A 57671-nucleotide genomic window follows, 5' to 3' on the forward strand; every position below is an offset into this window, starting at 1 on the left:
GGAATATTATCGATTTTATCAATATATACTCCCGGTATAGAAATCGTTCCCGATTTTCCACAACATTGAATAGCTTCTCTGATTACATGAGCTCTATCAGTTTGCAAATAAGCGATTTGTTTGACTCTATCTACAATAGAATCCCATTTAGGACCCGTATGTGCTTCACACCCTACGGCATCAATACACCGTTCTGGACCTAAGCCTCGAGTCATAACCATCAATGCATCATAGACATCCTCATCCTGAAAATTAATGGTTTCTGCATGCCCCAATTGTTCAGCAAGCTCCAGACGCTCGGGGACACAATCAACTGCAATGACCCGTGCCGCTCCCAGCATCCAAGCACTTTGAATGGCAAATTGTCCCACAGGCCCACATCCCCATACCGCTACAGTATCCCCCGGTTGAATGCCACAATTCTCAGCGGCCATATATCCTGTAGGAAAAATATCCGACAAGAAAAGGACCTTTTCATCCGGAATGGAAGCAGGTACTTCAATGGGCCCAATGTTAGAAAAAGGAACACGGACATATTCAGCCTGTCCCCCGGCAAACCCTCCCAAGAGATGAGAGTAGCCAAACATCCCAGCTGGTGTTTGCCCTAATTGCTGGCGTGCCAATTCACCATTAGGATTAGACAGCTCGCAACATGCATACAATTTTTTCTTACAGAAATGGCATTTTCCACAGGAAATCGTAAAGGGAACCACGACTTTACTACCTACTTTAAGTTTATTTTTTCCAGAACCAAGCTCTACTACTTCGCCCATAAATTCATGACCTAAAATATCTCCTTTTTGCATGGTAGGCATCAGGCCATCAAGTAAATGTAAATCCGAACCACAAATTGCAGTAGCTGTTACTTTAATTATGGCATCGTATTCGTTAATGATTTGGGGATCTGGCACATTATCTACATGAATAGACTTTACCCCATGCCAACAGAGTGCTTTCATAGGATTTCCTTATCATTGGACTTGAGTTAACAAACATCAAATAATTGCTTGTTCCTCTATAAGCTTAGATGCAAATGAATGAAGTCTATAATTTTTTACTTCTTTTTAACAACAAGCCTTTCCCTTGGCTTAAATAAAACGTTTAGAAATAACTTTTTTCTAAGTTCATAATCCGATAATAACCGCTTAAAAAGTTCAAACTAAAAACCAAAGGAGGTGATTTATTAAGAGTTGCTGCACGTTTCATGGGTTTGCTGATATGCAAGTTAATTTTTAATTTATTAATGGGGAAGCTCATGGGTGCATTCCGCCGCCTTTCCATACTTAGTTGATCATAGCGAACAATAAAGAAGAGTAAAACTCGAAAGGACACATTATTTTGTAAGAAACTTCTTATGCTCTGTGACAAAAAAAGAACGATAATTTGACAGATATGCCTTATATACTATACTTCAAATGTAGACACAAATTGGCCTTGCGCCAAAATGAGTCTGCTCGGAGCCACCTTAGGGTGGTTTCGTCATTTATACGCTGCGAAAAATCAAAAAAGTGCTGCCCACCAGTTCGAGAAAGGGGTTCAGACGTTACCCCTATTTAAAGGCAAAAGAGTTGATACAGAAAAATATGCTCTGCTAAATGATCAAAAACTTGTTACATCACCCATTGCCGGTGCCTTTGGCCCATATAATTTCCTAAAGAAAATCACGATTCAGGATTGACCTCAGACTCACTCATTTGTTTTTTAAAGGTCTGGAAGGCGGTAGTTAAATCCCTAGCATCTTTGGTTTTAAGACACAGGAAATAAAATATATTTGCTCCTTCTATGAGAATATTTGTACCATTTCCAGCGGGAGATGAAATGTAATAATCCGGTTGTTTTCCATCGACCATAAGACTATTTTTCATCGCTTGAATTCGCATGTCCGGATTTATTTGGTATCTAAAATAAGCAAGAGCATCCATATAGGTGAGAATTTGGATCCGTTCAATATCCTTAAAAGATAAGAACGCCGTATATTGTTTATTTGAATTGGATAAATCAATTGTATTGAAGTTAATTTCAATTCCCTCATTCAAGAGCCTATAAGTAGGTAATTTTAAAACCTTATTAAGAGGTGATGAAATGAAATTAAAAAAATATTTTAGAGGAAATCGGGCCATTATATAGAATAAATAGCCTCCAATTAATCCTAAGAATTGTAAGGAAAAAACTAAATCATGATTAGGCGGGAATAAGGTTTTATACCAGAAGTGGAGAAACTTTCCGGAAAAATAGATAACCGCCGTTAATAAAATAATACTAAATATAACGTGTAAAATAGCATAGGAGGCGGTTGATTTATTATTCTCCTCCCTAGTTGAGAGATTTTTATTTATTTGTAAACCCAGAGAAAGCATAATTAAAATACGGTCCATCATAAAAGCAAGGAAGACCGCAATTGCAGCCCATAAAAAGGGCGATGTATCAGGATTTAAGCCTTTTTTATCAAGCGTACACATTATTAATACACCATTAGCGGTTATTAATAAGATAAGAAATATAATGTAAGATATATTTAGGGAGATCTTTCCGTAATTCATCATTCCACCTATTGATTCTCAAGATTGAGGACCCGTACTTAAAAGGTTCTCAAATAATCTTATAAAATAATGTAATTGTACCCCATGAATCAACAGGAAACCGCCGGCCCTAATCTCAAGACGCATTAGGACCAGATTGATTATCGTACAGTGCCCAGTATAGATATGCCCTTTTTAAAAAGCTTCCAGCCGAAGGTCAATTATCTATTCCATGTATTATAATGCTTATAATCCCAACACTTACCATTCTTACAGTGTTTGTGTACTACAACATGTTTGCAATGCCCGCCGTAACATTTGGTAACATTCCTATTCCAATTCCAGGCTGCATAACTGTTAGCCATAAATCCTGTAGCCATTAAAACGATTATAACTTTCCCCAAAATAGATCGCATAATGAATCCCCTTTCATAAGTTAAGCCTATTTAGTATAGGACACAATCTATATGACTATATAATGCACACTTAAATATATGCATCAACACTAACTTATCAAAGAAAAAATGCTCATTATTGGGAAAAAGGTTTATTAATAAGCAGGAGAGTAAAAGAAGCCATTTAGTCGTTAGACAGGAGCAAGGAAACGGTCTAAATGAAAGAACCTGAAGAGCCCTATCCGGCTCATAATGAGCCATGAGAAATAATAAATGAACGCCAAACAAGTTTGGCGCTGGCTGCTACATTCCTCTTATGCATTAAAGTTATTTTTTAGCGGAAGAGAATCATTAATTTCGAGAGATGTTTGACTTTGCGATGAAGGAGGCATAAATCGGTGCCGTGCTGCAAAAACACTTTCTCCTGTTGTTTTTTTTGCTTCGGACACCAGCGCTTTCTCCTTAGTAACAGTTCGTTCCTCGGGTTTTGTAGAGGAATGATGTATTGTATCGGAAGTGGGTTTGGTAGAAGCTTGCGCCTTGGTTGATTGCATATAATTTATAAACATTTGTTTATAGGAGGTATAAATCGCGGGGGTAACACCTATATCAAAGTCTATAGAAAAAAGTAGACATAATTCTAAATTTCTTAGCTCTGCGCTACTTACCCCTCCTATTTGGGCATAGGTTGATAAAGAGTAGCAATCATCATTTAGAGTCTTATGACTTACGTAAATACAGCTAGTAATAAGACGATGAACATTTGTTAAGGTTAGTTTAGTAGTGGTTGTTTTAAGGTAACGCTCTAAAAGGACGAACATCCCGATTATATCTACTTCCTTCAAGGGAAGGTGTTCTATATGCCGTCTTAAATAATCAGGCACTGAAATAGAAGGAATCTTATTCCCATTAAATGCGGAGCCAGGATTGATTATTTTTTGCTCGGTACTATTTTGAATTTTGGTATTGATAAAAAAAATAACTACATTAGTTAGTTCTTCGAGCTTAGCACCTGTTTTTGGTTTAGGATTTGTATTTCCTGTTTTCATTATCGTTTAATGCGTAAATATAAAGAGCGTATACTCTCATAAATACCTCTCATTAAAAAGAGCGCAGCGAGCGGTAAAGAAATATTTTGAAGGCAAGCTATGGGCTCGGGAGCTCAATGAAGTGAAGCAATATAAATGAACTAGCCAGCTAAACGAACACATCGGATGACAATATTCATGCGCAATTCGACTCAATTAGTTTTTAGGTTAGCAAAAGTTAAATTGACGGTCCTTTTTTACCTCTTTATATTAAAATGAGTCAAAATACCGGGTATTAATTACCTTCTTCTTTTTTTGGATTAATCCATATCCTTAACAGAACGAGTATAATGAAATGTTATTTCGCACTCAACTTTAGCCGAAAGATCTCCCCATTCACTTCAATCGTATCTCCTGAAATCATCTTTTTTCTTTTCTGTTTTTCTATTATGCCGTTTACCAATACAGTACCAGCAGCTATCATATCCTTAGCTTCGGCTCCACTCGAGGCGAGACCTTCAAATTTAAGAATTTTAAAGAGTTCCACATGTTCTTTATTAATAAAAACATCCTTCATATTATTTATTGCTCCATTATGAATTGTCGTAATCTTTATTTTTTAATAAATCACGATAAAGGGTTTCAATTTTAGTTCTTGCCCACGGTGTTTTGCGCAGGAATTTAAGACTGGAATTAATGCTGGGGTTCGAAGAAAAACAGTTAATCTTGACTCTCTCTGCCAAGCCTTCCCAGCCATAATAACTCACCAAAGTGTTTAAAATAGCCTCTAGGGTAATGCCGTGTAATGGATCATTAGAAGTTCTGTTCATCAACTATACCTTTTTTATCGTAGCGTGGGGTTTTAGCCTAGCCCCGAATTAAACTTTTACCCAAATCACTCATGCTCATCCTCCCATAAATCCTAACAATAGATTGCTATCAGCTGCCAACAATCTCCGCCAGTTCCAGGAATCAGGCTCCTTCTATTGAGTTTTTAGCAAAATGACTATCATTTTTGCTTTTCCATGTATGATTCAACCTGTTTAATATATTCTGTTGGCTACAACTTGGGCTTTTTTATTAGTGCAGAGTATGACCCAACAGGGTTTGATGTCAACCCATGAGGGGTGATTTAAAGTTACCTCCTCTTCATTATTAATCACCAAAATCTGTCCTGTTACGTCTATTCTATTAAATAGCAAATAAAGCAGCTAAATCTTAATAGGTAACTCTTCTTCGCATCAAAGCTTCTTGCACTTAGAGATAATGGAATTTATTCAAATATGCTTCACGATAAATCACGGGGCATAGCTTAAATCCAGAACAGAGACATTTTCAATTTCGGATGTTCTCTAAGAGGATATATACCTGACGATACCGATGTTATTGATTACTTTGAGAAATCTTTGTACACTTAGTTCTTACATCCTCATTTAAGTTGTCTAACGTTCCATGAATCGTTCAAGCATCACCCTGTTTAAAAAAATTTTTTACGCAGTAGAGACTTTTCAAACAAAAGAGTTTCGCGATTTCTTCGTAGATAACTTAATGGATCAATTTAACGTGAACTTAAATACTGATTGGATTCAGTGGCTAATTGATACCAATAATTATCTCTCTAGGCATTACACCGACGGGCTCCCTGATATCGAGGGGGTCCGCTCATTTCATGAGGTTTTGGCTGAATTACTAGCAGGGTATGATGAAGAAGTTAATCCAGATTCAGACCAGGAACTCTATAAGTCCAGCCTATACAGACGAGATATCCTTCTTTTAAGACAATATAATTTCCAATCTTTTCCGTTGATTAAGAAACAGATTAATCCTGAAGAAAATCTTCCTATGTGTAAAAATTCATATTACAGGTGTGACTTTTTATTCGAACAGATTTTCTCTCCTCGGGAAGTCCTTACCCCCGTTGATAATATAGACTCTCCCTGCATGAGCAATCATTTAAAATATCTAGAGGATCCACATTTTATAGAGATAATTAACTATTTTAAAACTCATCCAGGCAATAAGGTTAAATTTGCAGGTATTAGCGCTACCAAGGGTGGTATTTTCAATGTTTTACACATAATTTTGGATCAAAAAGCCCAAATTCGATTCTTAGGTGGAATTACTCCCTCCCTACAGGATACCTCCGCATATAAACATGGCCCTATTTTTATGACCACGTCAAATTGGGACAAGCTTACCCCTACGCATGTTTACGATATCAATATTTCCAATTTGCAATTTATTATTCCTAATTTACAAGTAAAAGAAGAGTTACACCAATTATTAATTAATGCAGAAGCAAAAGGTTTAATATCAAAAGAAGAAGTTCATCGCTTGCTGGACAATCAAATTGTAACCTACCAAGAATACCAGGATCATATTTATGGTATAGATAATCCCCCACCAACGAGTGGGACTTCTGATTCGGCTTCTAATACCATGAGTGAGCTTATCAGCTCTTGGCCCCTTACTCCCCACTCACCCTTAGTAAAACATAGTCTTTTTCCACCTATATCGAGCAATCCTCTCGGAATTGAGCGTGCTCTCGATAGAATATTTAATTAAGAGTTAATTCGAGTTGTTGCCTCATTAAAGACTTAAGGAAACTCTACTATTGACGCTTGTCACACAACACCGAGGCTAAGAAATCAGCGTGCGAGTTACACAGCTCCCTCTTACGGAATGAATTTTTCCAAGCATTGAATCATCCTGGGGACTGAACCATCGCAGAATTTACAAGAAAGCGGCCTGCTGGGAGCACTCCACGCTCAAGCCCCATTCCACTATTAGTTCCTCTACATCCCGTAATTCAGTACCCTCTCACGCCCCAGTAAAATTAGGAAAATCATTTTGATACGATAGTCCCCTTTATTCAGGATTCTAAAGAAACTTGGAGGTACATTTTATAGGGACTTTCTAAATTTAATAATCTATAAATGATTTTTAACAGCGCAATTGTATTGGTATAATCCATCCTCTTTTGTATAATAAACAGCCATGTTTTATAGAGAGACTGTTATGGGTATTTTAATTGATGCGGTGCTTAGCGGAGATATGGAGCGAGTACGAATTTGTATTGAAGAGAATTACAACATTAATGAGATAGACGAATTAGGCAATAACGCATTAATCCTATCCATAGAGAATGGATTAATTGACGCTGTTCCAATATTGATTAAGGGCGGCATAGATGTAAATCATGCGAATCACGATAAAGAAACCGCATTAGCATCGGCTGCGCAGGCTGGTTTTGTAGACGTATTGAGGATGCTTCTTGATGCAGGTGCAGATGTAGACCACTCGCTTAAGGGTGGCGAAACGGCTTTAACAAGAGCAATTTACTGCCTATTTGGCCATTATGCTGCTGCAAAAGAATTGCTGCGTGAAGGAGCTAATGTCAATATTGCCAATGAAGACGCTAGTACAGTCCTAATTGAAACAGCAAAACTCGGGTTTACAGAGACATTGGAAATGTTGATTAAGCACCATGCGGACGTAAACAAAGTTGACTGTAAAGGAAATAATGCGCTTATTGAAGCTGCAAGGAAAAATCACAGAGAATGTGTGCAGATATTGCTTAAGCATAGAGCTAAGCTAAATCATGTAAATAATCATGGTAATAACGCATTAATGGAAACTCTAAGCTACTGTCACAATGAAATTGTGACCGAATTGATTACTGAAGGGATTGATGTAACACAAATTAACAAGATAAAAGACAGCGCCTTAACATTGGCTGCTAAAGCGCTCGAAAGTGATTTATTAAATCCCGAATCCGTAGAAGAAATAATGCAGGCATTGGTTAATGCCGGCTCAGATCCAGAACAATTTATCCCTAGGTTTATTGAAAGTCGAAGTACTCCTTCCCAAAAGTGGTTGAGATTTTTTAGACCAGAAGTAAGTTCTGTTAATGATGTTATAGAGTCATCTTTTCCAGCGCAACTGGTCTGATAAGCTCTCTAGTTGCGTGTGCTCATATTCCAGCAGGGGCTTAGAGATCACAGCGCCTACAGGAGCAATTAAGAGGATGGATATTATCCACTGATTTGAAGAGATTACCACGACAAACTTAAAGGAATATAGTTTTTTGAGTTCCGACTCCCGCTATTCTAGGTACTGGTAAAATAAGTCAGATTGACACCACTGCATCTACTTACTTTTCCAGACAACTTTTTGCGACAAAACCAGTTCTTAAATCAGGTTAATAATAGTTCTTTAGGTTTTGCGCTAAGCAACTCCAAAATAAGTTCAATATAAGAATGATTTGGATGCTTATTTTTTAATAAACTTAAGTGTCGCTCCACCGTGCGACGAGAAATATTTAAATGATCGGCAATCTCTTGGGCAGAATGTCCCTGAGAAAGCCCATATAAAACTTGCTTTTGTCGGCGACTTAACGTCTTAAAAAGAGGCGAATCAATATGCGCATCGAGAAGATATTCTTGCGTTATAAAGTTACATTTATTTTTCAGAATCTGTTGTTGGTTTTGTAATAAACTCACCGCTTGTTCACCCCAAGGCGAATCGCTGCCTTTTTTATACCGTAGTAAGCTGACTGCCGATGCATCTTGAATCAACTCCTGTTTAGTAGAGGTAAACTCACTAATGAAGCGATCCAAAAAAGAAAAATTATTAATAAAAAATTGCGGTAGATGCGGATTTTTTTGAGAGCCGGAAAAAAAATAAAAGGCGGTGGATTCTTCCCGTCGACGGCTTATGGTTAGGCCATAATGATTCTCATAGAAACTCAGGCCAAATTGCATAATCGGCTGTTCAGAGTGCTCTTCCCATAGCGAATATTCATCATGAAGAAATAACGAGGGCTTGTTATCATAGAAGCTGCTTTGATAAAGCTCGTATTGATAATAATCTCGTACCCATAATGGATTATTACATAAATACACTTGCCTATTATCATCGTAGTTAATCATGACATTAAACAAATGAATACCCAATTGTTGTAGTGGTTTGCAATAATCATTCAATCCTTCAGATAAAATAATCATTTGCTGTATTTCATCAGTCTGTTTCATTGGTGTAGGTAGAAAGTTTTATTGCCACTGTATCGCAATTTACCACTAGTTTAAATACGTAAAAACACGCAATAAACGGGAATCCGTAGGCTCATTTTTCACAAATTGAGTATTTTTACGAAATTATTTTTCCCTATTGCCACGGTACACTAGGAGTTGCTCTTTGTTTATCAAACAGACACGAGCATTCACTTTTACAAGGAGTTTTTATGAAAAGAGTTATTTGTTTAATATCAGGGGTTATTGCCTCTTACGGTCTGCATGCTGCAGAATGGGAAGTTCTCAACTCAATTAATTTCAATGCATATACGCATCAAACTCAGAATGGATTTATTGTTGAAAAAGACAGTATCTTCAAGCTAGACAAGAAAATTGACCTCTCTAACGGTGTAATAAAAAATAAATTCACTCAATACTATAAGGGAGTTCCTGTTTTTGCGTCCCAACTAAGTAGTACTGGTGATAATAATGACGATTGGTCGGGGCGCTTTTTAGCGAATATAGAAAAGGATCTGCCTGATACTCAACCAACAATTACTGCGCGAGAAGCAATTAGCTTAGCAAGAAAAGCGCATGCAAGTCACAATCCAACTGATTCAGAACAAGCAGACTTATTTGTAATGTTGGATAAGCAAACCAACAAAGCTAAATTAGTTTATCGTGTTTCCTTTATGATTCGAGATGAACATCCACAACGCCCTCATTTTATTATTAATGCGAAGACCCCACAAATAATCGAGCAATGGGACGGATTAACCACTCGAGATGCTCAAGGTCCTGGTGGGAATGAAAAGACAGGCTCTTACTATTATGGACGTGATTTTAGCCCTCTGTCAGTAAGCGATGCTTGTGAAATGAAAACCGATAAAGTGGAAACTTATAATTTAAATGGCCAGACCAGTGGAGAGGTGCTCTTTAAATTTGCTTGTCCAGAAAATACTTATAAATCCGTTAATGGTGCTTATTCCCCCCTTAACGATGCTCATTATTTTGGCAATATTGTGTTTGATATGTATAAAACCTGGTTTAATATTAGCCCATTAAAAACCAAGTTAAAATTAAGAGTTCATTACGGGCAAAGTTACGAAAATGCATTTTGGGATGGCCAGCAGATGACTTTCGGTGATGGTGGAAGATCACTCTATCCTCTCACGAGCTTAGATGTTGTTGCTCATGAAGTAAGCCATGGAGTGACTGAACAAAACTCTAATTTAAATTATCAATACCAATCAGGTGCTATTAATGAGGCTTTTTCAGACATGGCTGGTGAAGTTGCTGAATATTATATGCAACACCAACAAGGCAAAGAAAATGACTGGATGGTTGGTGCGTCCATTATGAAAGGCGGGGCAACTACAGCCATGCGTTATTTTGACCGCCCAAGTAAAGATGGAATGTCTATTGAGCATGCTAGAGATTATAATAACTCCTTAAATGTACATTATACTTCCGGGGTTTATAATAAGGCATTTTATACCCTGGCAACCAAAGATAATTGGGGTATAAAAAAGGCATTTGAAGTGTTTTTAGTTGCTAATCAAGTGTATTGGACTCCTGATGCCACTTACGATTCTGCTGCATGTGGTGTAGTCAAAGCCGCACACGACTTAAATTATGAGACAACTGATGTCGTCTCCAGCTTCAATGTCGTTGGTGTGAATGGGAACTGTATCCCGACACCTAACCCAGACCCTAATCCGCAGCCCGCTCCCACAGAGATTGAGCTCAAAAATGGTCAAATTGTGGATGGACTAACAATGGCACCAAATCTAGAGAAACGCTTTAAGATCAAAGTACCCGTATTAAGAACCTATCCATATACTTATAAGTATTTTATAGTCCGTCTGTTTAATGATGCTGGAGACACTAAGCGCCTAGGAGAGTTATTTGTTCGTTACGATTTTGAAGGCGTAGTTAAAGAAACCGCTTTAAAGAAAGTAGCCAATAATGATGAACTATTTTATATAGTATTACCTTCTGCCGGTTATTATCATATATTAGTCAAGGGTAAACAAACTGGGGTATTATCCTTACAAGCTTATTATGGTAATTGATGACTTAATGCAGGTAGTTCTTTTGGGCTAATAGATGTAGATTTATAATTTGAACTGTAGCTATGTTTTTGCAGCATGCACGTTGCAAATAGCCTACAGATTCTTTTACCTAAAATAAATAGTGGTTCGCAATGGGAAAAGAGAAAACCGAGCTAAGCTCCTTTTTAATTGATATCAAACCTCAGACAACTATCGTTTGTGAAGAGATTATTGAGCGCCTTAATCAGAGGCTAAAAGAACATCTGTTCACTACAGCGTACAACAACATTGGCATGTTTTTTCAACAACGACAGTCAGCGCCCAACTTTCAGTTAGATTCTTTCGCGCATTATGAGCAATTTTCCTCAGGAAATTGCATTGGTCTTACTTTGGGCCTAATTCAACATATTCTAAATTACTGCCGTAACTGGGAAGCCATCATGAGACTGCCTCCGATGTATGTTATTCCAGCCACATTACCTTCCCACTATGAGCGTACTGAGGAATTCGGTCACGTTGCCTTATTGGTAGCGTGCTCTGATGGTCTAATATTACTCGACTCTGGTTTTCATCTTCATCAAGGGATAGTCTTAAAAAACGATGAAGAGGTTTCATTATCCGTTGGAGATAAAACCTGGCGCTTTCGTTTAGAACAACAAATTCATCCAGTTGATAAAAAAATACTACGAGGAACAATTCAAGCCTCCGTCGAAACCTCTCGTTTTGGACGCGAGCAATTTCAGTATACTTTACGTCATATATCAAATCCTGATGGCATCATTTTAAAAAGGAATATGGTCGATGCACGTAGAGTTTCTTATGTACGAAGAGATTGGGATGGCTTACAAACAAACCATGTCACTGTTTGTTTACGGGAGCAATCTATTAAAATGGCCTTTCTTAAAAAGGACCGTATTTCTTACCAAAAAATAGAACTTAGCTTTACCGAGTGTCACCATGCTGGTCTAGATTTTTATTTACAACTTTATGGCTGCCCTCCCTCCTTAGTAAGGCAAATCAGCTCACTTATACAGCCTTATATTCAAAGCCCAACAGCAGAGCTTGCTGAGAAGAACCCCATTATTATTAGAGCTCTGGGTTAAATTACACGTTGGAAGTAATGCGAATTAGCCCTTTCAAATGGATTTGATCGCACCCTAATAAATCCTTAAGTAAAAAGTTATACACTAGTACTAATAATATAGGGAATTAAAATTTAAACGATCCCAGAAAAACAAAATCAATGAAATGAGTAGGTGCTGGACGCGACAACATACTTCGCATTGATGATGGAATTCTGGATACTCGGATCTCTAAAATTTATAATGAGCTTGCATTTGTGGGTTTCTAATTTGATAGGTTGTTTAAAATGCAAAAAAAAATAATGAGCGAGGCCAGTATAGAGAAAAAAGGCAGATTTCAGGAGGATGCTAAACGGCTCGTTTTTTTTAACCAAACTTTAGCTACCATAACTTCTACCATCAATAGAGGGGTTTTATTCGCCCAGGTAGTGGAAGTCCTTGAAGTGCCTTTTGAAAAACCATTTTCTGGTCCAATAAATACCTTTAATAATGGCGCTTATAGTCTTTATAGCTTAGCGGTTACATTACCTGGAAAGGCTTTTACCCTAATTCCTGCAAAGGCAGTTAAGCAAGTTCCAGGAATCCAATATCTTGAATCGGCAATCGGCCATGCACAACCTGCTCACAAATTCACTAGAGACGTTATAGAAGTAGCAGGTCCATTACTTGCAAAATCAGTTTTTTATACTTTAGATAAATTAACAAAAGGAGCAACGGACTTATCTGGCTTACAAAGTATAGTAAGACAAAGAAAATCCAGTTCAAGTTTCACTAAGCTGCATCATAATATTCGTAGCTCTTTAGATAGGGACGCAAAAATCAGGGGTCTTGATGGTAATATTGAAGAAGTAAAATCTCGCACTTATGCTCTTGCGACACGAATCACTGAACCAGTGAGACTGCTTCAAGGGGCAGCTTATACAATCATAGATGGGGCTCAAGGATATGCTTCCTGGAAGCAAGTATCTATAGAACGAGCAGCAAATATTGCAGAAATTTCTGGCTATCCGCTAATCTCCATGGGTTTAAATGGCGCACAAATGGCTGTTAATTTGAACACTATGCTGCAAATGAGTAGCAGCATCTTAAATTTCTATGACGTAGTGAAAGCTACGAATCGAGTACATCAAGTGGGTTTGGGTTCCTATAGTCTAGAAGAAATTAAGACTATAGTACTCGCTAACACCCCAGAATTTCCTACCCCTGCAGATTGGGAGATAGATTCATTTGACTCCAGAGCACAGGTTTATGGTGCAGCTCTTGAAGCCATTGATTTACCAGCACAAGCCGCAGAATTAACGGAAAAAGTCATTTCAAACCTATGCAATGCAAGTGCAAAGTCAGCTAAATTGATTATTGAGTCAGTTGGCCCCACAGTGTCAGGATTAGTAATTGGGGCCAAGTATTATGAGGGATTACCCAATATCCTCCCCAATTACCCCGCACCAGATCCATTATTTCCTTTAGCTCCCAGCACAAGTAAGCCTATAGTTCATGAGCATTTTGATGCAGTGGGAATGGCTGTAACAGCAATCTGCTCTGATATTTGTTTGCACCTAGGCTTACATCTAGCATCTAAAATAACTGCCCCTTTTTTTTCCGGGGTCGCCAAGCAAGCTATCCGGTCGCAATTGTCACCCTACGAAGCTCAAATCAGAACATTAATAGAACAGCAAATAAAAGAAAAGCTAAAAGGTTATCTATTCAATGTAGATGAAATTGCTAAATTAGACACGGAACAAGCTAAAACACAGATTCAGATAGGTGCGGAGGGTGTTGAACTCTTTTTGTTCGCAGGAAAAACCACGAAAGATTTGGGGAAAAATTTGTATAATTTATTCTATCCAAAGGCATCTGAAGCAGAGCCAAAGAACACTATCTCTGAGTGCAAAAAAGGGAATATAGTAGAATTTACCTTTGATTCTGCAAGCAAAGCTCTTGAATCCGCAGGTGAGGCAACCATGAGCTTTCTAGAAGATCCAATCAAAGCTTCTTACAATTTTACATTATTTGCGGCAAAGGGAGCAAATTCCATTTTGTCTAATCATTTTGCATCAGGGAAGAAAAGGGATACGCGTTTAATGAATGCAGCTAAATTAAGCTGATCGGCATTTTCAAGTGATTTATTCCGGTTATATTGAAACCATTGTTACGGACACGGGTAGCAATAGTTTATCACATACTCCTTATATACTATGGCGCAAAGTACTGCACCTTGTGGGGTGAGTTTTAGTGGCATCAACCTTTCTTCTGACGCAGCCTCACTCGCACGTAGTCTTGATGCAGCTGTTACCTGGAATTATCTAGAATCCATTATTTAACAGTTGGCTAATTATGGAGTATTGGGCCCCAATACAGTTAATCCAACGGGTAATAAAACACATTCGGGACAACACCTCCTTCTCTATTCTCATTGGCAGATAAAATAGTTACAAAAATTATCATTATTCAATTCAAGTGCTATACTTACTTCTAACCAGCAGTACAAAATGTTTGAGCCGATAAGCTTTTTATGGAGAGCGTTCTGTTGTCAGCGTTGTGCTATATCACGTTAATCGTGGGAAGCCTGAACTGACACGTTTGCACCCCACCTAAACCCTAGGGTTCAAAGTTTTGTTCTGCTGGATTCTTTTATACCTTTCTATTACTTCTTTATCTAATAAGTTCGCTTTTAATAATCCGAACTGTTCTGGTTATTTATATCAAATACATCAAAATAAATGTTTATCACTGCACTTTTTTTAGAAGATTCAAAGGAATTAGCATCCATACGCGGAGGCGCTCTACCCGTGATAAACAATCCCAAGGACGAAGGCCACCTAAGTAGCCTTACAGCAGCCTACATAAAAGTATATGAAATATTAATAAGCAATTTCTCGCACACACGCTACAGCATAAGCATTAACTTTATTGCCAAGTACTTGGCTATGATTATTAAATATCCAAAAATAAGCGCCTGGGCCTGGACCGCCTCCGGTTTGCTGTGTGGAGCTCCAATAAGTAGAAAAGCCTATAGCATCATTTCCAAATCCTAATTGTACTAAGTTAGTATCAATATTATCTACAGCAGGCGACCCTCCCAGTTGCTGAATTGCAGGTAAATACCATGTACCCACTGGCGCTCCTCCACTTGTATTATTATAACAATTCAAAGCGGCATTCGCACCGATTCCTGGTGTGTTGATAATAAGGTTAGTATTACTTGCACCATTAGTTAAACTTATTGCAGAAGTTATACCCGGAGCGCCCCATCTTTCATCTGGAAGATCAGATGAATCTCTTACCGTGGCAGTTCCTAAAGTGGTATTAATCGAAAACACATAATAACCTGAAATAGTAAATGCTATAGCAATCGAGGGAGGAGAAGAGATATTGTTTCCTGTTACAGCGATATTGCCTTGGGCTATATAAGGGAGGGGACTTGAAAAATGTAATTGGCAAGAATTTCCAGGAGTTATGTTCAGACACTCACTAGAATCTTGAATTACATTATTCCAGGTTGGAGGAAGTACTGCTGATACATTTTGGGCATCAAGCGTCCCAGTATTAGTTACCGTCAGCGTACTAGACCCTGTATTTGCTTGAATCGTGACTGTTGGTGAGCTTACAGATAACGTCGTAGTATCTATACAGTTTACCTCTACATTTACTATATCAGCATTACCTATTATTCCTGAACTATTGATGATCGTACAAAGCTGATTTACGGGTTGAGTGAGTACACTCACGTTATAGGGACTGCCTTCCGCTATAACAGTGGGAAAAGTAAAGTTACCACTCGTGTCTAAGTTAAGATTATCGGCACCGTTATTTTGTAAAACAAGTGTACCTGTAAGCCCCGTTACCAAGCCACCAACACTATGTGTATTAGTTCCACAGCTTACTACAACATTAGTTACGTTGTTACCTCCCATCACTCCGATACCATTAGCTACGGTACACGTTTGATTTACTGGGTGAGTTTGTATCGTCACGTTGTAAGAACTGCCTTCCGCTATGGGTGTCGGAAAAGTAAAGCTTCCATTAGCATTTTGAATGAGCTGATCGACACCATTGTTTTGTAGTCCTACCGCGCCTAGCAAACCGGTTATAGTGCCACCTACGGTATGAGTAAAAGTGCAACTTATTGCCTCCATATTAAAATAGGATGAATTGGTATTACTTCCCTTTACTACGATATTAAATAATGAAAAAGCCACCGGAGCATTGGTGTAAAAAACAATAGTGCAACTTTGATAGGGTGGCAGCGAAGCGGGACATTGATTATGTTGAATAACATAATTGGTGAAATTTGGATCTATAGAAAAAGCGCTGATATTCTTTGCATTTAATTTTGAGTTGTTTTTAATAGTAATTTTACCTGGAGTAGGTAGACATTGAGCTAAATTTTGGCTGACCGTAATTGAGCAATTTTGCAGAAAGCTAGAGCAGCTTCCAAATTCATCGTTTTTAATAATTTCTAAATTTATTAAATCATATGAAGTCGCCCATAAAAATGTTGGAGCCAGTAGGATAGCAAAGATTAAGAAAAGTTTTTTCATTATCATCCGTAATATAACAAGAGTTTTGAGAGGTCTTAAATTTTACCCTGTTACGGTGAATAAAAAAATCCACCACTAAGCTTTTAATATATCGACGGTTTTACCCAAGACAGAAGAAGCGCTTTTTAGCTTAGATTCATTAAAATTCTTTAATTAAATATTGCCTTTTTTTGTTGGTAAGCCGACATGATAAAGTGTCTTAAAATATCTGATTTATTATTTTTCTCCTTATCTGTATCGATACCAATTCCTCTGTATCGATGACAGATTTAAATTTGAAAATTCAGATGATATTTTTATTGCTGACTATAATGGCATGTTTTATGTTTCTCCTTTACATCCGGAATTAGTAGGAAAAAACCAATTAAATTATAGAGACCCGACAGGAGCGCTTGTTGTTCAAGAAGAGATTCAAAAAGCCAAGTCAGGTGGTGCTTGGCTTAAAGGTCGCTGGAGGAAAAACCCTACAACAGGACAATATCAATGTAGAAAAATCTATATTCGTCCTACCACGAACAATTACTTTATCGGGTTCTTGGTCTCACTATCCTTCCCCTAAACCAAACGTTTGCCTAAGTTAAAGATGCTAAAAAGACATGAGCTCTAGGAACATATCATTAACACTCCCCATTACAAGTCCTGTAGAAGCCCCAAAAATGCTCAACCCAAGAATAGAGCAAAGTTTTTAATTAAGCTATAATAAAGGCATATTGAATAGAAAATGACACCAGACGATGCGAATCCCCTTGAATGAATTTATTAATTTTCGTTACATTCACATTAATCCGGCAACCAATCATGTCCATCTTCTGGTTCCTTTTATAGCCGGTCTTGAGGTGAGTACCGATAATACGTGTAAATCAGATCTTGAATTAAAAGCATTTTTTGAAGGTGGAGCCATCAAGGAATTAGAGTCTTATAAAAGCACACTTGAATTTCATCTATCCTTATTAGAAGCAGGTGATGCCCTGTACAAAACTAAAAGAGAACGCTTGACTCAAATCAACACCTACCTTGAAGCAGTTGGGGGGATGAGATCAAGTTATCAAGAAAGTGTGAATACCTTTTTGAGTAAGCCTTCTAATTTATACAGTATTCAATTAAGACCCCGAGTTCAAGATCCGGTATCTTCGGTGGTGAATCCAGTCTTTACAATCAATCGAGGCAATGACAGTCAAGGTACGCCTTTATCTCCTTTGTATAATAAAATGCACGAGGTCTTTCCTGGACTTGCATTAGGAAAACCAGATCCTCGGACAGAACTTATTCAGAACGTATTGGATGTTTTACCCTCAAATGCTTCTTTTGAAAACATTCAAGACGTATTGGCTACTCAATATGGCGTACCTCATGATTTTTTTAAAAAAAGAACGGATGCGCATCGTCAAGAGCAAGCAGTTGATAAAGCATATGTGGATGGACTCATGGGGTTTGATGAACACGCAACGGCTCGTGAGTACATCGAGACATTATTGGGGATTTGCGCCCCGAACTTACAGAGTACGCTACAGGGCTCCCCTTTCTATTTTGAACTGTCATCCGTTCCGTCTGAAAAGGCAGAGCGATTATCGATTTTAACGCAGTTTTACTTAAGTTATCTAAACGTTTATTGTCGTACCAAACGAATTAGCGATAAAAATTTTGGTGTGATTTTGGATACATCCCCTAATTTAAGTAATGCACTAGTAGAGCTTGTGGCGCAAACGCTTAATCGTGGTGGTGATGTGGAACATGCTGTTATTGATTTTTTTAATGTCCATCAAGGCAAAGATGAATTTGATTTATCACGTAGTTTAAGCGCTGTTGGACCTGAAAACGATAAAGATGCAATTGTTCAAAAATTTGAAACTACCTACCGCACAGTGACAGCCACTAAAGAAAATCCATACATGGATGATTTCATGTTTCTGGATTCGGCAGCCCGCGGTGAACATGATATTTTTATCACCAACAAAGGATTGATTTGCACTGATTTTGCGAATGTTGCTCCCGCAGCCACTCTCTATCAAAAATATTTTGCAACGACGCGCCAAGCGGCGCGCACGCATCGCAATCTGCTCGCACCTCAAGATGAACCCGTTATCACGATTGATATTGCTCCTGAAGTACTTATAGATAAGCTAAATGATGAACAATGGGCAAGGCTGCCCAAAGAAGTGGTTGCAGCCTGCCATGCGTTACCTGCGTTTAAAATCCGTGAGCTTTGGTATGATGTAGCGAGAGGCAAACAAGAGGAAGCCCATACTATTTTAGAATCATCACAAGACAAACAAACGTTGCTAAGAACAGCACATACATTTAACGATTACTCAGGACGGGCCTTTCATTGTACCCCCTATGAATATGCTTATTGGGCTAAAGATACCCACATGCAACGGATGTTAGAACGACATATGGATGAGCAAACGAAAGCATTTGTGCTAGAAAAAATTGATACAATAGAACGCTTAGGCCTTATTTATCAGCAACACGGTGTCTCTTATCAAAACGCACACTATGACATGAGTTTTATTTTGAAAAATTTAACGATTGGTGAATTTCGTCAATTACAAACGATGGTAGGTCAAAACAACTCCAAAATACAACAAGCTACTGTCGATAATTATAAAAATACCTCGTTTACAGCAACAGAATATGAATCACTTAAAAAAAGTTTAGAACAACACCAGTCAAAGAATCCCTTCTCTTTCTTTTATTCCTTTCTAACCACGCCACTGAGTGAAAAACTACGGTTTGATTTCCATTCATGGATTACAGAATTGGATAATTATGTGAATGATTTTAGTAAATTGAACTATCATCAACGACAAGAGGCCTGGATGAAAGTTGGCATGGCGCAGCGAGACGTACCGGCGCATGTCGCGCACGAGTATTGTGGCAAGACCCGGTTCCCCTCATTGGACGGAGAAAATCTGCCTAGAGCTCTTACTTTTGATAATGTCATGGGTACGGCTGATAAATCTTGGTTTCCTCTTTCTTCCTCTTCTGGTCTCGGTTTCGATTTTGCATTAATGCGAATGTTACCGGGGAAGGGGGGCTGCCATGCGGTTCAGGCTCACCTGGGCGAAGGTGCACTGGCGCGAGCGATTTGCTACGGTGATTGGGGACGACTCTGCGAGCTTGATGAACTGCGGATCACCGATCTTACGCAGTCGCGTGAGAATCTAAGCCGGACTGCAAATCAATTAGGATGGGTACATTAGATTATTGAAAAGTGCGATTGCAATGTGTACCCACGATTCAAGTAACTCACAACCCCTCAGTAACCATTGGTTTAACTTATTCGCCTCAACTGATAATGCGTAAACGCTATTCATGTAAAATATCCATTACCGCATTCTAATTCATCTGCTAACTGAAGACTGTTTACATTGGACAATGCCGATCTCTCATCGATACATCTTACTTGAGTAATGTATAGACACATGGTATATCTCTTAGCAATGGAGGATTAATCTAACGCATAGCATAACCAATTCACGCACAAAAGGGTTATTGATTGAAACAATAAACATTATTGTTCAATGACATAAAGATTTATCGTGTGTGTAAGGAGTACGCCATGCTTACAATTTATCATATTAGGCTACTTATTGATGAATGTCGGGAGTTAAGTCGTCTTGGAGTTTTGAACGACAACTGTGTGGTTATTCCTCATTTAGAAATTGATCTGGTCTTATCAGGAGAGTTTATTGGTGCTCAGGATAATCCGGCCATTTTTGTAAACTCAATGACATTTAGGCGACTAAGCAAGTTTCATTCTAACTGGATTGAAAATGGGACTTTGGTATTTCAAAAATCGTTTTTACAGAAAGACCCTATTGATATTATCGGGGCAGTAGTTCATGAAACAGGACATGCCTTTAATGTCGCTGCCGATATTCCTAATACCGAATCGAATGCTTATATTTACGAAATAGAAGTATTACGTAAGCTATTCAAAAGCAAAAGCCCGTTGCTTTTTGATTGTTCCTTAGCGGATGTTAAATCTTACTTCCAACGCCGCTTAATTTATTACGCCAAAGATAGTAGCAATAGCTCTGAGCTTCGTACATTGATTGGAGAAATTACTACAGAATTTGAGTTGCAGGGGGAGAAGACCCCCAAATCGCCGTCATTGATAACCAATCAAAGCTCATTTTTTTTCCAGGATGAAGGACAAAATAATCCACTTGAAGAGATTCAGGATGACAATATTGAGGAAACTATTTCTGAAGACAATTATCCCAGCCTCAAAGCATGAAGCTAAGAGTTGTATTTATTAGTTGTAAGTTGGGCCTTGGCCCAACTCCACAGGTCCATGTCTTTGAAGCAGACTACATCCTCAGCACCTTGCGACCATAACAAAACAATTGGTCCAGATGGTTCGCCTCACTTGTTCACTAAATGCGCATTTAGAACAGCGCAAGAATCGATTGCTTTAAGCTGCTCAAATCCTTCTCGTGTGGGAGCGCATTTATAAATGCCCTTCGGCACAGCGCGGGTGCTATTGAGAGCTATTTAGTTGAGCGTCAACTCCCCAGTAGGCTCATCCTCTTGATGAACTTCAGCGGAAGGCTGTGTGAATATAGATAAATCTGCCAACAAAGAAGCAGCTTCATTAAAATTACTGTAATACGTTCTTTTAGCAGGGAATAAATCTGCTTTACTTTGGTTTGGACCAAAATACTGGTGAAAATCATCGACAGATAACCTATCCAAAATATCGATAATGTGCTGAAAAACCTGCTCGACGGTTGAGTTATTATCAATATCATGAATAGTCATGCCATACTCCCCTGTATCCATCATTTTTAAATAAAGGGTACTTAAATGGGCTATGAATTCACATAGAGAGAGTTTTTCAGCTAAATTAGCACTAATCAATCCTTTGTATGTCCACGCGCCACCATTCTCAACACCATGGGTTGAACCAAATTTAAACCCGCTATCCATTAAACCATACAAAAATTGACAGATGCTTTTTAATGAGGCATCTCCAGCATGGATGTAAAATGTTTTAATCGTATTGCGATTGACCCGCAACATATTAAAATTAGAATACACACAGATAAACAAATATACAAATGGTTGTATATTGAGCACCTCTAGCCGGTGGCTGGGATCCCGATTTACGCTTCGCTAATACGGGCTACGATTAGCTAAGATCCGGCATTGGACTACACTATTTTAACGAATGTTCGAAGTGGGCTCTTCAGCGAGTTTTTGCATAATCTCTTCAATAGGCAACCCCATCACGTTGTAATAGGATCCCTGGATTTCTTTAACAAACGTATCTCGCACATTTTGGATGCCATAGCCCCCTGCTTTATCAAATGGATCTCCCGAATCGATGTAACTTTTTATTTGTTGGTCCGTGAGATGATGAAAACTAATTTGCGTTGCCGCACAGTCAATCCACCAGCGGTGTTCGGGTAAAAAAACAAGAGCATATCCCGTATAAACCGTATGTGATTTTCCACTGAGCATGCTTAACATTCTATATGCGTCTTTAGCATCCTGGGGTTTTTCTAAAATATGATTCTCATAAGCTACAGTGGTGTCTGCTGCAAGAATTACGTCAGCTGCACTAGCATCAACCCACGGTAAAATAGCTTGCGCTTTTTCCTTGGCGAGTCGGGTTACATACGCTTTAGCTTCTTCATCCTTTTGCTGAACCTCATCAATATTAGCTGGCATAACAACAGCAGCTAATCCATGCGCTTGGATTATTTGCAAACGTCGAGGAGAAGTGCTGGCGAGAATTACGTTTAACAAATGAATGGGTTTCATAAAATGCTCATGAAGATAAACAATTAAAAAGAGCCTCATTTTATCTGCCCCTACGTAGAGAAAAAAGATGAGAACCAAAAAATTATTTTTTAGACAGCATCCATAACAAATCGCTGCAAAATGATCTTGCAATTACTAACCTTAAATAGCTATTCTGAAAACGCGCTGATTAGCGCAATTTTATTTTTTGGGAGAACAAGGATGAAATGTTTTGGTTTAGCAACAAAGTCTGGAAACACCCCATTTTCCTGGCATATTCCAGGTAATAGTTTATTCGGTTTATTTAGTAAAGTGTTATCCGATACTACTAAAAAAGAAATCACCGATTTTTGTGACGCACAGGTTCAAACAGCACAAATCCACTATTTCAATAAAGACAACTATTGGTTTTCAGTGTATAAAGTTAAAGACAACTGTTGCATCGTTGCTGCAGATTGCAAACTGAATGCCTCTCAAATGTCTTACCTTTATTTATATCTTTTCGATGAAAAAATCACCATGGTTACTGCGGCAAGCGATTTAGAAAAATATACTCAAAATGAAAAAATAAGCGAAATCAACGAAACATTAGAAGAAACCAAACAATTAATGAAAAACAATATTGACCTGATGTTACAACGTCAAGAAAAAATAGAGGACTTGACAAAAAGAAGTGAAGTGCTGGCTCAAGAAGCTCAATCTTTCAAACATAAAGCCCAAGAGTTAAATAGTTGCTGCATCATCCTGTAGACGAATTACCCTGGCGCGGCCTGCCCCGCGCTCTGGTATTATTTTAGGAATTAAACACCCGACTTCATCGAGAGCAACACGAACATGCTTTTGCTTAACATTTAATATTTTAAATCTTGAAACTAAAAGGCAGCAAATGGGTTGATTCGCTAAGGCTCGCAATGACGTTAGCACACCTAATTTTTAGTGAATAGTCCAAGTCACAACAGCACCTGAATAATAGGAAATTTTACTTTGATTCCCATACCAACGTTGTGTAATCGGTAAAGCAATGCCTACTTGGAACGTCATTTTAGAAGTAGACAGCCAAAGCGATGGCGTTGCATAAATAATGTTGCCTCCCGTGTTTGGCACCACATCAGAACCTAATTTAGTTCGCTCGCTATATTGCCCGTTCAATTCGACCAAGCCTAAGAATATATATTTTTTTTCCACCGAGTTAATAGTACGCCCTACCCCTAAATTGTAATAATATTGCATTCCTTGCTGAATGGAATCCTGTTTGTCGATGAATAAAATTCCTGGAGCAACAAAGCCATACCAATCCACCAGGGTACGCGCATAAGTTGAACCAATAAAATAACTCATTGCATTGAAAGTAGAGGGCGCGTTTTCTCTGGAAAATCCGGATGTACGGCTGGTTGGGTCAAGTTTCTTAGAAATTTCAACTAAATTACTGGTAGGGAATGTGGGGGAAAAAATAATCGTCGCCTGATCCGAATAGTGAGCGTTTTCCTTAGTGTAGAAGGCGTATTCTAAATCAAGAACCATATCGCCCATCCCCGAAAAAGTTTTCGTGCCAGTTACATATTTTAACGCAATAGGAAGGGTCAACAATATAGAAGCGGAGTCAGTGAGTCCATAGAGAAGAGAAGGCGTACCTTCAATAATACTCTGCGTTTTACTGTACACATAATCAGGCGTGTAAGAAACAACCAATTGATTTTTATCAATAATATTTTGTCCAAATGAAAAAAAGGGGCCGGGTTGCTGAGAAGAAGGTAAAGAAAAATTTCCAAGGGATGGCGTTTGAATCGCGATTGCCCTATTCACCCAAAATAGGAACAATACCAATAGCCATCCTCGCATGGAACTTAAAAGATTGATGTTTAGCATCCCGCGCGCTCAACCCTAGTGTTAAAACTTTAAGTCCATATTAATTAATAAAACTTAATTGATGCAAGTATTAGGGACGAATCAAACCACTCTCTACGCTATCCCAGGAGAAAAAGAGTGGTCCCTATTCTCTTCAGCTCAATGTTGTTGTTTTATTTGCGCATATTTTCCTTTGAAGGATCATCGGTAAGGGAGGTCGTTTTTAAGTCAATGCATCTGCTTGGTAGGGACTTGAGAATAGAAAAGATCCTCTATTCACTGATCTTGGCAAAGCCTGGTATCTATTTGTTAACCAAATGCTGCCGCGTCAGACCGCGGCATGTCAAGATTTTTGATTAATTACAATCAGAAGCAATGATCTCACAATCGGGGTCTTTACATTGACTTAAGGCCACATCTTCTGCAATTTCCTTGCTAGGTCCTGTTCCTGCTCCGTCCCGATCTTTAGAAAGAGCAAAGGCGCCACATTGTTGATATGCCACCACCACCCCACATTGCTGGCCGCCCGCTTCATTACAGAAATTTTGAGCATTTGTTTCTGCTTCCACACGAGAAGAACCACCACCGATACCAAAAGCACAGTCTGTATCACGGCTTGCAGAGTCAACAGCGATAACACCCCAAGCCTTGGCTGATTTATTATGTTCGGTGCTCGCAGGGGTAGCCTGTGCAACATTAAATTTTATGGATTTAACTAAATTATCATCAACATAAATATCCATCCGATATTTACCTGCTGGCCAACCCTTGTTGGGTTTAGTAATTTTAAATTTACCACTCCATTGGTTACCCGGTAATAACGCAATTAAATTAGTTGCTGTCCCAGGCTGAAGCGTTAATTCAACCTCATCAATTTTATAATTAGATGGGGCCGCCTGATTAGTATTTTCTGCCATCCAAACTGATTTTATTTTTTGCCCCTCTTTCAGCTGTGTTGATTTCCAAAAAACATAAAGAACTTGAGTATCCTTCGTAAAGACTTCCTTGGGCATTGGATGATCACCGGAAGCGTGATCAGTGAGGATAGTATCTATTTGGAGGGAGGTGTCTGCACAAAGTACCCTACTAAAACTCAATAAACATAAAACAAATAAAGATAAAAAATTATTTCTTACTGAATAAACCATAACCAATCCTTTGCAATTAAAAACAATTTAGATAAAAAACGAGCTTAGAAATAAAGTCTAGCAATAAAATGCCACTTATCAAGAATGCTCAGCTATAGAAGAATGGTTCAATGTCAAAGATCGACATGAAATTTAATGTCCTATGGGCAAAAGAAGCAGTGCTTAACGACAAACCCTATGCACGTTTTCCTTAAAGTCAGCAACATTCCTCCAGGCAATAAATTCCTTTGGTGATAGCTTTTAATTTAATAATTTTTTATGAAATCAATACACTGTATGGTTGTTTTACTTTAATATTGTGCTCCAGTCTAAAGGATTAAACAGGTCGAAAACATTAGCGACTCATACCCGGAGGTATTCATGCAGCATTTTTTCTTTGCTTTAAGCCGACTCAAATTAATGATGAGGAAATATTTAACCTCAGCCATCAAAACCATTTTAAAAATAAGCCCTTTATTTGTTTTTTTTATCTCAAGTCTTTTACTCTCTGCAGCACATGCCGCCACACCATTATGGACCATTGAGCCAAGCGCTGGAAGCAATCCCACCCAGACCGTTGCTGAAAATGGAACCGTGAGTGTCCAGTATCAGGTACAAAACCAATCACCCAAATCAAAACGACTCGTCATGCGCGACATGCCAGGAATCAGCAAAACCACTCCGTGTGTATTAGCCCCTCGAGGCCAAGCGGGGAGCAGTTGTACTCTTAATGTAACTATTACCGGCAGCGCCTTACCTCAAGAGGGAATTCATCATGGTCCCGTTTTATGCCAGGCAAACACTGACGATAGTCCCAATCCGAATCAATGCTACCAACCAAGTGCAGCCAATAGTTTAAATATTACGCGCAGCGTCGCTACTGGCGCAGTAATTAGTGTGAGCCCTGCCAGTCTAAGTTTTGTCGCCGGAGCCAATGGCTTTTTTACCATAACCAACAGCAGTAGCTCTTCCGAACCTGCAAACAATGTAGTTGCTGCCATTCCTGGCAGTAGCGGTATTGTGCTACAAAGTAGTACGTGTGGCGCAAGTCTTGCTGTTGGTGCGAGTTGTACCATCACCTTGACTGCATCGGCAGTTGAAGGACCTACAATTGTAGGAGTCCGTGGCAGCAATACCAACAGCAGCCAAGTAACTGTTTCTGTTACACCGGTGCCTGTATCAAACATTAGTGTCAGCCCAACAGTGCTGGTATTTACTCAAGGCATGAATGGAACCTTAACCGTTTTTAATGATTCCACATCGACTGTTCCTGCAACGAATGTGGATGCAGTTATTCCTGCGGGCAGCGCCATTACGGTTCTCAGTAATCATTGTAATAGCAGTCTCGCTGTAGGTACTAGTTGTACGATTATATTAACCAGTGCGATGGCAGAAGGCCCAACCTCGGTGGAGGTGAGTGGCAGCAATACCAATCCCGTACCCGTTGCAGTCACAGTAACCGCCACCCCAACCGCTCTACTGACCGTTAGCCCCAGCTCTTTGATGTTTACTGCCGGTGGAACAGGGAGCGTGAATGTGACAAACAGCTCGGGCTCCACAGTAACTGCAATTAACGTCGGTTCAGTAATCCCTTTAGGCAGTAACCTCTTCCAGCAAAGCAATACCTGTTTACCAAATCTGGGCATAGGTGAAACTTGTAGCCTTACTTTTACCAGCAACACTCCTGAAGGACCAACCGATATTGAAGTGAAGGGAGACAATACCACTATAGAGAATGTCGCCGTCACGGTAACCAATGCACCAACTGCAACCATTAGTGTAAATCCCAGTACCTTAGCCTTTGATGCAGGAAGTAGTGGCGCGGTTACCGTGTCCAATACGTCTTTAGTTAATGCTGCGGGTATTACCGCAAGTATTCCGACGGGAAGCAATATTACGGTGTTAAACAATAGCTGTACGGGTACTCTGGCTCCAGGAGATAATTGTGTAATAACATTTACCAGCTCCGTAAGTACACCCGCCACAAGCGTTACCATTAATGGCAGTAACACCGACACTCAGATGACCACCATTACGGTGAGTCCTACCTGCGTGCCCATAACCCTCACATCAACACCTGGAATCACAGTAATCGGCTCAGGCCAAATAGGTAATCTAGGGTTTTTAACGGATACTGACCTGACGAACTTCGTAACAATGGGTTATCTCATCCTAGGAGCCAGCCCTTCGATAACCATGAGCCTGCCAAGCAGCACCTCTTATACAAAAATTGGGTTTAAAATGGCTAGTGATTTGCTGACTATATTAAGGCCTTTTACCTTTACAGCATATCAAGGGAACCTGGTCGTGTTTACAGCGACCATAACACCCAGCTCAATACCCACCGAGTATACTTATTTTATAAATGACTCTATTACCCGTATCACTCTATCAGGGGGTGGTGGTGTGGGTATTGCTAGTAGTTATCATGCCTACTATTTTTGTGCAGGACAATAAGCAACTTATTTCATAAACTACATACTGGAGCCAGGTCTTTATGCTAAGACCTAGCTCCAAATACAGTGCAATCACCTCTTCCCTCAAAAATCTGCCTACCTATTAAGTTTTTAATTGATTCAAAAATCAGTAGAAAGTGGAAATTTTAACAAACAGATAATACACTAAATACATTTAATGAAACATTATTAACCATAATGGTTGATATTTCCCAACTTATAAAAGAACAATTATTTAAGTGATGAGCGTCATAGAATGAATGGTTCATGGAGGACATAAATGAAAATCTGGCGATCAGTTGTTGTTAGTGTTTTATTAGTACTTTCCTTAAATCAAACGAATGCAGCCGGTACAAATATCATTAATTTTTCTCAATTAGTGCAAGCGGTTGAGAATGGCAATGAAGTCAGAGCAATCATTCATTTTGATAACTGTCTTGTAACGGAACCCACCATTCGCACTCAGGTAATGAGGCGATTAGATGGCGCCACCACCCGATTTGATTTTACCCACTACTTCCATGCTCAAGAAACAATTAATGAACGATTAATCGATACCGTCACCACATCGATGAAAATTTTTATAGAACGCCCTTCTGGAGAATCTTTAATTCTGTCGGGTCGTTTAAGTGTTTTTGAAGATAATACAGCGACACTACATATGAATTTCTTCGATCCGGTTTTACAAAAGCAACAATTGGTTGTCGATTGGACTTGTAACATTAGTAATGGTCAAGATGAGAATGGTTTGGTGTTATTTGATGTTTTTTAATGGCTTTAGAATTGCAAGATCTGAGAAGTTAACATATCGACCTACACTAATTAGCCTAATCGCATTTCATTCCATGCAATTGCCGCCCACCCATGGAGCATTTATAGGAAATGCATCCGGCTTTATGGGAGAAGCGTTCTTTTAAATATTGGATGTTAAACCTGTTGCTCATTATTGAGATCCTGCCCTTTTGCTAAAAGAGGATATGGATTCGATACCTCTTTAAATACACTAGTGAATAGTGCATTATTAAGACATACTTTTAGAAAACTATTTATAACTGAAAAGAATACCTCATAAAAAACAATGCGGACTGGAGATTTTTATGGATTTAAAACTCAATGATAAAACTGCCCTGGTTACTGGCTCAACGGCGGGTATTGGCTTAGAGATTGCCCGTACTTTAGCTATCGAAGGCGCAAAAGTAGTTATTACTGGTCGTAACCAGTCAAAGCTGGATGAGGCCGTGGCGAGTATAAAAGCCTCTGGCGGTCAAAAAGTAGATGGCATTTTGGCTGATGCCATTAGTGCCGAAGGTGTGGCCAAGCTGGTGAAGCAATTACCACAAGTCGATATTCTAATCAATAATCTCGGAATCTACGAAAGCAAAAAGTTCACCGAGATTACCGATGAAGACTGGCTAAAGTTTTTCGAAATCAATGTACTGGGAGGCATTCGACTCGCACGGGCTTATTTCGAAGGGATGTTGGCACGCAATTGGGGACGCATCATTTTCGTTTCCAGCGAATCGGGACTAATGATCCCATCAGACATGATTCATTACGCCACTACCAAAACCGCCCAGCTTTCTGTTTCTCGTGGACTAGCCAACCTTACCAAAGGCACGGGTGTGACCGTCAATTCAGTGATGCCAGGACCTACCCGCTCGGAAGGAATAGTTGATTTTCTGCGAAGTGTCACGAGCAATCCCGCAGCATCCGAAAACGAAATGGAGGCAGAGTTTTTTAGCAAGCATCGCAGCTCCTCCCTCCTACAACGCATGATCGAACCACAGGAAATCGCAAGCACTGTAGCCTATCTTGCAAGTCCGCTCTCCGCGGCAACCAATGGCTCAGCAATCCATGTTGAGGGTGGACTTATCACGTCGATTAATTAACTGATACCCGTTATTGGCAACATCATCAAGGTATGCTCTTTTTTTGAGTGATTCGTCACTTGATATTTAATGATTTTCACCCTGTTAGCCGGAACAGAAGTGGAAGTCTAGTGAGATCAGAGGAGTTCCCGCATGGGCTATAGTCAGCACCAGAAAAGAAAGTATGGCTGCTGGAGTTATTTTTACCAAAAATAATTCATAATATTTCATATGGTTATGATGACACTAACCCAAAATATCATGTGTATCGAAGCGCAGCAGGATGGGTTGGTCACCAACCTTACTGCATATAATTTTTTCTAACTTAGAAATACAGCCCACTCAATGTGGTATGGACGGAGTTTTTTTCAAATTCATCCTGTTGAATAGACCCAGGCACCACATCCTCTTTTTTAATTGGAGCGAGCTCATCCTCAGAATGCTCATAACCGTCAGAATTAACTAAAGGCTCGTGAGCAGAATTATTTTCAACTTGTGCCCCTAACAAGCACATAGTGGGATTAATGGCTGGGATTGCCTCATCCTTAGTATTTAAAATACACTCTGCTTGTAAGTCTAAATGCTTATGGTTGGTTATGGAGAGAACGACTTCTTCCGTTGTTACTTCGCTAGTGTGCATTAAATCAATTATATTTAAAATCGCGCCCGAAGAATGAAAACCGCAACTTACACCATCAAAAAATGGTTGGGTACCAAGTCTATACAAGGTCACGTCCTTATCAAGAAAAGAACAGTGTATTTCTTTTCCAATTGCAAAAGCCCACAAGCCAAAAGCGTTAAAAGGTGCCTTAACTAGTCCCCAAACTTTTTCAAAAAAACCAGGAGCTTCTGGTGACTTAAAAAATTGATGTGGAGAACTTATTTTGGAATCAAATATCGCTATTTTCCCTTCCTCTCCCGCTTCTTTGAAAAGAGCGATGTAATGATTTTTTCCTAACAAGGAGCAACCAATACCAAAGTTTTCCTTACCCAGTTGATTTTTTATTGCTTCAATGGTGGCTTGGTATGAAGGTTCCTCGGCATCCCCTCTTCCTGGCTTTACAGCGAGCGGACTCGAAATAATGATAAAATTTTTATTTTTATTGTAGAAATATGTTACCTTCAGTTCAAGAAAAGAAACAGGCACCAAGACTTCATTTTTTTCCCATTCGCTATTTCCGGAAAGATGTCTGTTAATGATTAAATCCATTTCATTTGAATAAAGCATTTTTCTTGGCATCGTTTATAAAACCTTAGCTGTCTACTATTTGTAAATTATATATAATTTTTATTATGGTTTTCTTAAGAGATGTGGGTAATTCTTTAAAAATCGCCACAATTAGAGAGAAAATAGAAAGAATATCCTAAACTACCTTAATAGTAATCGATAATTAAAGTTAAGCGTATTCTAACCTTATAGATAATATAACCTCATGATTATTTTAATTATTTATGGACTAATAATAGGAATTCTGGTCTCCGCCCCTATGGGCCCTATTGCGGCCTTATGCATTCAGCGCTCTCTAAACCTCGGATTTAAAGCAGGTTTTGTTACCGGAATAGGCTCCGCCTTGGCTGACGGAGTTTTCGGTTTAATTACTGCTTGTGGGCTCACCTTTATCTCCGAGCAATTAACGAAATATCAGACACAGTTACAGTGTCTGGGTGGTTTTATCTTATTGTACCTGGGAATCAAACACTATTTAAAAAATCCTAAAACACCGCACATCAAAGAGCGCCAACACTCATCCTGGCATTTTTTAATTGAAGCGTTTCTGTTGTCTCTTTCTAATTCAGCCGCCCTTCTTTTATTTTTTGCCGTATTAGCCGCTCTAGGATTAGAGCATCTGAACCTGAATTTACTTGATGGAAGTATCTTAATCGTGAGTATTATATTCGGTTCAATGTTGGTTTGGTTCATGCTCAGCGCAGCCATCGCCTTTATTTTAAAAAAACATTTTACTTCTGATACGCTGCGCGTTATCAACTATGTTTTTGGTACTATTTTTTTGATTCTAGGCACCGTCATTTTAGTGAGAGTTTTTGCATTTTAGCAATTTCAAGAATTATTAAGTATCTATTTAAGAACAACTTTTTTAAAATAATGGTCAAAAAATGGATGTGTGTTAGTTTAATTTCTATACTGAATATTAAGTCTAATGTATAGGGAATAAATAATGGCTAAAGCAGATATTTTTGATAAATGTTATAGCGAAAATGGAAATTTTGCAGCCCAAAGCAAGGATGATGACAACTACTTAATTAGCCCTATCTTGCAAGGCCCATCTGGTCCACACATGCAGTTTCAAAACAAACCTATGATAGTCTGGACCATCAATGATTATTTAGGTCTTGCCCAGAACCCAGAAATTCAAGAAGCCGGATTGAAAGCAGTACAAAATTGGAGCACCACAACCCCCATGGGTGCACGGCTGATGTCTGGTAATACCATGGATCATATAAATTTAGAAAAAAAACTCGCCAACCTTACTCAAAAAGAAGACGCTGCCTTATTTATTGCAGGTTACCTGGGAGTACTGGGAACCATCACTGGCTTGGCAGGAAAAGGTGACACAATCATTATTGACCAATATTCCCATGCCTGCATGATTGATGCCGCTTTTCTGGCGCAAGCGCGCACCGGGGTGCGTATTAAACCATTTAAACATAATGATATGGCCGATTTAGAGCGACAATTAAAGTTAGCCTCAGAAGAAAATCAAGGTGGAATTTTAATTGTTACTGAGGGTATTTTCGGGATGCGCGGCGATCTGGCGAATTTGCCAGAAATATGTGCGTTGAAGGAAAAATACCAGGCTCGGCTCTTTCTAGATGATGCACATGCTTTAGGAGTACTTGGCAATGAGGGCCGCGGAAGTGGAGAGTACTTTGATCTCCAGGATCAAATCGATATTTATTTCGGTACCTTTGCTAAGGCCTTTGTTTCCATCGGTGGTTTTGCTAGTGGTCCTCGAGAGGTAATTTCCTATCTACGCCTTAACTCAAGACCCGCTATTTTCTCTAAAGCACACCCATTAGTTCTTATTCATACCATTGATAAAGCCACTGATCTGATCATTGCTGGTCAAGAAAAACGCTTAAAATTATGGGAAATAGCTACCGCATTACAAACCGGTTTGAAAAAACTGGGCTTTGATCTAGGTCAAACGCAAACTCAGATTACTCCAATTTATATTCGTGGAGGGGATATGAAACTGGCAATTGAAATGCTGCATATTTTACGGGATGAATACGGTATTTTTGTAACCGCAGTAACCTCCCCAGTTGTTCCTCTAGGAACCATTCTATTCCGTCTTGTTCCTACTGCCGCCCATAGTCTGGAAGATGTGGAAATTACCCTGGCTGCATTTCAAGGCGTACGTGATCGCTTAGCGCTCAATTAATCAGGAGTACATTATGGTTCTGCATCACCCTAAACCTGAAAATATGGTTGAATTACTTAATTTACAAGCTCAAACAATAGCCCAAGATCGATTATTTTTTTTAAACTCTTCAATAGGAATTGAAGAGCAGTTGAATTACCCCTCCCTGCTTATTAAAGCTCAGTCGATTGCTGCAAGAATTCAACAACATACACAAGCCGGAGACCGGGTTTTATTAATTTATCAACCTGGATTAGATTTTATTTGCGCGTTTTATGCTTGTCTTTATGCTGGGGTCATTGCAGTTCCCGTTTATCCCCCTGCAGAAAAAAAACTCATAGAAAAACTACAAGCTGTCATACAAAATGCTGAACCTAAAATTATTTTATCGACCGAAAGTATTATTAAACAAATCACTAAATTGAAATATGTTAAAGCATTACAAAACCTACCTTTTGTTACCTATTTAATGGAGCGTTTTCAAGAAAATGCCTATGAATTAACCCAATGGGATTTTGATAAATTCACCTGGATTAATACTGACACGATTGCCGCAAATGAAGCTATTGATTATAAAGAATCTTTGATAAAACCAGAGAACATTGCCTTTTTACAATATACTTCCGGCTCTACTGGCCAACCCAAGGGAGTGATGGTTAGTCATAGTAACCTTCTGAATAATCTGCAATTTATTAATGAATACTACAGCGCGAAACAGGATTCAGTATGTGTTATTTGGCTTCCTCCCTACCATGATATGGGCTTAATTGGTGGAATACTCTATCCAGTTTTTACAGGAATACCTGTTTATCTCATGTCACCTCTGACCTTTTTGCGTAATCCGGCAACCTGGTTACAAGCCATTACCACCTTTAAGGGTACGGTGACCTCAGCACCTAACTTTGCCTATGCCTTATGTAATAAAAAGATTTCCGAAGACATTAAAGCCCAACTTGACTTAAGCAGCATGCATGCTTTTCTCAATGGAGCCGAACCGATTAATGCACATGTTATGGATGAGTTTACTCGCCAATTTATGAGTTGTGGTTTCAAAAAGGAAATGTTCATGCCCTGTTATGGCCTGGCAGAAAATACCTTAATGGTTACAGGAGAACAAGGTGGCTTAACTCATTATTTCAATAAAGAAGAACTACGCAATCATAAACTGCAGGAAGTCTCTGCCACCGATCCAACAGCGCAAGCGGTTGTATGTTGTGGTACCCTTTCTGAAGGCACTGTCCTTGTTGATCCACAAACCCTAATCCCATGTTCTGATCAGCAAATAGGAGAGGTTTGGCTTTCTAGCCCCAGTGTAGCTCATGGATACTGGAATCAAGAACAAGAGACCAACACTTATTTTAAAGCCACCCTGCCACACACAAACGAAAAAAATTATTTACGCACGGGCGATTTAGGTTTTACCATGAACAATCGCTTATTCATCATGGGAAGATTAAAAGATTTAATCATCATCAATGGCACCAATCACTACCCGCATGACATTGAACGCTCCGTAGAAACTTGTCATCCGGCCATACGCCAAGGTTCTTGTGCCGCAGTCAGTGTTACCGGAACTTATCAAGAAGAACTGGCTGTAGTCGTTGAAATTAATAAGAACTGCCCTGAATCTGAGCTACAACCGATTATTAGTGCCGTGAAGGAGATTATTCTGCAAGATCACTCATTATCTGTGCATCAAATCGCGCTTATCAATGAACGCAGTCTTCCTAAAACAACAAGCGGAAAAATAAGACGTCGACTCATCCAATCTCAACTAATGGATAGGCAACTCGAAACCAAATTACTCTGGGTAATCGAGCCCCTGCCATCTGAAAAAATCCTGTCAAGCTCACATGCAGGAATGTCTGACACCCAACAAGATGAACCTCCTAGCCCTTCAGAGTTCATGCAAAATCTTCGCCATACCATTCATGTAGAATTAAGTGATATGTTAGATATTGATAGTGCGATTATTGATGATAATAAAAATTTCGCCGAATTTGGGCTTGACTCCCTGATGGCAGTCGAATTAGAAGCGCGACTGCAGAATCATTTAAAAAGCCGTTGCCATTTGTCTGAAGCAACTGTAGTAAATTACCCCACGATTAATTTATTAATAGAGCATATTCAAACCCTACTGGATAAATCGGCTTCTATAGAAACATCATCCTCAACTCCATTTGCTTTTATCAAGATTCCACAGCATTCATTAAAACCAAGAACAGAAGGATTAACTTCACTATTAGATACTGGAATGCATTTAATGGATACGGAACACCTTCTTTTAATGGCAGCAGACTATATTGATGTCGTTAAATTAGGTTTTGGAACCTCCAAACTCTATCCAGAACCACTGTTACGGCAAAAAATCGATTTATTAAAATCAGCCAACATTCATGTCTGTGCCGGAGGAACATTTTTTGAGGTAGCGCGCAGGCAAAATAAAATAGAAGAATATTTTAACGAATGTGTGCGCTTGGGTTTTAATTGCCTGGAATTATCTGATGGCCTAGCGGGCATACCCTTAGAAGAAAAAATTAACTTAATCTCCCAAGCAAAAAATTATGGCTTTGTTGTGCTCTCCGAAGTCGGCAGAAAGGATGCCCAACAAGACAGCTTATTAAGCATCGACGATCGCTTAACGGAAATAAAAGAGCAATTAAATGCGGGGGCCTGGAAGATTATTCTCGAAGCACGCGAATCCGGTACCACCGGCCTTTTTAACACCGACACGTCAATTAAAACCGAAGATTTTGAACGCATCATCACGGAGATCAATCCTCAAGATTTACTTTTTGAAGCGCCGATAAAGCATCAGCAAGCATGGCTAATTAATCACCTAGGGGTTTCCGTAAATTTAGCAAATATTGCTCCCAAAGATGTATTGGCTTTAGAAGCACTGCGAGTTTCTTTAAGGGCGGATACGATTTCTAAGGAAGCTCCATGAACCATAAAATTATTCGGTTTGAAGTCGGTCCTGCAGGAGCACATCGCGCGGCCGAGCGAGGTGATCTGTGTATTATTGTTGATGTTTTGCGCGCAAGCACCTCAATTATTGCGGCCTTTATGGGAGGGATAAAATCCATTCGTTTAGGCGACAATGCATCCTTCAAGGTGAACCCTAATGAAATTACCGCAGGTGAACAGAACTGTGTGAAAATACCACACTTCACTTATGGAAACTCCCCCGAAGACTTGCTCCACACGACTCACAAAGGTCGTGAGCTGCATTTTTTCTCAACGAATGGCATTCCATCCATTAAAGCCTGCATCGCTCACAAAGTAACCACTTTAATTGGCGCAATGATTAACGCGGATGCCGTAGGACAACTGGCTAAAGACATCGCTCTGAATTTGAACCTCAATATCGCGATTATTTTAGCTGGCTACAAGGGTACGTTAGAACCCGATGATCTGCTCGCAGGCTCTCTCATTTATTACAAGCAGCTACGCTCCTTGCAAGTGCAAGGCGAGCACGCCCCTGTTTCTTCTGATAATTTATTAGAGACTCTGTTGACTAGTCCTGCGGGTATTCGTCTCACCAAACTAAATCTGGAAAAAGACATCTACTTTTGCGCGCAAGAGGATATAACCAAAATAGTCCCTATTTATGATGAAAAGATACAGCAGTTAATACCCTTTGTTTATGCATCGGATTCTTGGGAGAAATTATTATGTTGAAGTTATTTACTGAACACCCTGCTTCAGTCAATCAAAGCTATTGGGAGCATTTATTATTCGCCATTTGCTTTGGATTTTCGATGATCAAAGGAGGATGTGCCTGCTTAATTCATGCTATTTTTCCCTTTCTTTTTCAAACAACAGGCAGTCAAACAGCCTTTAGTGCCGTAGAAAAATACTTACAGAAATGTCCGCAAAAAAATGATGTCGATAGCAAGCTACTGGAATGTATTCAAGCACGAAAACTAAAAAAATAAGGACTCCTGGTATCAATGATTTTTTTTAAGCCCCAGCAAAGAATTTAAACACAAATAAGCCCATAACGATTGGAACCAAGTGACGTCAGATCCAAATCAGAAACGGTCACTAGCGGGGTAAATAATCTATGGCGCTTTGCCGGCTTATTTGCATCTGATGCACAATGTTCCGCCAACAGCTCTTGAGGCAATTTAGCATGATAGTTTTTTAATCGTCGTAAGACCGTATCTGCTAAATTGATACTCATATAAGAACCGTTTCCATGCAAGCGTGGCTCGGAAGCGAAGGGACGTTCGGTTAATGTATTAAGACGATTTTTCAAAAACTTCATTCCTATTTTACATTCGCTAGAATTATCACCCCAGATCATTTTATTTAAAGCGGGTTCATAGGCACTGATGATATCCGCTGCAACGTCACTCGCTTGGAAAAGACGCATGAGTTGCAATTGGGTCGGTAGCTCAACATCAGTCGGCTCTTTCATGAATCGTGCCATGGCCTTCAATAACAAGAAACGTTCTGCGGAGATAAGTTCTATTCCTGCAGGTGATAATAGGTATTCGGCCTCGTCAGAAAGGTCATATTTTTCCAATAAAGCAGCGAATTGTTCTCGAAGAGTCAAGGGCCTATAAGTTTTCAACTGATTTAATTCAGTGAGAGCAATACTTAATAGCTCCGCATCAACCACATTATGGGTATTTTCTTCCTCGGAAATCCCTTTGATCACGGTATAATGGCCAGCTTGCTGGGGATTGGGACTGTCTTTATATTTCACCGCCTTGACGCCTTGCTTATCAGGACTAAAAAATCGGTCTTTTTCTTTGAGTAGGCGATGTTGATTGGGATCGGCCCATTTTGCCTTTTTCGCCTGAGCCTTGCCATCAAGCGCGTCAAATAAAATTTTGTCCCCACCCGATTTAGAGCACTTCTTGCCCGCCTCATCATGAGCTGTCGCGGGAGCCACATAAACTGCAACATGCTTATTATCTGGAATTTTGATTTTAGTCGCTGCGGATTGGTAGTCGTTCGCTGTTTTTTCCAAGGCGTTGCGCAAGATGTTAAGTACTTTTTCGTCTAAATGGTACTTTTCAAAAAAAGCGCTCACCGCATTGATAATTTCTTCACTGTGCTTACCCAGTGAAACACCTGCATTTTTAAGCGATTCTGTAGCATGGAGCACATGGTTAATGATGACCTCTTCCAAGCTGGTGTAGGTATTGTTAGTAATCACACTACAACCAGGAATCTGAGCGGCTGCTTCCCGTGCGATGCGACCCCCATTTGAATGTCCCAACAAGACCAAATCTTGGGGTTGAACGCCTTTTTTTTCCAACAAAAAGTTGGCCGCAGCTAAAATCGAGTTCACCGGATCAGCAAATGACGTGGGTTTTTGTGCCAGGTAATCAACCACAAGAAAATTGTAGTGATTACGCAGCGCCAATTCTTGTGCCAGGGGTAACATATCCGTATACGCAGCCCCTGCACCACCAACAACGATAAGCCATAGATCAGTAGCAACCGGATGACGGTATTCAATCGCTTGGACGGGTGTTTTTTTGTCTACACGCAGTTGATAATTATGCGTGTCATTAGGTGCAAAAAGCAGCGTTCTTTTTAGCGTGTCAGCAATGTATACTTCTTTTTGCGCCACGTTAGTCACTACCCGCAAACAAATACGTGTAATTATTTTATCAATAAAGCCAGGCTTCGCTACCTGCTCGTTAAGTGGTAAGTGTTGGGTGGGCGAACTAGCTAGTTCAATAGGTGAAAGACTTTGGCGGTACAGATGTACCGCCTTAAAGTCCATTTCAAGAATTAAGTCATGGATGAGCACTAAATTTTTTTTAGTTTCACTGAGTGCATCCCAAAAAAGATAATTATTGCTTTGGCGTTCACTAGTGATTTGTTCAATCAAATTGCGGTTTTTAGCGATTAATTGATAATAGGTAAAAAGCAATTTCCATGCTTCATGCTTTTGGGAATCATTCATTTTATGTTGATTTTCATTAAGCTGTTTTTTAATCGCATGAATTGTGTTCATGAGAGCATAGGTTGAAAAACTAAGCCCATTAGCAAACTCACAAAGCTGCATTGTTAAGGGGGAGGCTGTTGCAAAGCATAAAGAGGCTTCTTGGTTTATAGAACTAATTTCGTGGCGCAATTTGGCTAATTCATTTTCAAATGGAGTGGCAGGCATCAGTAGACTCATCAACTTTTTTTTAAATTGGGCCTAATTAGGTTAAAACCCAAAAACCTAGGCGGAAAATACTCCTTATCGTCTTACATTAGTAGGTGTAACTTACTACTCCTAATAAGATTTCCTTTATGCAACTGTTATAATATCAGAACAATTTATGCCGTAAAGAGACTATGGAACTATTATTTTTTCATCAAGGAGAGTTAATCTAGCCCACATCACAGAAGGGCGCAGGAATTACAGAAACGACAACATCGCTTATATTCTTGTAAGCGATGACAAAGCAGAAATTTTTGCTTGGGGCGATAAAAGGGGAAATCTCTTAACTTATTGATAATATGGAGGTTAAAAAATTTTAGCGCTTGCTCAATACCGGGCATTTTTATTGCTTTCCACCAAAAGCAACGATAACTATCCCCAAGTTCAGTAAACAGCAACTTAGGGATACAGGAGAAAAGATCCTACATATCTACTAAAATTTAACGCTAAAGCCAAATGAATCGTCTTTCTCTTGTGCTGCTTGGAATCCGAAGAAACAAAGTGTCGCAGCTAACGCAACAAAAAAAGCGGTCAGTGATATCGCGGCTAATGCGCAAGCAGCAAGAATACCGCCAGCAACCATCAAATTTTCTTTCGTTGCCAATCTGTCAAATTTATTATCATTTTCAAAGAATGAAAGACGCATACAATAGCTCCTCTGTTAAATACTGATTAAACCCTGTAACTCTTAATGTTATCCATTACTGTGCTCTGGATAACGTATGAGTTACAAATAATGGCTGGATTGTACAAGAATAAACCCGACCATGCAACGGGGCATAAAACAAGGTAATTTTAACGAGGACCTGGACGGGACACTTCAGGATTGTTATTTTCCTCTTCCGAATATTCAGGGAGTTCTGTGCTATGCCCCCAAAATCCTATATCCGCAAGTGCCATTGCATTTAAACGCTGTAGTGACGTCGTATTTTGAGGTGCCGTTTCCTCGTCACTATTAATCACCATAGTCGGCGCTCTTGATAGAATTGTAGCTTGCTCTAGCTCATCAGGTGTTCTTGGCATAATGACTGCTTAATAAAAGACAAAAGTGTGTTTATTTTAATTTATTTATATAATTTAAACAATGCCGCACATTGCTCGAGAATTAACGAAGCGACTAATCGAGCTTTTATTCAACCCCCTGGCTTTAGGCTATACTTTCAAAACATAGCAGGACTCGTTAAATAAAAGAGACAAAACAATGAGCTTGAAAGGACATCATAAGTGGCTAATAGGACTAGCCGTTTTTCTGCTAGGTCTATTCTCTTTCTTAATGTGGAAGCATCTCCAGACCCCTGGGCTGGGAGATGATTTTGCCAGTGGCAATGGCCGTATTGAAGCCATTGAAGTCGACATTGCCACCAAAATTGCCGGCCGCATTAAACGCATTGATGTGGATGAAGGCGATTATGTCCACGCTGGCCAAGTACTGGCCGTTATGGATACCGACGTGCTTGAAGCCCAATTAAGGGAAGCACAGGCCAAATATGAAGAAGCCAAAAGTAATGTCATCAGTGCCAAGAATGAAGTAACCCAACGGCAAAGCGAAAAAAAAGCTGCTGTGGCCACGGTAGCCCAACGACAAGCCGAATTAAATTTGGCCAAAAACCGCTTAGCGCGCATAGAAAAACTGGCTGCCAAGGGACATGCCTCTCTCGATAATCTAGATGAAGCACGCGCTCAATTTTATGGGGCCCAAGCCGTTTTTGATGTGGCTAAGGCCCAAGTTGCAGAACGCGAAGCCACCATTGCCACGGCCGAGTCAAAAGTAAAAGGCGCGCAATCTTCGGTTGCAGCCGCTGCAGCAACTATTGAGCGTTTAAAAGCGGACATTAAAGACAGCACCTTGGTTGCTCCTCTTGATGGGCGCATTCAATTTCGTATTTCTCAACCCGGAGAAGTATTAAGTGCCGGAGGTAAGGTTTTAAATATGCTAGACCTTACCAATGTGTATATGATCTTTTTCCTGCCAACGGAACAAGCAGGCAAAATAGAGCTGGGCACTCCGGTGCATTTGGTGTTAGATGCCCTTCCTCAATACGTCATTCCAGCGAAGGTTACTTTTATTGCTGATGTAGCACAATTTACGCCTAAAACAGTAGAAACAGCCAATGAACGACAAAAATTAATGTTTCGTGTTAAGGCACGGATTGCCCCCGAGTTATTGCGTCAATACATCCGCGCCGTAAAAACCGGTTTACCCGGTATGGCTTATGTTCCCTTAACACCTGACAGTAAATGGCCAGCCAATTTACAAGCGAATCTACCCAATGAACCAGACCGATACCAAGCCGGTAATAAGCATTAAGGATGTCAGTTTATGGTATGGCAAAACCCAGGCTCTGCATCAGATTAGCCTGGAGCTTCCGGCTGGGAGTATCGTCGGATTTATTGGTCCTGATGGGGTAGGAAAATCCAGTTTATTTTCTTTAATTTCCGGTGCGCGTGAAATACAACAGGGAACGGTAGAGGTTTTGCAAGGCGATATGGGCAATACAATACATCGTGAGGCGGTATGCTCCCGTATTGCCTACATGCCTCAAGGATTAGGAAAAAATCTTTATCCAACTCTTTCCGTATTGGAGAATGTCGATTTTTTTGGGCGTCTATTTGGCCATGAGCGAGAAGTGCGCGAGCAATACATTCACAGTTTACTCGCCAATACAGGCTTGCTCGCATTTAAAGATCGCCCGGCCAGCAAACTATCAGGTGGAATGAAACAAAAATTAGGCCTATGTTGTGCCCTGATTCATTCCCCAGATCTATTGATTCTGGATGAGCCCACCACCGGTGTTGATCCTTTGTCACGGCGTCAATTTTGGGAATTAATTGATACCATTCGTCGCGATAAACCTACGATGAGTGTTCTGGTAGCGACAGCCTATATGGAAGAAGCAGCCCGTTTTGACAGCCTGGTAGCAATGAATGCAGGCACTATTCTGGCAACCGGCACTCGCGAGAGCTTATTAGCAGAAACACAAACCGACTCCTTGGAAAATGCCTTTATCGCTCTCCTTCCAACCTCGGAGCGCGAACGTCATCAAGAGGTCATGTTAACCCCTCGCCAGCAGTCAGCTCATCCCGAAATCGCCATTGAAGCGCAAAATTTAAGCAAACGATTTGGGGCCTTTATTGCAGTAGATAAAGTCAATTTTCGTATCGAGCGCGGGGAAATCTTTGGCTTTCTTGGCTCCAATGGCTGCGGAAAAACCACGGTAATGAAGATGCTCACCGGCTTATTGCCCGTTAGTGAGGGGAAAGTATGGTTATTTGGAAAAACCGTTGATGCCAATGACATGAATACCCGTCGGCAAATTGGCTATATGTCCCAATCCTTTTCGCTCTACACCGAATTGACCGTTTATCAAAATTTAGTATTACACGCCCAATTGTTTCATCTACCCAAAGAACGCATCAATACGCGTATTCAAGAATTAATCAATCGCTTTTATTTAGACGATATTATTAATGAATATCCTGACGCCCTACCCCTAGGGCATAAACAGCGCTTGTCATTAGCCGTGGCCGTACTGCACGAGCCAGAAATTTTAATCCTGGATGAACCCACATCGGGTGTTGATCCCATGGCACGTGACCTATTCTGGCAACTCATGATTGATTTAGCACGCCATGATCAGGTTACTATTTTTATATCAACTCATTTTATGAATGAAGCACAGCGATGCGATCGCATTTCCTTGATGCATGCTGGACGTGTGCTAGTCAGTAACACACCCGAAGAGTTGATTAAAAGCAAAAAAGCAGACAGTTTAGAAACCGCATTTATTAGTTATCTTGAAGCAGCAGTCGAAGCAGAGCAGAAAGTGAATGATACTTCAGGCGTAGCAGTGAACAGTACTTTTGTCATCGAAAAGAAAATCAACAATCATAAATTGTTTGATCCCAGACGAATGTTCAGTTACAGCCGTCGTGAAGCATTGGAACTGATACGTGAACCCATACGTGCAACCCTTGCATTTCTGGGGAGCGTTATTCTACTGTTCATTATGAGTTATGGGTTAAATTTGGATGTGGAAAATCTGAGTTTTGCCGTTTTAGATCGCGATCAAAGTACCACTAGCCAAAACTACATTTTAAACATCGCCAGCTCGCGTTATTTTAGTGAACAAGCGCCAATAACCGATTATGAGCAACTGGACCAACGCATGCGTTCGGGTGAATTAAATCTGGCCTTAGAAATACCGCAAGGTTTTGCACGAGACATAAAACGAGGAAAATCAGTTGAAATTGGTGCCTGGATCGAAGGTGTTATGCCCCAAAGAGCGGAGACTGCCAAAAATTATATTCAAGGACTGCATTTACATTGGCTTGCTAATAATTATCCTGAAGTCGCACAACAATCCACCTTATCTACATTTAACATTGAAACGCGGTTTCGCTACAATGCGGATGTCAAAAGCTTGCCGGCGATGGTCCCTGCCATTATCCCTTTATTACTCATGCTTATTCCATCTATGTTAACCGCCCTGTCTGTAGTGCGTGAAAAGGAATTAGGCTCTATTGTTAATTTATATGTTACCCCGGTAACCAAACTGGAGTTTTTACTGGGCAAGCTTTTACCTTATATCCTATTGGCCATGTTGAATTTTTTCTTACTGGTTGGCTTATCTGTATTCATATTACATGTTCCGATCACCGGAAGCTTTATTACCCTGACCTTAGCGGCCCTCATTTACGTGCTCATTGCCACCTCAATGGGCTTTCTAATTTCTATTTTCATGCGCAGTCAAATTGCAGCAATTTTTGGTACCTCTATTTTAACTATTCTTCCAGCAACGCAATTTTCGGGAATTCTTGAACCCGTATCATCACTGGAAGGAATGGGGGCTGTCATTGGGAAATTATATCCGGTCACCTATTTTCTCATTATTTCGCGGGGTGTTTTTTCCAAAGCACTCTCTTTTGCTTCCTTACATACCGCCTTCTTTTCCTTGTCACTGGCCGTACCTGTTTTATTGACACTGTGTTTGTTGCTATTAAAGAAACAGGAGCACTAACATGTCTGCAAGTACTATTTTTCATTTAGGTGTTAAAGAATTACGTAGCGTCTTACGCGACCCTATGATGATTGCCTTAATCATTTTTGCCTTTTCAATTTCAATCTATGTTGCCGCGACCGCACTTCCAGAAACTTTGAATAAAACACCCATCGCGATTGTTGATGAGGATAAATCAGCCCTATCTCAGCGGATAGAAGATGCCTTTTATCCACCGCAATTTGCCAAACCCGTCATGATTAATATGACCGATATGGATGCCGGCATGGACTCAGGAACCTACACCTTTACTCTGGATATTCCCCCCAATTTTCAACGCGATGTATTAGCCGGTCGCAGTCCCGCGATTCAACTGAATGTGGATGCAACCAGAATGGAACAAGCATTTGTGGGCGCCGGATATATTCAAACCATTCTCGGTATGGAGATTAACGAGTTTTTGCAACATTATCGCTCCGTCGCAAAGTACCCTGTTGATTTAGCTCTTCGCGTCCGCTTTAATCCCACCCTGACCAAGACCTGGTTTGGCGCGGTGATGGAAATTATTAATAATGTAACGATGCTCTCAATCATCCTAACGGGAGCAGCTTTGCTACGTGAGCGCGAACATGGAACGATTGAGCATCTATTAGTAATGCCGGTAACTCCTTTTGAAATTATGGCGAGTAAAATTTGGGCTATGGCATTAATTGTCTTGGTAGCGAGTACTTTTTCCCTCATCGTCGTCGTACGTAAAATTCTTGCGATCCCCATTGAAGGCTCCGTAACACTGTTTATGCTGGGTACAGCAATGAATTTATTTGCCACAACATCCATGGGGATATTCATGGGGACAATGACCCGTACCATGCCACAATTTGGTCTGTTATTGATGTTGATCATTCTGCCCTTGGATATGCTTTCTGGAGGAATGACCCCTAGGGAAAATATGCCCCTGCCTGTACAAAATATTATGTTGGCCGCCCCAACCACTCATTTTGTTATGCTCGCTCAATCGGTTCTATTCCGCGGGGCCGGTTTGGATACGGTATGGCCACAGCTTGCAGCCCTTGCCTTAATTGGCGCGGTGTTTTTCTATGTCACACTACATTATTTCCGTAAAGCAATTAATTTTTTATGAGCGGGCTAATTCTCATTGATTATGAGGTCTATCACTCTGATAGGCCTTTGAAAAATTGCATCCATTAATGAAATACCTATAAAAAATGCTAATGCCCAGCACATACTTTTAGGCATTGGACCACTATCCAATCCACCAATTAAATTTTTCAAAATTTTACTGGGAAAATACCTCCATCTTATGGATAATTGCGCAGTAATTTTTTCAGGGTGCGCTTATGAAGAACAACAGGCATAGTTTTTGAAATTGAAAATTACAGAAAGTGCAATTAGAGGAACAGATGAAGGGGTTTGTTTCTACGCTGTTTGATTTTAAAAGGATGTACTAAATTGATAAATAACACTTTTTGCAATAAGAAGAAAGTGGTCCTCTCTGTAAATGCTTCGTGTAAATCTCCGCTATTTAGCTTGACGCCGCTCTTAAAAATGCTGTTTGCATGTATCCTGGCTGGTGTATCCACGCAAATCAACGCGGAAACGGAAAAAAAAGCTAATGAGCCGCCCAAAGAAACGATCAGTAAAAAGATTTGGTCTGATAAAAAATTTCATCTGGGTCAAATAACAATTACCCCTGGCGGTTTCTTTGCGGGTGAAGGCGTTTGGCGTTCGCGTAATATCATGACCGATATGGGCTCCAACTTTGCCGCGATTCCAACCCTAAATTTGCCTCAAGCTTATATGAAGGAATTTCGTTTATCTGCTCGTCAAAGCCGTCTTTCTGCATTAGCTGAGAGCAATATTAACCCCCAAACGCTCATTTCAGGTTATGTTGAAACAGACTTCTTAGGAAATGGTACGGGTAACTCAAATGAGAGTAACTCATTTGACTTACGAATCCGTCAATTCTATGCCAATATCGATTGGAGCCTGCCGGGATGGCATCTTCTTGCAGGACAAGCCTGGACACTCATGACCTTAAATAATGATGGTATTACACCCCGGCATGAAGTGCTGCCCCCCACCATAGATGCCCAGTACGTTGTCGGTTTTCTCTGGAAACGCCAGCCTCAAGTTCGATTGACCAAAAATTTTGGGCAGCGATTCTGGGCTGCGGTATCCGCTGAAAATGCACAAACCCTATTCGGTGGAACTCCAGCATGTGTTCCTGCCCCCGCAGGAGTTGGCCCAGCTTTTAATGGAATTAGCAATATTTTCTGTAGTGCTCCTGGAATCCAGTTCTTACCAGTAGCAAACGCGTTCTCCTTTAACCATGCTCCTGATGTGGTAGGAAAATTAGCTTATCAAGATACGCTCAATAATCATAAAGTCCATTTGGAAGTATTTGGTATCTACCGTGATTTTTATGATCGGGTGTATTACACCGATGGCACAAAAACCAATATAAATACCACGGGATATGGTGCTGGAATAGGCACATTCATTGAAATTATTCCCAAGAAATTGGATGTTCAGGGTAGTGCGCTTTTAGGTAGTGGAATCGGCAGTTATTCGTCAGGTGTATTACCCGATGTAACCTTTGCTCAAAACGGCTCATTGAAGCCAATTGATGAATTCACCATCATGGCAGGAATTACCGCACACGTCACTCGAGCACTTGATGTCTATGTTTTTGGTGGTCAAGAACGCCAAAAAGCGACTTATTTTTATTCCCCTTCGCCAACTAATAATTTCTTTGGCTTAGGTATTCCTAACGCAAATAACTCAGGTTGTAGCACTGAAGGAGGCATTTGCGCAGGAAATACCAAAGAATTATGGCAAGTAACTACTGGCTTATGGGATAAAATCTATGATGGAGCATACGGTCAATTTAGAGCCGGCTTACAATATTCCTATACGAAGAGAATTCTATTCGCAGGCACTGACGCACACCAAGACGGTGTCCCTATTGGAAAAGCGGTAGGCGGTCAAACCAATGACAATATGCTATTTTTCAGCTTACGCTATTTCCCCTTCGAAAACAGTGCAGCAGCACCTGCTCCTATGAAATAGCCGCTTCGGCTATTTCATATCAATTTGATAAACCTTTAGAAACGATGAGCCATCCTCTGTCATTCAGTGGAAATGTCATTCCTTCAGCAGATTCACGAATGAGATGTCGTGAGCAGTCGAGTTAATAATCTCCTTTTGAAACAAAGTCAATAATATTGGTCTATAATTAAACTCTAAATAAGGCTCACGGAGGATGTCATGAAATATTTTATTGCCTGGTTATTAGGTGTTCCCATCAGTATTCTCATTCTTGTGTGGTTATTTGCCCGTATTTTTTAATGGTGTGAGCAAAACTATTTGCTCTGCACAACTTAGTTGTCTCACAAACACGAAGGAGTAATTTTATGAACAAGGATATATTTGAAGGAAAGTGGGAAGAAGTAAAAGGAAAAATGAAACAAGCGTGGGGAAAGCTCACCGATGATGACTACAAAGAAATTGAAGGAAATCATCAGGAGGTTTATGGAAAATTACAAAAACATTACGGTTATACCAAAGAGGAAGCGCAGAAAATAGTTAAAGATTTTCAGGACAAATAACGCTATATATTAAGGATAATTAAGGAGCAACAAAATGAAAAAATTAATAATAGTTTTGCTTGTACTAGGAACTTCCACCGTATTTGCAGCGTCAAGCACAGACGTTACCAAAAATTGGGTATGCACCACCAATGCGAGCAGCAGTGATGTAGCTACAGAGAAGGCTGCCGATGAAGAAATGGAAAAACACCATGCTTCAGCCGCATCAAGTTTTGACCTTGCTGTTAAAAACTGCCGCGATTGCACAAAAATAACCTGTGAAGTAAAAGAATAAGCCAATTTATTCTATCAAGGAGGATTAAAATGGAAAATCATAATGTAGTAAAAGCCAGTGAGATCACTGGTGTAAAAGTCCAGAATACTGCTGGAGAAGATATCGGCGATATTAACGAAGTTGTTCTCGATAAAATATCAGGACAAGTTAATTATCTGGTTTTAGATTTTGGTGGGTTCCTTGGTTTTGGAAATAAATTCTTTGCGGTACCTTGGAATGCATTTTCCTACGACAAGGAGGACGATTGCTTTATTTTAAATGTGGATAAAGATCGTTTAAAAAATGCCCCCGGGTTTGATAAGGAACATTGGCCTAATTTCGCCGATCGTAATGTAACCGAGTCAATTACTAAATATTACCAAATATAACGGAACGTTGATTGCTCCTCAGGAGCAATCAACTCGACCTACGGAGGTCAATATGTTAAGTACTGTATTGATAATTATATTAATTTTACTGCTCATAGGAGGTCTCCCCAGGTGGAATTACAGTAAAGACTGGGGTTATGGACCTAGTGGTTTAGTTGGAACACTCCTGATTATTTTACTTATTTTAGCTTTATTGGGCCGTATTTAAAAAAGAGATAGCATTTGTGCGTTCCATTTGGAGTAACTAATTATTAGGGTCTTTAGGAGATTGAAATCATGGACAACTTTAATCATTTTGCAGATAAATTAAAAGAGAATGCCGAAGACACGCTCGAAAAAGTAAAAGATAAGGCGGAAGACATCAGTGATTCGGTAAAAAAACAGGCCTGTGGCGTTCAAAAAAATTTAGAATGTAATTACGAAGAATTGGTTAGTCAAATCAAAGATAAACCCATTCAATCTGTTCTTATTGCAGCAGGAGTTGGTTATCTAATTTCAAAATTTATAAAATAGCGACAGTTCCCCTCAGTGCCTTATTTGCTTACAAATAAGGCCAAACCCTCTCACTTACAATTCGGTAGCTACTTAATATCACTCAGGGAATCAATTAACTATAATTCATCAAAAATAATAAGGAAATTTAATGTTTAGTTATACGCTTTTTGATCTACTCGAGGACATCTATAGTACATACTGGTATCTCCGAAACAAACAATGGGCACGTTATGTGTCTCCTTTATTGCTGTTTTGGGATAAAAATTACTTTTTAGATTTTTCCGATCTGCAAGAACTGGCAAAAGAACGTAATTTGATACTTAGTGAAGGGGATTTTAATCAACTTCAAAATCATTTTGATAAAGTTGAGAACAATTTTTTACATAGACAAGCCTTAACATCCCCTTTAAATATTTCAAAAATTAAATCGCGTGTAAAAGGTGCTTGGTTATACCTATATGTTGACTCAAATCAAAGAGTACACGATTTTTATTTTAGTAAAAATGACGATTTTGACAGTGCTCAAGTGTTTTTCCAAAACTCACTTGCAGCAAACGGTTTACCGAATAAAATAAATTTTCTTTTGGGCGAGAAAGTAACACGGATCAGAAATAAATTTGATGTTATCAAGAATAATCCTGATATAGATATTTTTTAAATTATGCTGGCGAAAAAAGTTACTTTATAATTCAATTTCTTAAAGTTAGTAAGGATTTGGATTATTGTATATGAAAAAATATTTATTTTGGTTTACTATCCTCTTTGCCTCCCATACATTCAGTAATACTCAAGCGATTTTAAGTGTTGCCAAGAATCAATCTAATGCTTTGTGCAGTAATTTAAATTTGAACTGTGTCACCAATATCACTCTGGAGGGATGCAGTGCGACCCCCGGCTCCATCACCATTAAAAATAATTCCTCTATTCCCGCAAGAAATATTAAAGCCAGCTCTACACATTCAAATTTTCTGCACTATGTGGTGCAACATAATGGCTGCCCTTCACTCTTAGCCCCACATGGCCAATGCACCATCTCCTTTGCAACAAACACGAATATTGCTTTTTATATAAGCAATGTTTTAGTGAAAGGAAGCAACACCTCCTCTTTATTTTTTAATCTTAATGCGTTTTTATGCTCGATGCCCCACACGGTAGGAGGCAATGTATCAGGGCTTCAAGGTACGGTAGTATTGCAGAATAACGGCACTGAATTAATCACGCTCAATGCGGACGGGTCATTTACTTTTCCTACTCCCATTCTCGAGGGCTCACCTTATTCAGTCACAGTCAGCTCCCAGCCCGTAAACCAAGTATGTACCGTAACGAATGGCAGTGACACTATGGGTGCGTCTAATGTGACGGATGTACAGGTGAACTGTGTAACCAATAGCACTACTTTATCAACAAGTGTCAGTGACTTAGCCTTGAGTGTCACAGGACTTACGGAGTATGGGGTCGGGGGAACACCCGATTCTGGGACACAACGAATACTCACCATTACAAATACAGGGAGCATACCCGCCATTAATTTTAGTGTCTCAATCCCTTCATGGCCTACAGGGACTGTTTCGAGTACAACGAATTGCAACGCGCCTTTACTCCCGGGGGCCATTTGTACTATTACTATCACCCCAGGAGCAACAGCCAGCTCAGATGGGAGTAGTCCCTGTTCAGACACAGGGACCCCCCCTCTTCCCAGTGTAATTACCGCTCAAGCAGCTAATGCAACGCCAGTAAGCAGCAATGTGGTTGTGTTAAATTACGGCTGTATTTATCAAGATGGGTATGTTTTTGCTTTTGATGATACGACGGCCAATACCACCAGTGTAGGAGGTAAAGTAGCCGCTCTTGCCGATGAATCAACACCCTTGGAGTGGTCTATAACCGACAGTGACACTGGTGCAACAGATAGTGCAAATGGCGAAGCCAACACCGAATTGCTCGCCAGTCCACCCGGAGACTTTCCTGCCGCTCAGGGGTGCCTAAATAAAGAAACACCTCAGGCAAACAACTGGTATTTACCCGCGATTTGTGAATTCGGATATGATGCTTTATCGCTTGGTTCTGGTTGTGGGACCCAGACGCTCCCATTAATCCAGAACATATATTCAAGTTTAGCCCCTAATAATATAGGAAACTTCTCCACTACCTCATTTTATTGGACCTCAACTGAGATAGATACTTCAAGCGCCAGAGTGGAGAGTTTTCCTTTGGGAGGGCAGGGACTTATTAGCAAGATTAATGCGGTAGCAGTTCGCTGTGTACGGACCATGTAACATTTATTTCGCAATCACAAGTATCTAACAATTTGATACGTCCCCTTGTCTACCATGTTACTTACGGCAGACAAGGAGGCCGCTTTTTTCAACCCGCTACGTTTATGGAGATGACTGACTATGTATAGGTCCTTCATCCACTTTGGTTTCCGAAGTAGGAGCCACGGGGGGAAAGAAACCAAGTTGAGTTTGGGTTCCGGCACTTGGAAGAGCTGTAGACTTGGCTTGTTGCGCTACGACCAACTGATTTATGGCATTTTGCAGCAGCGTGTCTACATCATCAATAATACGTCAGATCTTGGTTAAATAATTTTTATATGGGCAAAACTTCTCCTAATGGATTGCAATAGAATGTTACCCGTTAAATCTTTCACTTCATTGCTCCCAAGCAAAATGTTCTTCAAAGCTTCTACATCCTCAGCTTGGACTAAAGATGCAAAAGAGTCGTACCGTTGTCATCAAGTTTCTCCAAGGTGAGGAATCGTTCATGTTCACTCATGGATTCGAGCATACTGGTTAATATTTTCATATCATTAGGGTTTAACATGATGAGCATTTCCTTGATTGACGACAGCGAGCAGAGCATAACATTGGAGCGTTCTTAATTCACATCTTGAGAGGAAATCAAATTTCAACCTTTATCCGCAATAAACCATCTATTTATAGTTTCCTTAGATGCTTTTTCCTACGACCAAGCAAAAGACAAACCTAAAACAACTACCGAATAAAGAAACTCGTTGAAAAAATCGACAATAGCGAATAAATACACTAAATTATTCATCCTAATTCTTTGGGAGTGATTATGTCCGCACACGAGCAAGTGATGCAGAAAATGCAGGAAATGGCAACCTTTTTTTCTGCACAAAATATTAGCCTGGATTTACCTCCACAATCGAATCTGACCTTGGGAACAATCTATACTGAGATTGAATTGGGCAAAATGATTAGCGCAACAATCCCATTTAATACCCAGTTTATGAATCCAATTCGCGTTTTTCAAGGAGGCTTTTTAAGTGCCGCCTTTGATGAAGTGTTTGGGCCTTTATCTTATATGGCGGCCTCAAGGCCTGTAGTAACTCTTGAATTAAATACTACCTTTATCCGCCCCTTTGTAGCAAAAGATGAGTTTATTCATTTACGTGCCGAACTAATCGCGCAATCGAGGACATTAATCATTATGCGTGCCGAGGCAAAAACCAAGGCCGGAAAATTAGTTGCCACCGCCACCAGTAATTCCTTGGTATTAACGGAGGAACATTTGCAGCAAATGCGAACTACCTAACCTAACGTGCCGTCATTTAGCTGGCAATTGCTACGTGCCAAACTCCGAGACAGCCAGGTGCATTCGATACTTAAGTTCTGAGTTATTGGCGAGGATATTCATAAGTTCGCTCGAATTGATAAAGGGTAATTCCTTAATGTATATTTTTGTCAGTTGCGTCTCAGGCAACAGACAAAGGCTATTTTCTAACTCATGCAACCAATCGTGATAAAGCTCATTAAAATTACCTAAATATTCTTTTAAAGCCTCAAATAGAAAATGAGTGGCTGCAGCCTTGGAATGTACCGTGGAACTTTGTGTTTCTTGCAGTACCCTCAGGGTAACAAGAATATTGAAACTGGCTTTTAACAGAGCTTCAGTAAGTGGCCACAAACCCTCTTGCAAGGGGAATTTCGTTTCATTTTCTGGAGAACAAACTGGGCGTAAATCCGCTTTAAAGGAAAATAAATCACGATATAAATAACTATTTGGATGTGGTAATTTTGCAATTTTAGTTTTAGCGACTGTACTCACACCCTCTATTCGCTCAACTTGCCGTAATAGATTCTCCACATAATGATTAAATTGAGTGGCCAGTTGCCCCCGGTCGATGTTATTAAAATCAAAAATACTTTGTTCATCAGCTAAGGAAATGGTATTTAACCAAAGATTCATTTGTTCAGCAAAAGAAATAGCCTGGCTTAAAGATAATCCAACAGTAATGGGGGTACTTTCCTGGTAATCTTGTTGATTTGGCTCGCTTGGAGGATGTGTAAAATCTGCTAAAGCCGTCATTTTATTTAATCGCTGCAGTAAAATCTCAGCTAAATCCTCAGAAAATTGTTGATAATCCCCCTGCTCACCAAAGCTTATGTTCTTAAAAGACTCGATATATAAATATTTAGCCAATTGCTCTTTAATATCATTATCCACTAGGTCCGCCGGTAATTTACCTAAAATGCTATTAATCATGCTGACCAGTGTTTCTTTATTAATTTTTTCGCGAAACTGTTTGGCATGAGTAGCAATAGCGGGGAAAAGCCCTTTGATGCGTTTGTAGTTTAAAAAATATCCTTTCGTATATCCTTTGTGATTAAAAAATCCTTGATATTCATAAGGATAAAAAAGATCCTCATTATTCCTTTTATGTCCGTAATAACGAAATGCCGCACCCCAATCAATACGGGCAAATTGAATAAAAGATCTTTCTCTTGATGATAAGAGCTCTAAACAAACGACATTGCCACTGTGTACACTATGGTCGCCGAGTAATAATGAACACATTAATGCGATGGCCAAACCATAATAGTGCTTAAATTGAGTAAGTAGTAAGTAGGAATGTGGGCCATAAAACATCTCCCAGAGGGGGCTTCGGTCGGAATCGTCATAATAGCCCGTCCCAATTACTTTATATAATTCCTGAAATTCAACCTTAGGTTGAATAAGTCCATAACTCCCATCGTCGAACTGAATTAATTGGGCACAAATCAGTGAGGCATGATGTATTTTTTCAATAAAACCGCGGCTCTTAAACTCTTCCAACAGTAAGCCTGCAAAGAGTTCCGTGAATAACTCTCGAGTATCCTGTGGTTTTTTTACAAAATACTCAATCCCCTCACTATCAGCATAAAAACCATCTACATCATTGCGATTTTTACCAGCCTCTTTATTTTTGACCTTAGTGAGCGTTTTTCCTTGATAAATCAGCATCTTTAGCTCAAGCAAATCCATTTACACCTATTTTTATCATTTTTAAAATTTATAAGAAAGAGGGCATTGCCAACTTGAGTGGGATATACGAGAGAACCGTGCTGCTATGAAAAGTTAGTATAATCAATCTGAAAAACAAACTATTTTAAATAATTTTATAGACTCCCCGCACTAAATCGCCCAAAATAGCCTCGTTTTGCGCTTGGGAAAAATTTGCGACAAAACGTCTACTTAACTCAAATTATTAGTTTCAATGGATGAATTATGACCAAGTATATAAGAAATATAAGCGCGGTGTTGCTCATGTTGACATGTCAAGTCTTATTAGCAGGTGGGGGTAGTGGTCTGCTTTTTAATGTTTCAGCAACAGGTACGCCTGCCGATGTGGAAATTACTCTCTGCCTCAATGGAAGAGGAGCTTTATCATGTCAAAACTATAATGTGTCTGCCTTAAGCTTAAATATATGCGCCGTACCCAAACACTCCTATCCGAATGCGGGGATTAAAGTGAACACGCCAGATTACAAAATAGGTAATTTAGGCATGGATTGTGTGCCCATGGGTAATGGTTATTGTTTATTTCCAGTCAGCAATACCGCGTGCAGAAATATTTCAGTAGTTGCGAATACGCCGCTGACGATTTCTCCGGCAAACCTGCCACCCGCGCCTCTCAATGGCACTTATAACCAAACCATTATTGCCAGTGATGGCACTGCCCCATATACCTATGCGGTTATTTCTGGCTCATTACCAACCGGCCTTAGTTTAAATACCTCGACTGGGCAAATATCAGGCACATCTACGACGGCCGGAACCTTCTCATTCACGATTGGGGCAACTGATGCCAATGCCAATACAGGTTCCCGAAGCTATTCTGTTACGGTTTCAACCTCAGTATGCATAAACAGCACAACAGCCCTGCCTTTTGATCTAGATGTTGATTTTACAGGAATAAGGTCTGTAACTTGTGGTTTACCAGGTCCCAATCCAGGCCGTTATAAACTGTTTCAATATAGCGGTAGTGCATGCAACGGAGGACAATTAAAAGCAAGCACCTGTGGCCAAACAACTATGGACAGCCAGCTATCCATATTTCAATCACAACAACCTCCTTTCGGAGTCTGTATAGCAAGTGATGATGATGGTTGCGGTCTTCAAAGCGAGGTTACCTGGAGTGCCAATGGAGAATTTGATATTGTCATAAATGGATATAACGGAGCAACTGGTAGTGGTTCTATAATTGTAACCTGCACTTGCTAAATTAGGATTTTGCCGCAAAACTAGTTTTGCGGCAAAATCAATAGAGTTGTCTTGTTTCTAAATTACTAAACCCCTTAGAATCAGTCATACTCATCGATGAGTATTCCTTCTTCACGCTCAGTGATAGGGCCTACTCTCCACGCACAATCAAGGAGCAGCTCCCCTGAATCTCATAAAAACTTGACTTTTTGTTTAATCTGCTGCGATGATGTGGTTTATATTTAATCGTTGATATGTTCTAAAATGAACCTAATACGCGTACAACACATGATGATAATGCGCTGCCTGGACACTGTTGTCGAGGTTGGGCGGAATTATTTGTAAACAGCGCGAACAAACTAATCCACACCAACACCAGTGTCCAGGTTTTCGGATATCTGGTTTTCCTATCTAAACCAAAACACAGCGCTTCATTAATAAATGAAGGTCATTATCATGAGCAAATTTAAATGGGCAACAGACGGTTTTTTTACTCGCTCTATTAATCAAAAAAATAAATTAAAACAATTAGATGCCTCTTTTAAAAAAGTCATCCACAGTGAACTTGTGGAGGGTTTTCCACCCGGGATTTGCATCAATGAATATCATAGCCATCAATTTCCTAAAGAATTTTTGATTGCTAATATTCCCTATTTTAAGCGTATTGGCATCGAAACCTTATTCTTTGAGTTTGCCAACGATGAAAATCAACTTCTCTTTGATCAATCACTAGAAAGTAATGGCTCAGTCGCTATAAGCTCTGGATTAATACATGGTGATGAGAGTACAAGAGCCGTAGTGACCGCAGCACTCCAAGCAGGAATTAGAGTAGTTGCCCTAGACTGTAAAAAAGCCCGGGAAGGAAGCCCTGAATATTTTAGGCATCCTACCCAAGAAGACTGGGATGAGTTTTACGAACGACGGGATTCACTCTTTGATGAAAACACACGTAGGATATTTCTTAAGGAGCACCAATCCAAGCCCTATCTTTTTTATTCGGGACTTGCACATGCGAATAACCACCATGGATTTCCAAGCTTTTTCCCTGGCGCAAAACTGAGTCTATTGTTATCCGATGATGATTTTGATTTTCAAGTGGATGGGATAAAACAACACCTGCATGTGGATGAGATTATATTCAATCAGGATCTTGGGAGATATTATTTTCTTGCCACTCAAAGCCCTAATAATCAAACAGTTAGATGTCTAAATGATGCCCTAGCTGAGGGATACTTAGATGAAGACCAAGCCAGCTTTTTGATTTGAAGTAAACCCGAGCTCGGAGCTACCTCTCTTCGTTCACAATGGGGTTGGTTTACCTCACCGTACTAGGCTTTCACAAGCATAAAAGCCTAGTACGGCATTGGCAACTCATGGCATTTACTTTTTAATCCCTAGTGCGGACATAATGGCACGCGTCCAATCACGTACTAATTGACGTACTACTTGTCGAAACAAGGTGCTCTTAGTCACCGCTTTAAATAGCTCGGCGGCGCGTGAATCATTTTCGATATCGGGTTCAGAGATGCTTTGCTCTGTCTGGGTAGCTTTTTGCGCGGTTAAGATATCCTTAGCGGAGTTTCTTTGTTGTTTTTGATGGTATCGAGTATATAAAGTAGAGCTACCCACAACCTGCTGTAGTTCTTGCTCAGTTATGACTCCCATTCGTGATTCAGGAGCTCTTATCATGCATTGGATTAAAGGTGTAGGCTGGCCTTTAGCATCTAATCCACTGACCAGTGCCTCCCCTATTCCCAGTGCGGTTAATAACTGCTCGGTTTTATAATAAGCGGACAGTGGAAAGTTTTGAGCCACCAGTTTCATTGCAGTCCTATCTTTCGCCGTAAATGCACGTAAAGCATGTTGTATTTTTAAGCCGAGCTGGCTCAAAATATTTTCCGGAATATCATTGGGGCTTTGAGTGCAGAATATAATGCCAATTCCTTTCGAACGAATTAATTTGACTACAGTGTCTAACAGGCCTAATAAAGCTTTGTTCGCGTTACGAAAAATTAAGTGTGCTTCATCTATAAACAGCACTAATTTGGGCTTTTCAGGATCCCCTAACTCCGGCATTGCGCGATAAACATCCGATAATAACTTCAGCATAAATGTGGAAAATAATTTAGGCTTATCTTGCATATCTAACAAGCGCAAAATGGAAATCACGCCTAGACCTTGCCCAT

At 39.8% G+C, this 57671-nt stretch carries 49 protein-coding genes (1 of these 49 running past the window's edge); 32 read left to right on the forward strand and 17 right to left on the reverse strand.

The genetic code is table 11. From position 1 onward, the window contains the following. Positions 1-959 (reverse strand): zinc-dependent alcohol dehydrogenase (locus ACD661_RS11765; RefSeq protein ID WP_400188059.1); only part of this gene is annotated, 959 nt, incomplete at its 3' end. Positions 960-1444: 485 nt separating this feature from the next. On the opposite strand from ACD661_RS11765, the gene ACD661_RS11770 reads away from it, so the two are divergent. Next, positions 1445-1678, forward strand: coding sequence for a hypothetical protein (locus ACD661_RS11770; RefSeq protein WP_400188060.1), 234 nt, complete (start codon positions 1445-1447; stop codon positions 1676-1678). Here ACD661_RS11770 and ACD661_RS11775 read toward each other — a convergent pair. The 4 genes from ACD661_RS11775 to ACD661_RS11790 form a co-directional block, all read right to left on the reverse strand. After that, complete coding sequence (locus ACD661_RS11775; protein ID WP_400188061.1) at positions 1662-2459, reverse strand: hypothetical protein; 798 nt, start codon at positions 2457-2459, stop codon at positions 1662-1664. The two genes, ACD661_RS11770 and ACD661_RS11775, sit on opposite strands and share 17 nt — an antisense overlap. 769 nt (positions 2460-3228) lie before the next feature. Further along, a complete protein-coding gene (locus tag ACD661_RS11780; protein ID WP_400188062.1) occupies positions 3229-3963 on the reverse strand; it encodes a cyclin in 735 nt (244 codons plus the stop codon). A 337-nt stretch (positions 3964-4300) separates the two neighbouring features. Continuing rightward, entirely contained in the window at positions 4301-4519 is a 219-nt protein-coding gene (locus ACD661_RS11785; protein WP_400188063.1) for an RNA-binding S4 domain-containing protein, read from the reverse strand. A 16-nt stretch (positions 4520-4535) separates the two neighbouring features. After that, the gene (locus tag ACD661_RS11790) at positions 4536-4772 is read right to left on the reverse strand and encodes a VF530 family protein (RefSeq protein ID WP_400188064.1); all 237 of its coding nucleotides are present in this window, start codon (positions 4770-4772) and stop codon (positions 4536-4538) included. Positions 4773-5394: 622 nt separating this feature from the next. Here ACD661_RS11790 and ACD661_RS11795 point away from each other — a divergent pair. Both ACD661_RS11795 and ACD661_RS11800 read left to right on the forward strand, forming a co-directional pair. Further along, positions 5395-6507, forward strand: coding sequence for a hypothetical protein (locus ACD661_RS11795; RefSeq protein WP_400188065.1), 1113 nt, complete (start codon positions 5395-5397; stop codon positions 6505-6507). A gap of 453 nt (positions 6508-6960) precedes the next feature. Then, positions 6961-7893 carry an ankyrin repeat domain-containing protein gene (locus ACD661_RS11800; protein ID WP_400188066.1) on the forward strand — a complete coding sequence of 311 codons (933 nt, stop codon included), beginning with the start codon at positions 6961-6963 and terminating at the stop codon, positions 7891-7893. A gap of 245 nt (positions 7894-8138) precedes the next feature. Here ACD661_RS11800 and ACD661_RS11805 read toward each other — a convergent pair whose 3' ends face one another. After that, complete coding sequence (locus ACD661_RS11805) at positions 8139-8975, reverse strand: helix-turn-helix transcriptional regulator (RefSeq protein WP_400188067.1); 837 nt, start codon at positions 8973-8975, stop codon at positions 8139-8141. Between the two features lie 209 nt (positions 8976-9184). On the opposite strand from ACD661_RS11805, the gene ACD661_RS11810 reads away from it, so the two are divergent. The 3 genes from ACD661_RS11810 (at position 9185) to ACD661_RS11820 (ending at position 14195) form a co-directional block, all read left to right on the forward strand. After that, positions 9185-11029: a M4 family metallopeptidase gene (locus ACD661_RS11810; protein WP_400188068.1), complete on the forward strand. Its 1845-nt coding sequence runs from the start codon at positions 9185-9187 to the stop codon at positions 11027-11029. 131 nt (positions 11030-11160) lie between these two features. Next, a complete protein-coding gene (locus ACD661_RS11815) occupies positions 11161-12111 on the forward strand; it encodes a hypothetical protein (RefSeq protein WP_400188069.1) in 951 nt (316 codons plus the stop codon). 266 nt (positions 12112-12377) lie between these two features. Then, complete coding sequence (locus tag ACD661_RS11820) at positions 12378-14195, forward strand: hypothetical protein (RefSeq protein ID WP_400188070.1); 1818 nt, start codon at positions 12378-12380, stop codon at positions 14193-14195. Between the two features lie 756 nt (positions 14196-14951). Here the strand turns inward: ACD661_RS11820 and ACD661_RS11825 are convergent. Next, a complete protein-coding gene (locus ACD661_RS11825; RefSeq protein WP_400188071.1) occupies positions 14952-16631 on the reverse strand; it encodes a hypothetical protein in 1680 nt (559 codons plus the stop codon). Between the two features lie 256 nt (positions 16632-16887). On the opposite strand from ACD661_RS11825, the gene ACD661_RS11830 reads away from it, so the two are divergent. The 3 genes from ACD661_RS11830 to ACD661_RS11840 all read left to right on the forward strand — a co-directional run bounded on the left by ACD661_RS11830 (position 16888) and on the right by ACD661_RS11840 (position 20874). Beyond that, complete coding sequence (locus tag ACD661_RS11830; protein WP_400188203.1) at positions 16888-17190, forward strand: cache domain-containing protein; 303 nt, start codon at positions 16888-16890, stop codon at positions 17188-17190. A gap of 175 nt (positions 17191-17365) precedes the next feature. Next, a complete protein-coding gene (locus tag ACD661_RS11835) occupies positions 17366-19834 on the forward strand; it encodes a hypothetical protein (RefSeq protein WP_400188072.1) in 2469 nt (822 codons plus the stop codon). A 359-nt stretch (positions 19835-20193) separates the two neighbouring features. Next, complete coding sequence (locus ACD661_RS11840; RefSeq protein ID WP_400188073.1) at positions 20194-20874, forward strand: hypothetical protein; 681 nt, start codon at positions 20194-20196, stop codon at positions 20872-20874. Between the two features lie 257 nt (positions 20875-21131). Here ACD661_RS11840 and ACD661_RS11845 read toward each other — a convergent pair whose 3' ends face one another. Then, the gene (locus ACD661_RS11845) at positions 21132-21677 is read right to left on the reverse strand and encodes a hypothetical protein (RefSeq protein ID WP_400188074.1); all 546 of its coding nucleotides are present in this window, start codon (positions 21675-21677) and stop codon (positions 21132-21134) included. Between the two features lie 123 nt (positions 21678-21800). Beyond that, the gene (locus tag ACD661_RS11850; RefSeq protein ID WP_400188204.1) at positions 21801-22403 is read right to left on the reverse strand and encodes a Maf family protein; all 603 of its coding nucleotides are present in this window, start codon (positions 22401-22403) and stop codon (positions 21801-21803) included. 201 nt (positions 22404-22604) lie between these two features. Here ACD661_RS11850 and ACD661_RS11855 point away from each other — a divergent pair, with 201 nt between their 5' ends. Beyond that, positions 22605-23132, forward strand: a complete 528-nt coding sequence (locus ACD661_RS11855; protein WP_400188075.1) for an R-SNARE family protein — start codon at positions 22605-22607, stop codon at positions 23130-23132. 183 nt (positions 23133-23315) lie between these two features. On the opposite strand, the gene ACD661_RS11860 is transcribed toward ACD661_RS11855, so the two are convergent. Both ACD661_RS11860 and ACD661_RS11865 read right to left on the reverse strand, forming a co-directional pair. Further along, entirely contained in the window at positions 23316-24248 is a 933-nt protein-coding gene (locus tag ACD661_RS11860; protein WP_400188076.1) for a hypothetical protein, read from the reverse strand. Positions 24249-24583: 335 nt separating this feature from the next. Further along, a complete protein-coding gene (locus tag ACD661_RS11865) occupies positions 24584-25375 on the reverse strand; it encodes a DUF4189 domain-containing protein (RefSeq protein ID WP_400188077.1) in 792 nt (263 codons plus the stop codon). A gap of 360 nt (positions 25376-25735) precedes the next feature. On the opposite strand from ACD661_RS11865, the gene ACD661_RS11870 reads away from it, so the two are divergent. The 3 genes from ACD661_RS11870 (at position 25736) to ACD661_RS11880 (ending at position 29699) form a co-directional block, all read left to right on the forward strand. Further along, the gene (locus tag ACD661_RS11870) at positions 25736-27811 is read left to right on the forward strand and encodes a hypothetical protein (protein ID WP_400188078.1); all 2076 of its coding nucleotides are present in this window, start codon (positions 25736-25738) and stop codon (positions 27809-27811) included. Positions 27812-28090: 279 nt separating this feature from the next. Then, the gene (locus ACD661_RS11875) at positions 28091-28582 is read left to right on the forward strand and encodes a hypothetical protein (protein ID WP_400188079.1); all 492 of its coding nucleotides are present in this window, start codon (positions 28091-28093) and stop codon (positions 28580-28582) included. A gap of 325 nt (positions 28583-28907) precedes the next feature. Beyond that, entirely contained in the window at positions 28908-29699 is a 792-nt protein-coding gene (locus tag ACD661_RS11880; RefSeq protein ID WP_400188080.1) for an SDR family NAD(P)-dependent oxidoreductase, read from the forward strand. Between the two features lie 304 nt (positions 29700-30003). Here the strand turns inward: ACD661_RS11880 and ACD661_RS11885 are convergent, their stop codons facing one another. Further along, positions 30004-30918 carry a hypothetical protein gene (locus tag ACD661_RS11885; RefSeq protein ID WP_400188081.1) on the reverse strand — a complete coding sequence of 305 codons (915 nt, stop codon included), beginning with the start codon at positions 30916-30918 and terminating at the stop codon, positions 30004-30006. Between the two features lie 193 nt (positions 30919-31111). On the opposite strand from ACD661_RS11885, the gene ACD661_RS11890 reads away from it, so the two are divergent. The 5 genes from ACD661_RS11890 (at position 31112) to ACD661_RS11910 (ending at position 36999) form a co-directional block, all read left to right on the forward strand. Beyond that, entirely contained in the window at positions 31112-31732 is a 621-nt protein-coding gene (locus tag ACD661_RS11890; RefSeq protein WP_400188082.1) for a LysE family translocator, read from the forward strand. A gap of 123 nt (positions 31733-31855) precedes the next feature. After that, a complete protein-coding gene (locus ACD661_RS11895; RefSeq protein WP_400188083.1) occupies positions 31856-33082 on the forward strand; it encodes an aminotransferase class I/II-fold pyridoxal phosphate-dependent enzyme in 1227 nt (408 codons plus the stop codon). Between the two features lie 13 nt (positions 33083-33095). Then, complete coding sequence (locus tag ACD661_RS11900; protein ID WP_400188084.1) at positions 33096-36008, forward strand: phosphosulfolactate synthase; 2913 nt, start codon at positions 33096-33098, stop codon at positions 36006-36008. Next, on the forward strand, positions 36005-36742 hold the full coding sequence (locus tag ACD661_RS11905) for a 2-phosphosulfolactate phosphatase (RefSeq protein WP_400188085.1): 738 nt from the start codon (positions 36005-36007) through the stop codon (positions 36740-36742). The genes ACD661_RS11900 and ACD661_RS11905 overlap by 4 nt, the downstream gene beginning before the upstream one ends. Then, positions 36736-36999: a DUF6356 family protein gene (locus tag ACD661_RS11910; protein ID WP_400188086.1), complete on the forward strand. Its 264-nt coding sequence runs from the start codon at positions 36736-36738 to the stop codon at positions 36997-36999. The genes ACD661_RS11905 and ACD661_RS11910 overlap by 7 nt, the downstream gene beginning before the upstream one ends. A 44-nt stretch (positions 37000-37043) precedes the next feature. Here ACD661_RS11910 and ACD661_RS11915 read toward each other — a convergent pair whose 3' ends face one another. From ACD661_RS11915 to ACD661_RS11925, 3 genes are all read right to left on the reverse strand, one after another. Next, complete coding sequence (locus ACD661_RS11915) at positions 37044-39197, reverse strand: alpha/beta hydrolase family protein (RefSeq protein ID WP_400188087.1); 2154 nt, start codon at positions 39195-39197, stop codon at positions 37044-37046. A gap of 472 nt (positions 39198-39669) precedes the next feature. Beyond that, on the reverse strand, positions 39670-39882 hold the full coding sequence (locus ACD661_RS11920) for a hypothetical protein (protein WP_400188088.1): 213 nt from the start codon (positions 39880-39882) through the stop codon (positions 39670-39672). 149 nt (positions 39883-40031) lie between these two features. Then, a complete protein-coding gene (locus ACD661_RS11925; protein ID WP_400188089.1) occupies positions 40032-40259 on the reverse strand; it encodes a hypothetical protein in 228 nt (75 codons plus the stop codon). A gap of 178 nt (positions 40260-40437) precedes the next feature. Between ACD661_RS11925 and ACD661_RS11930 the strand changes: the two genes are divergently transcribed. The 12 genes from ACD661_RS11930 to ACD661_RS11985 all read left to right on the forward strand — a co-directional run bounded on the left by ACD661_RS11930 (position 40438) and on the right by ACD661_RS11985 (position 52557). Continuing rightward, entirely contained in the window at positions 40438-41544 is a 1107-nt protein-coding gene (locus tag ACD661_RS11930) for an HlyD family secretion protein (protein ID WP_400188090.1), read from the forward strand. Continuing rightward, positions 41507-44254: a ribosome-associated ATPase/putative transporter RbbA gene (gene rbbA / locus ACD661_RS11935; protein ID WP_400188091.1), complete on the forward strand. Its 2748-nt coding sequence runs from the start codon at positions 41507-41509 to the stop codon at positions 44252-44254. The genes ACD661_RS11930 and rbbA overlap by 38 nt, the downstream gene beginning before the upstream one ends. A 1-nt stretch (position 44255) precedes the next feature. Beyond that, positions 44256-45374: an ABC-2 transporter permease gene (locus ACD661_RS11940; protein ID WP_400188092.1), complete on the forward strand. Its 1119-nt coding sequence runs from the start codon at positions 44256-44258 to the stop codon at positions 45372-45374. Positions 45375-45703: 329 nt separating this feature from the next. Then, the gene (locus ACD661_RS11945) at positions 45704-47323 is read left to right on the forward strand and encodes a hypothetical protein (RefSeq protein WP_400188093.1); all 1620 of its coding nucleotides are present in this window, start codon (positions 45704-45706) and stop codon (positions 47321-47323) included. Positions 47324-47667: 344 nt separating this feature from the next. Then, positions 47668-47862: a CsbD family protein gene (locus ACD661_RS11950; protein ID WP_400188094.1), complete on the forward strand. Its 195-nt coding sequence runs from the start codon at positions 47668-47670 to the stop codon at positions 47860-47862. Positions 47863-47896: 34 nt separating this feature from the next. Further along, entirely contained in the window at positions 47897-48136 is a 240-nt protein-coding gene (locus ACD661_RS11955; protein ID WP_400188095.1) for a hypothetical protein, read from the forward strand. A gap of 29 nt (positions 48137-48165) precedes the next feature. Further along, the gene (locus tag ACD661_RS11960; RefSeq protein WP_400188096.1) at positions 48166-48504 is read left to right on the forward strand and encodes a PRC-barrel domain-containing protein; all 339 of its coding nucleotides are present in this window, start codon (positions 48166-48168) and stop codon (positions 48502-48504) included. Between the two features lie 52 nt (positions 48505-48556). Next, a complete protein-coding gene (locus tag ACD661_RS11965) occupies positions 48557-48712 on the forward strand; it encodes a DUF3309 family protein (RefSeq protein ID WP_400188097.1) in 156 nt (51 codons plus the stop codon). A gap of 68 nt (positions 48713-48780) precedes the next feature. After that, entirely contained in the window at positions 48781-49017 is a 237-nt protein-coding gene (locus ACD661_RS11970) for an ElaB/YgaM/YqjD family protein (protein WP_400188098.1), read from the forward strand. A 214-nt stretch (positions 49018-49231) separates the two neighbouring features. Continuing rightward, positions 49232-49657 (forward strand): hypothetical protein, encoded by a 426-nt coding sequence (locus ACD661_RS11975; RefSeq protein ID WP_400188099.1) that lies wholly within the window; start codon positions 49232-49234, stop codon positions 49655-49657. A gap of 70 nt (positions 49658-49727) precedes the next feature. Then, positions 49728-51275 (forward strand): hypothetical protein, encoded by a 1548-nt coding sequence (locus ACD661_RS11980; RefSeq protein ID WP_400188100.1) that lies wholly within the window; start codon positions 49728-49730, stop codon positions 51273-51275. An 802-nt stretch (positions 51276-52077) separates the two neighbouring features. Further along, positions 52078-52557 carry a PaaI family thioesterase gene (locus tag ACD661_RS11985; RefSeq protein ID WP_400188101.1) on the forward strand — a complete coding sequence of 160 codons (480 nt, stop codon included), beginning with the start codon at positions 52078-52080 and terminating at the stop codon, positions 52555-52557. A gap of 30 nt (positions 52558-52587) precedes the next feature. Here ACD661_RS11985 and ACD661_RS11990 read toward each other — a convergent pair whose 3' ends face one another. Then, complete coding sequence (locus ACD661_RS11990; protein WP_400188102.1) at positions 52588-54267, reverse strand: hypothetical protein; 1680 nt, start codon at positions 54265-54267, stop codon at positions 52588-52590. Between the two features lie 243 nt (positions 54268-54510). Between ACD661_RS11990 and ACD661_RS11995 the strand changes: the two genes are divergently transcribed. Together ACD661_RS11995 and ACD661_RS12000 are read left to right on the forward strand one after the other, a co-directional pair. Next, the gene (locus ACD661_RS11995; RefSeq protein ID WP_400188103.1) at positions 54511-55506 is read left to right on the forward strand and encodes an Ig domain-containing protein; all 996 of its coding nucleotides are present in this window, start codon (positions 54511-54513) and stop codon (positions 55504-55506) included. 435 nt (positions 55507-55941) lie between these two features. Further along, entirely contained in the window at positions 55942-56751 is an 810-nt protein-coding gene (locus ACD661_RS12000) for a TraB/GumN family protein (protein WP_400188104.1), read from the forward strand. Positions 56752-56865: 114 nt separating this feature from the next. Here the strand turns inward: ACD661_RS12000 and ACD661_RS12005 are convergent, their stop codons facing one another. Continuing rightward, positions 56866-57671: the 3' portion of a helicase HerA-like domain-containing protein gene (locus ACD661_RS12005; protein WP_400188105.1), read on the reverse strand. 700 nt of this gene lie beyond the right edge of the window; the window shows 806 of its 1506 coding nt (coding positions 701-1506); its start codon lies beyond the right edge, outside the window; it ends in the stop codon at positions 56866-56868.

The organism is Legionella lytica, assembly GCF_044626755.1.
GTDB lineage: Bacteria > Pseudomonadota > Gammaproteobacteria > Legionellales > Legionellaceae > Legionella > Legionella lytica_A.

Bases quoted from the DNA above. Each gene is read 5' to 3' on its own strand.
- ACD661_RS11805 (WP_400188067.1), bottom strand. From the start codon at position 8,975: ATGAAACAGACTGATGAAATACAGCAAATGATTATTTTATCTGAAGGA.
- ACD661_RS11900 (WP_400188084.1), top strand. From the start codon at position 33,096: ATGGTTCTGCATCACCCTAAACCTGAAAATATGGTTGAATTACTTAAT.
- ACD661_RS11980 (WP_400188100.1), top strand. From the start codon at position 49,728: ATGAAAAAATATTTATTTTGGTTTACTATCCTCTTTGCCTCCCATACA.
- ACD661_RS12000 (WP_400188104.1), top strand. From the start codon at position 55,942: ATGAGCAAATTTAAATGGGCAACAGACGGTTTTTTTACTCGCTCTATT.
- ACD661_RS11870 (WP_400188078.1), top strand. From the start codon at position 25,736: ATGCAGCATTTTTTCTTTGCTTTAAGCCGACTCAAATTAATGATGAGG.
- ACD661_RS11770 (WP_400188060.1), top strand. From the start codon at position 1,445: ATGAGTCTGCTCGGAGCCACCTTAGGGTGGTTTCGTCATTTATACGCT.
- ACD661_RS11800 (WP_400188066.1), top strand. From the start codon at position 6,961: ATGGGTATTTTAATTGATGCGGTGCTTAGCGGAGATATGGAGCGAGTA.
- ACD661_RS11915 (WP_400188087.1), bottom strand. From the start codon at position 39,197: ATGCCTGCCACTCCATTTGAAAATGAATTAGCCAAATTGCGCCACGAA.
- ACD661_RS11920 (WP_400188088.1), bottom strand. From the start codon at position 39,882: ATGCGTCTTTCATTCTTTGAAAATGATAATAAATTTGACAGATTGGCA.
- ACD661_RS11955 (WP_400188095.1), top strand. From the start codon at position 47,897: ATGAAAAAATTAATAATAGTTTTGCTTGTACTAGGAACTTCCACCGTA.
- ACD661_RS11895 (WP_400188083.1), top strand. From the start codon at position 31,856: ATGGCTAAAGCAGATATTTTTGATAAATGTTATAGCGAAAATGGAAAT.
- ACD661_RS11930 (WP_400188090.1), top strand. From the start codon at position 40,438: ATGAGCTTGAAAGGACATCATAAGTGGCTAATAGGACTAGCCGTTTTT.
- ACD661_RS11985 (WP_400188101.1), top strand. From the start codon at position 52,078: ATGTCCGCACACGAGCAAGTGATGCAGAAAATGCAGGAAATGGCAACC.
- ACD661_RS11840 (WP_400188073.1), top strand. From the start codon at position 20,194: ATGCTTACAATTTATCATATTAGGCTACTTATTGATGAATGTCGGGAG.
- ACD661_RS11970 (WP_400188098.1), top strand. From the start codon at position 48,781: ATGGACAACTTTAATCATTTTGCAGATAAATTAAAAGAGAATGCCGAA.
- ACD661_RS11860 (WP_400188076.1), bottom strand. From the start codon at position 24,248: ATGCTAAACATCAATCTTTTAAGTTCCATGCGAGGATGGCTATTGGTA.
- ACD661_RS11790 (WP_400188064.1), bottom strand. From the start codon at position 4,772: ATGAACAGAACTTCTAATGATCCATTACACGGCATTACCCTAGAGGCT.
- ACD661_RS11850 (WP_400188204.1), bottom strand. From the start codon at position 22,403: ATGAAACCCATTCATTTGTTAAACGTAATTCTCGCCAGCACTTCTCCT.
- ACD661_RS11795 (WP_400188065.1), top strand. From the start codon at position 5,395: ATGAATCGTTCAAGCATCACCCTGTTTAAAAAAATTTTTTACGCAGTA.
- ACD661_RS11785 (WP_400188063.1), bottom strand. From the start codon at position 4,519: ATGAAGGATGTTTTTATTAATAAAGAACATGTGGAACTCTTTAAAATT.
- ACD661_RS11965 (WP_400188097.1), top strand. From the start codon at position 48,557: ATGTTAAGTACTGTATTGATAATTATATTAATTTTACTGCTCATAGGA.
- ACD661_RS11835 (WP_400188072.1), top strand. From the start codon at position 17,366: ATGCGAATCCCCTTGAATGAATTTATTAATTTTCGTTACATTCACATT.
- ACD661_RS11925 (WP_400188089.1), bottom strand. From the start codon at position 40,259: ATGCCAAGAACACCTGATGAGCTAGAGCAAGCTACAATTCTATCAAGA.
- ACD661_RS11990 (WP_400188102.1), bottom strand. From the start codon at position 54,267: ATGGATTTGCTTGAGCTAAAGATGCTGATTTATCAAGGAAAAACGCTC.
- ACD661_RS11855 (WP_400188075.1), top strand. From the start codon at position 22,605: ATGAAATGTTTTGGTTTAGCAACAAAGTCTGGAAACACCCCATTTTCC.
- ACD661_RS11875 (WP_400188079.1), top strand. From the start codon at position 28,091: ATGAAAATCTGGCGATCAGTTGTTGTTAGTGTTTTATTAGTACTTTCC.
- ACD661_RS11825 (WP_400188071.1), bottom strand. From the start codon at position 16,631: ATGAAAAAACTTTTCTTAATCTTTGCTATCCTACTGGCTCCAACATTT.
- ACD661_RS11880 (WP_400188080.1), top strand. From the start codon at position 28,908: ATGGATTTAAAACTCAATGATAAAACTGCCCTGGTTACTGGCTCAACG.
- ACD661_RS11995 (WP_400188103.1), top strand. From the start codon at position 54,511: ATGACCAAGTATATAAGAAATATAAGCGCGGTGTTGCTCATGTTGACA.
- ACD661_RS11910 (WP_400188086.1), top strand. From the start codon at position 36,736: ATGTTGAAGTTATTTACTGAACACCCTGCTTCAGTCAATCAAAGCTAT.
- ACD661_RS11820 (WP_400188070.1), top strand. From the start codon at position 12,378: ATGCAAAAAAAAATAATGAGCGAGGCCAGTATAGAGAAAAAAGGCAGA.
- ACD661_RS11810 (WP_400188068.1), top strand. From the start codon at position 9,185: ATGAAAAGAGTTATTTGTTTAATATCAGGGGTTATTGCCTCTTACGGT.
- ACD661_RS11950 (WP_400188094.1), top strand. From the start codon at position 47,668: ATGAACAAGGATATATTTGAAGGAAAGTGGGAAGAAGTAAAAGGAAAA.
- ACD661_RS11775 (WP_400188061.1), bottom strand. From the start codon at position 2,459: ATGTGTACGCTTGATAAAAAAGGCTTAAATCCTGATACATCGCCCTTT.
- ACD661_RS11865 (WP_400188077.1), bottom strand. From the start codon at position 25,375: ATGGTTTATTCAGTAAGAAATAATTTTTTATCTTTATTTGTTTTATGT.
- ACD661_RS11960 (WP_400188096.1), top strand. From the start codon at position 48,166: ATGGAAAATCATAATGTAGTAAAAGCCAGTGAGATCACTGGTGTAAAA.
- ACD661_RS11940 (WP_400188092.1), top strand. From the start codon at position 44,256: ATGTCTGCAAGTACTATTTTTCATTTAGGTGTTAAAGAATTACGTAGC.
- ACD661_RS11885 (WP_400188081.1), bottom strand. From the start codon at position 30,918: ATGCCAAGAAAAATGCTTTATTCAAATGAAATGGATTTAATCATTAAC.
- ACD661_RS11780 (WP_400188062.1), bottom strand. From the start codon at position 3,963: ATGAAAACAGGAAATACAAATCCTAAACCAAAAACAGGTGCTAAGCTC.
- ACD661_RS11890 (WP_400188082.1), top strand. From the start codon at position 31,112: ATGATTATTTTAATTATTTATGGACTAATAATAGGAATTCTGGTCTCC.
- ACD661_RS11905 (WP_400188085.1), top strand. From the start codon at position 36,005: ATGAACCATAAAATTATTCGGTTTGAAGTCGGTCCTGCAGGAGCACAT.
- ACD661_RS11815 (WP_400188069.1), top strand. From the start codon at position 11,161: ATGGGAAAAGAGAAAACCGAGCTAAGCTCCTTTTTAATTGATATCAAA.
- rbbA (WP_400188091.1), top strand. From the start codon at position 41,507: ATGAACCAGACCGATACCAAGCCGGTAATAAGCATTAAGGATGTCAGT.